The 57,671-nt window shown below is 44.6% G+C and carries 59 protein-coding genes (2 of these 59 running past the window's edge); 23 read left to right on the forward strand and 36 right to left on the reverse strand.

Going from position 1 to position 57,671, the window contains the following annotated elements; genetic code table 11:
* The 3 genes from D104_RS31325 to D104_RS0118965 form a co-directional block, all read left to right on the forward strand.
* Positions 1–279, forward strand: partial view of a LabA-like NYN domain-containing protein gene (locus tag D104_RS31325; protein ID WP_024024600.1) — the 3' portion only. The gene continues 198 nt to the left of window position 1, outside the view; the window shows 279 of its 477 coding nt (coding positions 199–477); the start codon falls outside the window, past its left edge; the stop codon is at positions 277–279.
* An 81-nt stretch (positions 280–360) separates the two neighbouring features.
* Positions 361–1,419 carry a GGDEF domain-containing protein gene (locus tag D104_RS31330; protein ID WP_024024601.1) on the forward strand — a complete coding sequence of 353 codons (1,059 nt, stop codon included), beginning with the start codon at positions 361–363 and terminating at the stop codon, positions 1,417–1,419.
* A 58-nt stretch (positions 1,420–1,477) separates the two neighbouring features.
* On the forward strand, positions 1,478–2,476 hold the full coding sequence (locus D104_RS0118965; protein WP_084546034.1) for a GGDEF domain-containing protein: 999 nt from the start codon (positions 1,478–1,480) through the stop codon (positions 2,474–2,476).
* Here D104_RS0118965 and D104_RS0118970 read toward each other — a convergent pair.
* A complete protein-coding gene (locus D104_RS0118970) occupies positions 2,473–2,694 on the reverse strand; it encodes a VF530 family protein (protein WP_031215063.1) in 222 nt (73 codons plus the stop codon). The genes D104_RS0118965 and D104_RS0118970 overlap by 4 nt on opposite strands.
* A gap of 153 nt (positions 2,695–2,847) precedes the next feature.
* Here D104_RS0118970 and D104_RS31335 point away from each other — a divergent pair, with 153 nt between their 5' ends.
* Positions 2,848–3,135 (forward strand): HlyU family transcriptional regulator, encoded by a 288-nt coding sequence (locus D104_RS31335; RefSeq protein WP_024024602.1) that lies wholly within the window; start codon positions 2,848–2,850, stop codon positions 3,133–3,135.
* A gap of 17 nt (positions 3,136–3,152) precedes the next feature.
* Entirely contained in the window at positions 3,153–4,178 is a 1,026-nt protein-coding gene (locus tag D104_RS31340) for an alpha/beta hydrolase (protein ID WP_024024603.1), read from the forward strand.
* Here D104_RS31340 and D104_RS31345 read toward each other — a convergent pair.
* From D104_RS31345 to D104_RS31375, 8 genes are all read right to left on the reverse strand, one after another.
* Positions 4,175–5,008, reverse strand: a complete 834-nt coding sequence (locus D104_RS31345) for an SDR family NAD(P)-dependent oxidoreductase (protein WP_024024604.1) — start codon at positions 5,006–5,008, stop codon at positions 4,175–4,177. The genes D104_RS31340 and D104_RS31345 overlap by 4 nt on opposite strands.
* Before the next feature lie 147 nt (positions 5,009–5,155).
* Positions 5,156–6,121, reverse strand: a complete 966-nt coding sequence (locus tag D104_RS31350) for a sensor domain-containing diguanylate cyclase (RefSeq protein ID WP_024024605.1) — start codon at positions 6,119–6,121, stop codon at positions 5,156–5,158.
* A gap of 120 nt (positions 6,122–6,241) precedes the next feature.
* Complete coding sequence (locus D104_RS31355) at positions 6,242–7,414, reverse strand: amidohydrolase (protein ID WP_024024606.1); 1,173 nt, start codon at positions 7,412–7,414, stop codon at positions 6,242–6,244.
* 16 nt (positions 7,415–7,430) lie between these two features.
* On the reverse strand, positions 7,431–8,027 hold the full coding sequence (locus D104_RS31360; protein ID WP_024024607.1) for an RBBP9/YdeN family alpha/beta hydrolase: 597 nt from the start codon (positions 8,025–8,027) through the stop codon (positions 7,431–7,433).
* 101 nt (positions 8,028–8,128) lie between these two features.
* Positions 8,129–8,251, reverse strand: a complete 123-nt coding sequence (locus D104_RS37225) for a type II toxin-antitoxin system Phd/YefM family antitoxin (RefSeq protein WP_200866767.1) — start codon at positions 8,249–8,251, stop codon at positions 8,129–8,131.
* 91 nt (positions 8,252–8,342) lie between these two features.
* Entirely contained in the window at positions 8,343–9,083 is a 741-nt protein-coding gene (locus tag D104_RS31365) for a hypothetical protein (RefSeq protein WP_024024608.1), read from the reverse strand.
* Positions 9,084–9,240: 157 nt separating this feature from the next.
* On the reverse strand, positions 9,241–10,071 hold the full coding sequence (fghA, locus tag D104_RS31370; protein WP_024024609.1) for an S-formylglutathione hydrolase: 831 nt from the start codon (positions 10,069–10,071) through the stop codon (positions 9,241–9,243).
* Positions 10,072–10,144: 73 nt separating this feature from the next.
* Complete coding sequence (locus tag D104_RS31375) at positions 10,145–11,260, reverse strand: S-(hydroxymethyl)glutathione dehydrogenase/class III alcohol dehydrogenase (protein WP_024024610.1); 1,116 nt, start codon at positions 11,258–11,260, stop codon at positions 10,145–10,147.
* A 212-nt stretch (positions 11,261–11,472) separates the two neighbouring features.
* Here D104_RS31375 and D104_RS31380 point away from each other — a divergent pair, with 212 nt between their 5' ends.
* Together D104_RS31380 and D104_RS31385 are read left to right on the forward strand one after the other, a co-directional pair.
* Positions 11,473–12,363 (forward strand): LysR family transcriptional regulator, encoded by an 891-nt coding sequence (locus D104_RS31380; protein ID WP_024024611.1) that lies wholly within the window; start codon positions 11,473–11,475, stop codon positions 12,361–12,363.
* A 66-nt stretch (positions 12,364–12,429) separates the two neighbouring features.
* Entirely contained in the window at positions 12,430–12,693 is a 264-nt protein-coding gene (locus D104_RS31385) for a DUF3820 family protein (protein ID WP_024024612.1), read from the forward strand.
* Here the strand turns inward: D104_RS31385 and D104_RS31390 are convergent.
* Positions 12,690–13,148: a GNAT family N-acetyltransferase gene (locus tag D104_RS31390; RefSeq protein WP_024024613.1), complete on the reverse strand. Its 459-nt coding sequence runs from the start codon at positions 13,146–13,148 to the stop codon at positions 12,690–12,692. The genes D104_RS31385 and D104_RS31390 overlap by 4 nt on opposite strands.
* Before the next feature lie 160 nt (positions 13,149–13,308).
* On the opposite strand from D104_RS31390, the gene D104_RS31395 reads away from it, so the two are divergent.
* Positions 13,309–13,764: a GNAT family N-acetyltransferase gene (locus D104_RS31395; protein ID WP_024024614.1), complete on the forward strand. Its 456-nt coding sequence runs from the start codon at positions 13,309–13,311 to the stop codon at positions 13,762–13,764.
* Positions 13,765–13,869: 105 nt separating this feature from the next.
* Here D104_RS31395 and D104_RS31400 read toward each other — a convergent pair whose 3' ends face one another.
* The 5 genes from D104_RS31400 to D104_RS31420 all read right to left on the reverse strand — a co-directional run bounded on the left by D104_RS31400 (position 13,870) and on the right by D104_RS31420 (position 17,906).
* Positions 13,870–15,246 carry a class II fumarate hydratase gene (locus tag D104_RS31400; RefSeq protein ID WP_024024615.1) on the reverse strand — a complete coding sequence of 459 codons (1,377 nt, stop codon included), beginning with the start codon at positions 15,244–15,246 and terminating at the stop codon, positions 13,870–13,872.
* A gap of 3 nt (positions 15,247–15,249) precedes the next feature.
* Positions 15,250–15,618, reverse strand: coding sequence for a hypothetical protein (locus D104_RS31405; RefSeq protein WP_024024616.1), 369 nt, complete (start codon positions 15,616–15,618; stop codon positions 15,250–15,252).
* A gap of 227 nt (positions 15,619–15,845) precedes the next feature.
* A complete protein-coding gene (locus tag D104_RS31410; protein WP_024024617.1) occupies positions 15,846–16,325 on the reverse strand; it encodes an FKBP-type peptidyl-prolyl cis-trans isomerase in 480 nt (159 codons plus the stop codon).
* Positions 16,326–16,446: 121 nt separating this feature from the next.
* Positions 16,447–17,034, reverse strand: coding sequence for a DUF1439 domain-containing protein (locus D104_RS31415; protein ID WP_024024618.1), 588 nt, complete (start codon positions 17,032–17,034; stop codon positions 16,447–16,449).
* Entirely contained in the window at positions 17,034–17,906 is an 873-nt protein-coding gene (locus D104_RS31420; RefSeq protein WP_024024619.1) for a mechanosensitive ion channel family protein, read from the reverse strand. Before D104_RS31420 ends, D104_RS31415 begins: the two co-directional genes overlap by 1 nt.
* Positions 17,907–18,036: 130 nt before the next feature.
* On the opposite strand from D104_RS31420, the gene D104_RS37705 reads away from it, so the two are divergent.
* Together D104_RS37705 and D104_RS31430 are read left to right on the forward strand one after the other, a co-directional pair.
* On the forward strand, positions 18,037–18,462 hold the full coding sequence (locus D104_RS37705; RefSeq protein ID WP_024024620.1) for a YebG family protein: 426 nt from the start codon (positions 18,037–18,039) through the stop codon (positions 18,460–18,462).
* A gap of 187 nt (positions 18,463–18,649) precedes the next feature.
* On the forward strand, positions 18,650–20,485 hold the full coding sequence (locus D104_RS31430) for an ABC transporter ATP-binding protein (protein ID WP_024024621.1): 1,836 nt from the start codon (positions 18,650–18,652) through the stop codon (positions 20,483–20,485).
* 3 nt (positions 20,486–20,488) lie between these two features.
* Here D104_RS31430 and D104_RS31435 read toward each other — a convergent pair whose 3' ends face one another.
* A complete protein-coding gene (locus D104_RS31435) occupies positions 20,489–21,373 on the reverse strand; it encodes a DMT family transporter (RefSeq protein ID WP_024024622.1) in 885 nt (294 codons plus the stop codon).
* A 131-nt stretch (positions 21,374–21,504) separates the two neighbouring features.
* On the opposite strand from D104_RS31435, the gene D104_RS31440 reads away from it, so the two are divergent.
* On the forward strand, positions 21,505–22,374 hold the full coding sequence (locus D104_RS31440; RefSeq protein WP_200866768.1) for a LysR family transcriptional regulator: 870 nt from the start codon (positions 21,505–21,507) through the stop codon (positions 22,372–22,374).
* A gap of 30 nt (positions 22,375–22,404) precedes the next feature.
* A complete protein-coding gene (locus tag D104_RS31445; protein ID WP_024024624.1) occupies positions 22,405–23,760 on the forward strand; it encodes a multicopper oxidase family protein in 1,356 nt (451 codons plus the stop codon).
* A 102-nt stretch (positions 23,761–23,862) separates the two neighbouring features.
* Here the strand turns inward: D104_RS31445 and D104_RS31450 are convergent, their stop codons facing one another.
* Entirely contained in the window at positions 23,863–24,219 is a 357-nt protein-coding gene (locus tag D104_RS31450; RefSeq protein WP_024024625.1) for a DUF6172 family protein, read from the reverse strand.
* A gap of 105 nt (positions 24,220–24,324) precedes the next feature.
* Entirely contained in the window at positions 24,325–25,509 is a 1,185-nt protein-coding gene (locus D104_RS31455) for a zinc-binding metallopeptidase family protein (protein WP_024024626.1), read from the reverse strand.
* A 182-nt stretch (positions 25,510–25,691) separates the two neighbouring features.
* Here D104_RS31455 and D104_RS31460 point away from each other — a divergent pair, with 182 nt between their 5' ends.
* The 3 genes from D104_RS31460 to D104_RS31470 all read left to right on the forward strand — a co-directional run bounded on the left by D104_RS31460 (position 25,692) and on the right by D104_RS31470 (position 28,761).
* A complete protein-coding gene (locus tag D104_RS31460; RefSeq protein ID WP_024024627.1) occupies positions 25,692–26,705 on the forward strand; it encodes a LacI family DNA-binding transcriptional regulator in 1,014 nt (337 codons plus the stop codon).
* A 117-nt stretch (positions 26,706–26,822) separates the two neighbouring features.
* On the forward strand, positions 26,823–27,779 hold the full coding sequence (locus tag D104_RS31465) for a sugar kinase (protein ID WP_024024628.1): 957 nt from the start codon (positions 26,823–26,825) through the stop codon (positions 27,777–27,779).
* A gap of 4 nt (positions 27,780–27,783) precedes the next feature.
* Positions 27,784–28,761, forward strand: a complete 978-nt coding sequence (locus tag D104_RS31470) for a 2-hydroxyacid dehydrogenase (RefSeq protein WP_024024629.1) — start codon at positions 27,784–27,786, stop codon at positions 28,759–28,761.
* A gap of 47 nt (positions 28,762–28,808) precedes the next feature.
* Here the strand turns inward: D104_RS31470 and D104_RS31475 are convergent, their stop codons facing one another.
* Together D104_RS31475 and D104_RS31480 are read right to left on the reverse strand one after the other, a co-directional pair.
* Positions 28,809–29,033 (reverse strand): hypothetical protein, encoded by a 225-nt coding sequence (locus D104_RS31475; RefSeq protein WP_024024630.1) that lies wholly within the window; start codon positions 29,031–29,033, stop codon positions 28,809–28,811.
* A gap of 86 nt (positions 29,034–29,119) precedes the next feature.
* A complete protein-coding gene (locus D104_RS31480) occupies positions 29,120–30,019 on the reverse strand; it encodes a LysR family transcriptional regulator (RefSeq protein ID WP_024024631.1) in 900 nt (299 codons plus the stop codon).
* Between the two features lie 126 nt (positions 30,020–30,145).
* Between D104_RS31480 and D104_RS31485 the strand changes: the two genes are divergently transcribed.
* Positions 30,146–31,294 (forward strand): alpha-hydroxy acid oxidase, encoded by a 1,149-nt coding sequence (locus D104_RS31485; protein WP_024024632.1) that lies wholly within the window; start codon positions 30,146–30,148, stop codon positions 31,292–31,294.
* Between the two features lie 90 nt (positions 31,295–31,384).
* On the opposite strand, the gene D104_RS31490 is transcribed toward D104_RS31485, so the two are convergent.
* Positions 31,385–32,362, reverse strand: a complete 978-nt coding sequence (locus D104_RS31490) for a nucleoside recognition domain-containing protein (protein ID WP_024024633.1) — start codon at positions 32,360–32,362, stop codon at positions 31,385–31,387.
* 146 nt (positions 32,363–32,508) lie between these two features.
* Between D104_RS31490 and D104_RS31495 the strand changes: the two genes are divergently transcribed.
* Positions 32,509–32,973 carry an Lrp/AsnC family transcriptional regulator gene (locus D104_RS31495; RefSeq protein WP_024024634.1) on the forward strand — a complete coding sequence of 155 codons (465 nt, stop codon included), beginning with the start codon at positions 32,509–32,511 and terminating at the stop codon, positions 32,971–32,973.
* 9 nt (positions 32,974–32,982) lie between these two features.
* On the opposite strand, the gene D104_RS31500 is transcribed toward D104_RS31495, so the two are convergent.
* The 6 genes from D104_RS31500 to D104_RS31525 all read right to left on the reverse strand — a co-directional run bounded on the left by D104_RS31500 (position 32,983) and on the right by D104_RS31525 (position 40,264).
* Entirely contained in the window at positions 32,983–34,209 is a 1,227-nt protein-coding gene (locus tag D104_RS31500) for a winged helix-turn-helix domain-containing protein (protein WP_024024635.1), read from the reverse strand.
* A gap of 91 nt (positions 34,210–34,300) precedes the next feature.
* The gene (locus D104_RS31505) at positions 34,301–34,753 is read right to left on the reverse strand and encodes a VOC family protein (protein WP_024024636.1); all 453 of its coding nucleotides are present in this window, start codon (positions 34,751–34,753) and stop codon (positions 34,301–34,303) included.
* A gap of 114 nt (positions 34,754–34,867) precedes the next feature.
* Positions 34,868–36,577: a bifunctional protein-serine/threonine kinase/phosphatase gene (locus D104_RS31510; protein ID WP_024024637.1), complete on the reverse strand. Its 1,710-nt coding sequence runs from the start codon at positions 36,575–36,577 to the stop codon at positions 34,868–34,870.
* A gap of 112 nt (positions 36,578–36,689) precedes the next feature.
* Positions 36,690–37,502 (reverse strand): formate/nitrite transporter family protein, encoded by an 813-nt coding sequence (locus tag D104_RS31515; protein WP_031215074.1) that lies wholly within the window; start codon positions 37,500–37,502, stop codon positions 36,690–36,692.
* Between the two features lie 87 nt (positions 37,503–37,589).
* Positions 37,590–38,030, reverse strand: a complete 441-nt coding sequence (gene cynS / locus D104_RS31520) for a cyanase (protein WP_024024639.1) — start codon at positions 38,028–38,030, stop codon at positions 37,590–37,592.
* Between the two features lie 1,085 nt (positions 38,031–39,115).
* Complete coding sequence (locus D104_RS31525; RefSeq protein WP_024024641.1) at positions 39,116–40,264, reverse strand: N(5)-(carboxyethyl)ornithine synthase; 1,149 nt, start codon at positions 40,262–40,264, stop codon at positions 39,116–39,118.
* Between the two features lie 307 nt (positions 40,265–40,571).
* On the opposite strand from D104_RS31525, the gene D104_RS31530 reads away from it, so the two are divergent.
* Complete coding sequence (locus D104_RS31530; protein WP_024024642.1) at positions 40,572–41,723, forward strand: DNA alkylation repair protein; 1,152 nt, start codon at positions 40,572–40,574, stop codon at positions 41,721–41,723.
* 16 nt (positions 41,724–41,739) lie between these two features.
* Here the strand turns inward: D104_RS31530 and D104_RS31535 are convergent, their stop codons facing one another.
* Positions 41,740–43,074 carry a GGDEF domain-containing protein gene (locus tag D104_RS31535; protein WP_024024643.1) on the reverse strand — a complete coding sequence of 445 codons (1,335 nt, stop codon included), beginning with the start codon at positions 43,072–43,074 and terminating at the stop codon, positions 41,740–41,742.
* Positions 43,075–43,289: 215 nt separating this feature from the next.
* On the opposite strand from D104_RS31535, the gene D104_RS31540 reads away from it, so the two are divergent.
* Together D104_RS31540 and D104_RS37055 are read left to right on the forward strand one after the other, a co-directional pair.
* The gene (locus tag D104_RS31540) at positions 43,290–44,810 is read left to right on the forward strand and encodes a bifunctional metallophosphatase/5'-nucleotidase (protein ID WP_024024644.1); all 1,521 of its coding nucleotides are present in this window, start codon (positions 43,290–43,292) and stop codon (positions 44,808–44,810) included.
* A gap of 2 nt (positions 44,811–44,812) precedes the next feature.
* Complete coding sequence (locus tag D104_RS37055) at positions 44,813–46,480, forward strand: diguanylate cyclase (protein ID WP_024024645.1); 1,668 nt, start codon at positions 44,813–44,815, stop codon at positions 46,478–46,480.
* Here the strand turns inward: D104_RS37055 and D104_RS31545 are convergent.
* Positions 46,477–47,670 (reverse strand): sugar transporter, encoded by a 1,194-nt coding sequence (locus D104_RS31545; protein WP_024024646.1) that lies wholly within the window; start codon positions 47,668–47,670, stop codon positions 46,477–46,479. The two genes, D104_RS37055 and D104_RS31545, sit on opposite strands and share 4 nt — an antisense overlap.
* Before the next feature lie 310 nt (positions 47,671–47,980).
* Between D104_RS31545 and D104_RS31550 the strand changes: the two genes are divergently transcribed.
* The gene (locus tag D104_RS31550; protein WP_051997770.1) at positions 47,981–49,054 is read left to right on the forward strand and encodes a Fe(3+) ABC transporter substrate-binding protein; all 1,074 of its coding nucleotides are present in this window, start codon (positions 47,981–47,983) and stop codon (positions 49,052–49,054) included.
* A 147-nt stretch (positions 49,055–49,201) separates the two neighbouring features.
* Here the strand turns inward: D104_RS31550 and ilvY are convergent, their stop codons facing one another.
* Entirely contained in the window at positions 49,202–50,077 is an 876-nt protein-coding gene (gene ilvY / locus D104_RS31555; RefSeq protein ID WP_031215079.1) for an HTH-type transcriptional activator IlvY, read from the reverse strand.
* Positions 50,078–50,304: 227 nt separating this feature from the next.
* On the opposite strand from ilvY, the gene ilvC reads away from it, so the two are divergent.
* Both ilvC and modF read left to right on the forward strand, forming a co-directional pair.
* On the forward strand, positions 50,305–51,777 hold the full coding sequence (gene ilvC, locus D104_RS31560; RefSeq protein ID WP_024024650.1) for a ketol-acid reductoisomerase: 1,473 nt from the start codon (positions 50,305–50,307) through the stop codon (positions 51,775–51,777).
* 95 nt (positions 51,778–51,872) lie between these two features.
* On the forward strand, positions 51,873–53,327 hold the full coding sequence (gene modF / locus D104_RS31565) for a molybdate ABC transporter ATP-binding protein ModF (protein ID WP_024024651.1): 1,455 nt from the start codon (positions 51,873–51,875) through the stop codon (positions 53,325–53,327).
* A gap of 69 nt (positions 53,328–53,396) precedes the next feature.
* On the opposite strand, the gene D104_RS31570 is transcribed toward modF, so the two are convergent.
* The 6 genes from D104_RS31570 to D104_RS31595 form a co-directional block, all read right to left on the reverse strand.
* Positions 53,397–53,996, reverse strand: a complete 600-nt coding sequence (locus D104_RS31570) for a DUF4276 family protein (protein ID WP_024024652.1) — start codon at positions 53,994–53,996, stop codon at positions 53,397–53,399.
* Positions 53,990–55,114, reverse strand: a complete 1,125-nt coding sequence (locus D104_RS31575; RefSeq protein ID WP_024024653.1) for an AAA family ATPase — start codon at positions 55,112–55,114, stop codon at positions 53,990–53,992. The genes D104_RS31570 and D104_RS31575 overlap by 7 nt, the downstream gene beginning before the upstream one ends.
* Positions 55,115–55,199: 85 nt before the next feature.
* Positions 55,200–55,388: a type II toxin-antitoxin system Phd/YefM family antitoxin gene (locus D104_RS31580; protein WP_456085354.1), complete on the reverse strand. Its 189-nt coding sequence runs from the start codon at positions 55,386–55,388 to the stop codon at positions 55,200–55,202.
* A 125-nt stretch (positions 55,389–55,513) separates the two neighbouring features.
* On the reverse strand, positions 55,514–56,008 hold the full coding sequence (locus tag D104_RS31585; RefSeq protein ID WP_024024654.1) for a phosphatase domain-containing protein: 495 nt from the start codon (positions 56,006–56,008) through the stop codon (positions 55,514–55,516).
* A 94-nt stretch (positions 56,009–56,102) separates the two neighbouring features.
* Entirely contained in the window at positions 56,103–57,161 is a 1,059-nt protein-coding gene (locus tag D104_RS31590) for a Stealth CR1 domain-containing protein (RefSeq protein WP_024024655.1), read from the reverse strand.
* A 153-nt stretch (positions 57,162–57,314) separates the two neighbouring features.
* Positions 57,315–57,671 carry the 3' portion of an HD domain-containing protein gene (locus tag D104_RS31595; protein ID WP_024024656.1) on the reverse strand. 252 nt of this gene lie beyond the right edge of the window, so the window shows 357 of its 609 coding nt (coding positions 253–609); its start codon lies beyond the right edge, outside the window; its stop codon occupies positions 57,315–57,317.

Raw genomic sequence — 57,671 nt, forward strand, 5'->3', positions numbered from 1 at the left:
TTTGAAGTGAAATTAAAACCCTTCATTCAACGGTCAGATGGGTCGGCAAAAGGTGACTGGGATGTGGGTATTGCCATCGATGGAATTGAGTTTGGTAAAGACAGTGACGAACTTATCTTGGTTTCTGGTGATGGGGATTTTGATTTACTGGCGAAAACGCTCAGAGAAAAATATCACACCAAGGTCGAGGTTTATGGTGTAGAAGCCCTAACTGCGCAGTCTTTGATCAATTCAGCCACCAAATTTACCGCCATTAGTAACAAATTGTTACTCAAATAAATATTTCCCAACTATATTTTTAAGAGAGAATATGACGCCTGAAAAAACTAACTGATTATTTTATAAGCAGAAAGCAGATTAATGAGCACTCAAATAGACTCTTTATTATTGGACACGAGAGACACCCTACACAAATGGCTTAGCTTAGCCACGGGTGTGCTTATGGTTTTTTTTTGCTTCTTCAATATTGCCTTATTGCATCAAATTACCATTGGTCTCGTTGATGCATTATTTGGTCTGTTGAATCTATACCTCTTTCGAGCTGCGCTTCAAGGAAAGAGCCGGAAGTGGCATCACTATATGCTGATTGGCTCACTGACTGTCACCGTATTTTATGCGTTTTATTCATCGGATTTACGAGCGGGCTCTATTTACTGGCTACTTATTTTGCCGCCTCTGTATTGCCTGTTGGCAGGACCAAAATTAGGCATTGTCTACACGGTTATTCTGTCTCTTCCTGCGATTACTTTTCTCTTCATTAAGTCAGACATCGACCATTTTATTCCTCATCGATCGGTGCTGAACTTCTCTCTTGCGTATTTTTTAACCTACGCCATTTGTTTTTTATATGAAACTCAATACAAAAAAAGTAGCCAGATCCTACACAGAATGGCATTTGAAGACCCACTAACAGGCGCTAAAAACCGTCATGCATTAAAAGTATTTTTTGACTTTTTTAACAAGCAAACCAAAGACGCACTGAAGGAAAAATTCTATCAAGAAATAGACGAAACCAGACTGCTGATTATTGATATTGACCACTTTAAAAGCATCAATGATGAGTTCGGTCATGATGTCGGTGATGCGGTACTGATAGAAATGACAGAGCTGCTTCAATGGTGCACAGACAACCACCATGTTTACCGAATTGGCGGGGAGGAGTTTTTAATCATTCAAAATGGCTCTCAGGATCAAGCGTACCATTTTGCAGAATCCATTCGGAAACGCGTCGAAAACCACATTTTCAGAACCCATCGCAGCAACATTAGAATCACGGTCAGTATTGGTATAGCGGAACTTAAAATTGGGCAAACATTTGCAGAGTTCCTACGTGCTGCCGATAAAAACCTTTATTCAGCAAAGAGCAAAGGACGAAACCTCGTCCACCACAGCGCCATTAGCCTTACTGAGGCGGTATAAAAACAACAACGAAGGATCGCTCCTTTTTATCCCCTACTTCTTTTAAGTGAAACTGATAATGAGCACCCGACGCCAGCCACACACGTCCGTTCCACCTGAAGTATTACACAAATGGTTAAGCGCTTTAGCTTGTGCGTTACACTGCCTCTATTTTGTATTGAACCTGTGTCTAGTGCAAAAAATGGGATTGGCTGCCATACAATTCATCGTCATTATATTCAGCGCCTATTGCTTCTTAACCTCATTAAAAGAGTACTACAAGCCTTGGAAAAGCTATGTATTAATGACGCTCTTAACCTGCAATATTCTCGCTTCTGTGTCCGTGATGGAACTTTGGGCCGGGGCAATTTTTTGGAGCATCGCCTTACCACCTTGGTACTACAACTTATTTGGCTTCAAACGAGGTTTTTACTGTAGCGCTGTTGTTGCCGTATTATCCGCTGCCATTTTATTCCTTCGTACCGACACCAGCCTTTTCATGCCCTACCGAACCGTTTTCAACTTTGTTTTGGCCTATTCTTCTGTGTGGTTAATCTGTCATATCTACGAAGCCCAACGCCAAAAAACAACTTTATTACTACATTCTCTTGCGTTACAAGATGCGTTAACCGGAGTACAAAATCGCCACTCACTAAAAGAAGACTTTAGCGCCCTCCACAATAAAGTGGAAAAAGTTTACATGCTTATCATCGACATTGATCACTTTAAAAACATCAATGATAAGTTTGGCCACGACATTGGCGATTCTGTTTTGATCAAAGTCGCCCACGTCATTACACGCGCCCTTGAAAACCAAAATGTCTACCGTTTAGGTGGTGAAGAGTTCGTGGTTTTACTAAAAGGATTAAGCAACACGGAGGTCTACGATCAAGCAGAAACCATTAGAAAGGCGATAGAAGGTGAGATATTCCATAGCCACACAGAAGAGATCAAACTTACGGTCAGCATCGGTGTCAATGCATTAGAACCAAAACAAGCGTTCACAGACTTTCTTCGTGCGGCCGATATGAAGCTTTATCAAGCCAAACATCAAGGTCGAAACCAAGTCTGTATTTAGTCCGTAAAGGTGTCTAAGAACAACGTCTCGACCTTCTCTCTCGCCCACGGTGTTTTACGCAAAAACTTGAGGCTCGACTTCACTGAAGGGTCGCTTTTAAAACAATTAATATTGATGCGAATAGACAGCTCTTCCCAACCATAATGCGCTACCAGATCCGTTACGACCTTTTCTAATTTCACACCGTGCAAAGGGTTGTTTACTTGTGTTCCGCTCATACCAATTATTCCTAGTCTTCTATTCACTGTTTCGGGCAAGTATACAGCAAGCCGAAACAAACTCACGGCTTGTCTCACGACAAAACACTCAACAATATTTGACTAATTCACAAAATCCCCAAACAATGGCGTAAAACTTAGGAGAATAAATGAATGGGTATTTTATCTGGCCTTAAAGGTCTATTTTCAGGCGGCGAAAGCACACCCGAAAAAGCAGAAGAAACAGTCGAGTATAAAGGCTTCTCAATTGTGCCAGCACCAATGAAAGACGGCGGTCAATTTAGAGTGGCGGCAAGCATTACGAAAGGCGAAGGCGAAGAGCAAAAAACACACAAATTCATTCGTTCAGATTTAATGCCAAATCGTGACGAGTGCATTGAAATCACCCTACGCAAAGCCAAACTCACCATCGACCAGCTTGGCGATAATATTTTCGGCTAACCCCAAAGGAAAGCATTATGAGCGCACCAATAGGACAACACTGGACACAAGTTAACGAAGGTGAAGACCTATTAGGTGCGGATTTTATAGCACGAACATTCGCCTTTCCCGGACCAAAAACCAAAGTCTATACCACGCTTATTCACCACACAGGGAATACAGACAGCGAAAAAGCCATTTTGTATGTCCATGGCTACACAGATTATTTCTTCCAAACCGGTTTAGCGGAACACTTTGTTCACCTTGGCTATCGTTTTTATGCGGTTGATCTACAAGGCTACGGCCGATCTCTTCGCCCTTCTACACCACCAAACTGGTGTGATTCAATCGAACAATATGGCCAAGACTTAGACATTGCTTTAGCCACAATGAAGCAAGACGGCGTAAACGACGTTATATTATTAGCTCATTCCACCGGCGGTTTGGTGGTGTCGACTTACTTAGCACAACCCTATGCACCGCCGGAGCGAGAGAGTCATTACCAACAAGCCTTTCCAGACATCAGCGGCCTTATATTGAACAGCCCATTTTTGGCGCTACCTTTCTCTCCTGCCGCGCTCAACTACCTAAGTTGGCCGGTTCGAGCCATCGTCACTGCGCTTCCTTTTGTGAACATAAGAGCAAAGGAAATCACCATTTATTCAAAAACGCTGCACACCAAATTTGGCGGTGAATGGGATTATCGATTGGATTGGAAACCTGCAGAAGGTTTTACGTTGTCACTGCATTGGCTAAGAGAAATCATTCATGCACAGCGTAATCTTGCCAATCAAAAAATAGGCCTGCCAACGTTACTCTGTCATTCAGAAATCAGCACAATTGGGAAATTGTCGGTTGAAGAGACACAACAAGGCGATGGGGTTTTAAACGTCGACAGCATGCAAATTGCAGCGAATAAAACGTTTACGAATCTCTCCAGTGTTGAGATCCCGAAGGGCTTCCATGATTTATACCTCTCACATCAGCCCGCTCGTAGCGCGTATTTATCCGCCATCACAGAATGGCTGACCTTGGAAAACGCCAAGAACGGCCAACAGAACTAAGCCCCTTGACGACGCATCACCCAATCCAACAAACAAGTTGGTAACAGTCGTTTCATCAGCACTGCCGCGTACGTTGGCAAGGTGACATAATAACGCGCCCTTGGTCGTTTCGATTCAAGAGCGTGGATCAATTTATCAACCACCGCACTGGCAGGCAATGTTTGTGAAGACGTTACGCCTTCTTTACTCAACCTTTCTATCGCGTCTTCATAGCCTTTTTTGTGACGGCTATTTTCCATATCGATATTGTCTTGTAACGCGACCAGCGCATTCGCTCTAAAGCGGCTTTCGATCGGGCCGGGTTCAATCAAACTCACTTTGATCGCCGTATCTGCCAACTCCAAACGCAGAGTATCGGTCAGCCCTTCTAATGCGAACTTACTCGCGTTGTAAGCACCTCTAAATGGCGCCGCGACCAAACCAAGCACAGAACTGTTATTAATGATGCGCCCATAGCCTTGAGCCAACATGATTTTAAGCACCTTTGTCGTCAACTCATGCGTGCCAAAAAAATTGCTTTCAAATTGCGTTCTTAATACATCAACCGGCAAGTCTTCAACGGCCCCTGGCTGACCATAAGCCCCGTTGTTAAACAAAGCAAAAAGATAACCATGTGTAATGGCCAGCGTCGCTTCTAGCCCTTTCACAATCGATTCCGAGTTAGACAAATCCAACTGCACGACATGCTTAATGCCTTGCGCTTTCAAACGCTCAACATCTTCTTGCTTACGACAACTTGCTACCACCAAGAAGTTTCGTTCCTGAAGCGTTTTTGCGGCTTCCAAGCCAATTCCCGTTGAACAGCCAGTGATAAGAATGGAGTACTGCATGAAAAACCCTTTCGATATTTGATCGTTTGACTGTGCAAATTACTAAGTAATCACAATGACATCAAGCCAATATAACCAACTGATCAATATCCCCCTTTATTCAGATGTATCGTTCGTTGCTCTAAGAAGGCTGGACTAAAAGCTCGTCTAGCCTTCCTTCATGCGTTTTTTGTTTTCATACATAGCTTTATCTGCGCCTTCTATCATGTCTTCCAACGATTTGTCCTCCACGTCTGAAAACAAGGCAATGCCCGCACTGCATGCGATTTTATACGGCTTATTAATAGCCTCATTTAAGTCCTCTATGGCGGCCATAAAACGCGCTAAAACAATATCCACCCCTTCAATACCGATATCAGACAACATCACCACAAATTCGTCACCACCCAAACGGCCGACAATATCACTTTCTCGAAAGGTACTTTGCATGACGTCGGCAAACTGTATTAACGCAAAATCACCCTCATGATGCCCATAGGTATCATTGATCGGTTTAAAATCGTCTAAGTCCAACAGGATAAAGGCCATGGACATTTTTTTACGAATACACACTTGTTGTGCATGGGCTGCCAAGGTCAAAAAACCTCGTCGATTAGAAATAGACGTTAATTCATCCAACGTCGCCATTTGTACCGATTTAATTTCTTGTTCGATCATGGCACCTAGATCTTCCAGTAAGAGCTTGTCTTCCTCTCCCATTTCCCTTGGTTTAGAATCAATCAAACACAAGGTGCCTAAATTCACACCCGGGCGAAGTTTGAGTGGATAACCCGCGTAGAAGCAAACATTTGGGCTGCCCGTCACTAAAGGGTTGTCAAAAAAACGCTCGTCTTCTAATGCATTTGTGACAATAAATAAACCATCTTGATTAATCGCATGCCCACAAAATGACACTTCTCTTGGTGTTTCGGTTGCATCCAATCCCTGAGCCGACTTAAACCACTGGCGATCTTCATCCACAATACTCACCAAAGAAATAGGAACCCCGAACATGCGCTTGGCCATTCGAGTCACTCGGTCGAATCTTTCTTCGTGTGATGTGTCTAAAATTTTAAGTGCTTTTAAGGCGTGTAATCGTTCAGCTTCGTTTTTTGGTATTTTTGGTGGCTGCATTGCGATTCCTCATGGATGACGCGGGATATTCCATTAAATATAGCAGCGATTTAAAAAATCACCTTGTCCTTCAAATCGGAATAACATCAATCTATTGAAAGGCTTAGCTCACAATGCTTTTTATGGATCCGTCGAATTCACTGAGTGCGTTCCGTTTATTTGACGGATGATGTTAAGAAACAAGGTCTTACCAATGGGAATCAAGGCATCGGGGAAATCATAATCTGGGTTATGTAATTGCGGGCTCGATTGCCCTGAACCAAGCGCAAACATCGCGCCTTCTTTTGCCGTCGCCGTAAACTGCCCAAAATCTTCCGACCAGCGCATTGGCTCATCCAATAGTACAAAATCCGTTTGAGTAGATTCACAAGCACGCACGACCAAATCATGGCCTTTTTGAGAATTTACGCTGGCTTGAAACACATCATCGTATTCAAATGAAATACTCAAACCTTCTTGTTCAGCCAATCGACATGAAAACGCCTCAGCCTGCGCGATCAACGTATGCATACCTTCATTACTTTCACTGCGCAACGTCACCATCACCACAGCGTCACCCGGCGCTGTACCAAACGCGATCTCACCCAATTTGGCGTGAATTACCGTCACCCAATGGCGCCCTTCTACACCTTGCTGCGCTAGTTTAGCTGGCAAATGATTCAGCTCTTGAATGATCTGACACATGGCATTGGCAGGGCTGATGCCATTCTCAGGATGCGCCGCATGAGACGTTTTGCCTTTTAAATGGACAATCATGCCTCTCGATGCACAATTAAACGTACCCGCTCGCACCGCCACTTTACCGAGCTCTAATCCTGGGTAATTGTGCAGCGCAAACGCATAATCCGGTTTGAGTGCAGTAAAACGCGCATCGTTTACCACTTGAATCGCGCCCATGCCGGTTTCTTCTGCCGGTTGAAAACACAACACAACACGCCCCTTCTGCGGACGATGTGCTGCCAATTCTGCTCCCAGCGCCGTTACGATACTCATGTGTCCATCATGACCGCATTTATGAGACACACCTTTCACTTGAGAGCGATGCGAAAACGTATTGCTTTCTTCGATCGGCAAGGCATCCAATTCACTTCGAATCAGGGTTGTCGGCCCGTTATCAACACCATTAAAGACAAACGCTAATCCCGTTCCGCCAAGCCCCGTCACAACCTCATCCGGAGAAAATGCCTGAAATTCATTGAGTATTCGAGCCGCCGTTTCTTGCTCTTGATTCGACAGCTCTGGGTGTTGATGTAGATTTTTTCGGAGCGCGATTAACTCGTCTATAGAGAGCATAAATGGATCCTGTTGTTTAGATTACTGCATTTCTATCCTTTACTTCCATACAGTGGACACTAAAGCTATCCAATAAATCAATCCCTTCATGCCACCGTCCGAGATGACTTTCTGATCCAATATGCCCATATTCGCCCAGCACCTTAAGCTCACTTCCCCAAGCCTCAGCTAGGAACTTGGCTCGTGATAATGAAAGATAAGGATCATTGGTCGACGCAACAATAAGAGAAGGTATCCGAAGTGCTTGTAGAGGAATGGAACGAAAGCTGGCATAAGGAGCAGGTGGATCCGCCCACTCATCCTCAACATCCGCTGGAGCAACCAAAAAAACACCAATCACTTGGCTTGCCAACGCCGCCGTCCAATGCATCGCAGTAATACAACCAACAGAATGCGCCACCAATATCGTAGGTTTTTCGCTTTGCCGTATGAAACTATCTAACGTCGCAACCCATTCAGACTTATCAGGTCTATCCCAATCACCTTGATCAACACGCGCCATCGTAGAACATTCTTTTTCCCAACAGGATTGCCAATGATTGGCTGGGGAACCGCCACCGCCAGGAATGGTTAAAAAACGCAGAGCATTTTCAGTTTTAAAGAGACGAGACATATTTCTTACAATCCTTTGCTTGAAAGACTTTTTTGATCTGACGCCAAACTCCAACTAGATACTCAAAAACAAACTTAATAAAAAGCTCAATGAATCACCAATCAAGCCTCTTCCGATACTAAAACCGCATTATTACGCTTACCAGTAATAACGATAGGCTGATGAGAGTCAGCCGTTTCATCCATCAGACGATACAAATTACTACGTGCTTCTGTTGCCGTCATTCCAGCCGTCACACACCGCAAAACTGTTTAAATAGTAGACAAATCGTACGCTTAATAGAACATACGTCAAAACAGACGTTTTTTTATAAACCTAAAGTCTTTTACATAAGTCACGATAAACAGATGTAATACTTTCAACTCTCTCCTCAATAGTTCTATAACCAGCCTCTTTTCGCAAAACACTATATTTCTCAAAGTCTTTTTTTTGCAGTTTTTTTCTATACTCATTCAAAATATAACCGACAAAATCTTTATAGTGTTGCTTCATAAATTCCAAAATATGAAAAAGATCATCTTGATACTGGTTTTCTAAAAGCTCAAAAGCAAGATCGTATTTTTCCTCTATTTTGCCTTTTTTTATATCCAAAATTCCTCTTTTGCACTCTCTTTTTAATTCGTAAGTCTTCATTTCATCAAGCGATTCTTTTAACTCTTTTGTTGGATAAGAATAGAAAACATACAATCCTTTTCCAAAAACAGCCCCTCTTACTGGTGTCGCAATCCAAAGGCCCTTATGAGCGACTTTATTTTGAACAGATTTAGCAATAGTGACAAGAGCCTTGAATCTATTAGGTCGTTCACCTCCAGAGGAAAATTTATTATTCTCTAGCAATCCTTGTGCATTAATAAAATAGTTTTGCAAGCTCAATGCAAACGTCACATAAAAAGGGCTAGTAGGATCTTCAGGAAACTCTATTGTTGTGCATATTTTCAACGCTTCAGTAATGACATCTATATTGACTAGAAAATTTAGCCATTCCATGTATTCCGGTTTCACAGCATCATCTTGAAGACTAAATAATCTCGAGTATTGTTTATCTATTTCGTTCATTTTTGCGCCTTATAAATTTTCGAGTTTCGTTCATAGGCTAGCTACTTAAGAGCATTTACAATACAACCAAAATATTCGATTGGCTTTTTATTTTTTTGATATAAAAAAACGAGCCGTAGCTCGCTTTTGTTAATTCCAATGAAGAGAAAACTAAGTGTTAACTCAAGGCTCTGGAATGATGCTCTAGGTGATCATCAATGAAGCTGGCGATGAAGAAGTAGCTGTGGTCGTAACCCGGTTGACGGCGAAGCGTAATCGGGTGTCCGGCTTTTTCACAGGCGGCTTCTAGAGCTTCTGGTTTAAGTTGTTCTACCAAGAAGTTATCGGCTTCACCTTGATCAATAAACAATGGTAAGCGTTCACTTGCGTTTTCGATCAGCAAAGTGGCGTCCCATTCGTTCCAAGTGGTTTTGTCTTCACCCAAATATCCGGTGAAGGCTTTTTCGCCCCAAGGACAATTAGTTGGATTAGCAATTGGCGCAAAGGCCGAGACAGATTGATATTTGCCCGGGTTCTTCAGCGCACAAATCAAGGCGCCATGACCGCCCATTGAGTGACCAGATATAGAACGCTTATCTGTCACAGGGAAGTTGGCTTCGACCAAGTGCGGCAGTTCTTGAACTACGTAATCGTACATGTGGTAAGTATTCGAATACGGTTCCACCGTGGCGTTCACATAGAAACCTGCCGCTGAACCAAAGTCGTAGCTTTCGTGTTCATTCGGATAATCCGTACCTCGTGGGCTGGTATCGGGACAAACAATGGCCAATCCCAATTCCGCCGCTTTACGAAAAGCACCGGCTTTTTGGCTGAAATTTTCGTCCGTGCAAGTCAAGCCAGACAACCAATACAAGACGGGGACGCTTTGCGTTTCTGCTTGTGGTGGCAGATAAATAGCAAAGGTCATGTCGCCTTTAACCGACAAGCTTTCATGCTTGTAACGCTTCAACCAACCGCCAAAGCTTTTCGTGCTGGATAGCAATTCCATCCTGTTACTCCTCGCTTTACATTAGCTAAGAGCATGAAGGCCGCCAACGCAACCTTCATGCGCGGTGATCGACTTACTTGTCGAACAGAATAACGGTACGAATACTTTCGCCTTTATGCATCAAGTCAAACGCTTCGTTGATTCGCTCAAGGGGCATCGTGTGCGTGACAAATGGGTCAATTTCAATTTTGCCATTCATGTAATCTTCTACGTAACCTGGCAATTGACTGCGGCCTTTAACACCACCGAAAGCAGACCCTTTCCAGACTCGTCCTGTCACCAACTGGAATGGACGGGTGGAAATCTCTTGGCCAGCGCCAGCCACACCAATAATAATGGACTCGCCCCAACCCTTGTGACAACACTCAAGCGCTTGACGCATGATCTGTACGTTACCAATACATTCAAAGGAATAATCCACACCGCCATCAGTCATATCAACAATCACTTGCTGAATCGGCGCCTCGAAGTTTTTCGGGTTAATGCAATCGGTCGCGCCAAATTGTTGCGCCATTTCGAATTTAGACTCGTTAATATCAATGGCGATAATGCGAGAAGCCCCCGCCATGCGCGCGCCTTGGATAACCGACAAACCAATGCCGCCCAAACCGAATACCGCTACGGTGTCCCCTTTTTGGACTTTCGCGGTGTTCAAAACCGCACCAATGCCCGTGGTGATACCACAACCTAATAAACAGACTTTTTCTAGTGGCGCATCGACGTGGATTTTCGCTAAAGCGATTTCTGGCACAACACTGTATTCAGAAAAGGTCGACGTCCCCATATAATGGAAAATGGGTTCACCATTGATGCTGAAACGGCTTGTTCCGTCTGGCATTAGGCCCTTACCTTGTGTTTCACGAACCGCCTGACACAAGTTGGTTTTGCCTGATTTACAAAATTTACATTCGCCACATTCTGCCGTGTAAAGTGGAATCACGTGATCGCCTGCTTTCAACGTCGTCACGCCTTCGCCCACGGCTTCTACCACGCCCGCGCCTTCGTGACCAAGAATGGCAGGAAAAATGCCTTCAGGGTCTTCACCCGACAAAGTAAACGCATCGGTATGACAAACACCGGTTGCCACCATTCGTACTAATACTTCACCCGCTTGTGGGTCTTGAACGTCTACTTCTTCAATTTTAAGTGGTTGGCCTGGGCCCCAAGCAACAGCGGCTTTACATTTCATTGTGTTCTCCAAAGTGTGTTTTCAATCAGGTTTAACGAATTCATTCCTCTCAGTGTAGACCTTAATGATTAACGCGATAATGCCTGTTTTGGAAAATGATTATTGTCATACAACAACAATCATTCCAAAAGGGTTCTATTCAGTTACAATGTAACCCTTTCTACAAGGAATATAGACACCAATTCATTTAGCCATTCTGTGAGAGATCAAGTATGAAAAACTGGGAAGCAATGGAAGCCTTTATTGAAGTGGTCAGACAAGGCAGTTTTTCGGCGGCGGCGATTAAGCTCAGCGTTTCGGCGTCTCATATTAGTCGACTAATTACTCAGCTCGAAGCGGAGCTTGGTACAACGCTGCTGTTTCGAACCACAAGGCGCATCCGATTGAGTGAAGCCGGTGAATTGTATTATCAACATTGTCGTGGCTTACCCGAAGCATTAAGCAGCGCAGAGGAAGTCATTTCGACATTGAATCAAGCGCCCATTGGCACGTTTAAAATGACCTGTGCCACGACCTTTGGTGAGCGTTTTATTGCACCACTAATGAACGATTTTTTATTGCATCACCCAAAAATAGAATTGGATTTTCATCTCACTAACCGTGCAGTGGATATTATTGAAGAAGGCTACGACCTTGCGATTCGCATGGGCGCAATGAAAGACTCCAGTCATCTGTCTCGGCGCTTGTGCGATCGGGTGGAATACCTTTGCGCGTCTCGTGAATACATAGACCAACACGGCATGCCGCATACCTTGGCTGAGCTAAACAAACACCGCTGTCTCATTGGCTCAAAGAATCATTGGTTGTTCCAACAAGACGGACAACGTAAAGAGCTCAAAATAAACAGCCAATGGCGAAGCAATTCTGGACCCGCGCTGATCGACGCAGTTCGTAAGGGGCTGGGCATTGCACAACTGCCGGATTATTACGTGAATGATGACCTCACCAGCGGAAAATTAGTCGCGCTTCTTCCACAGTATCAATACCCTTACAGCGGCGTTTGGTTGGTCTATCCGAAAGTTCGTCAGCCCTCGCCCAAATTACAACGTATCTGCGACTATTTGATTCAGCGATTTAAAGACAATCCAACGTTTGCCAACTAACGCGGGTATGTTTAAATATGCGCACTTCACATAGTTAAACCAACACAACATCAATAAGCGAAGCCCATGTTTTCACAAGAAGATCTCGTTCAAGTCGCTCGACAAACCATGCCATTTGGAAAATACCAAGGACGCGTTTTAATTGACTTACCAGAAGCCTATTTATTGTGGTTTGCTCATGAAGGCTGGCCGAATGGCAACCTTGGCCAGTGGTTGCAACTGGCGCTGGAAATCAAAATTAATGGTTTAGAAAAGCTAGTCGATCCATTGCGCAGACCGACAGAAAAGAAAAAAGACGAACCCAAAGTTCGTATTCGTTTTGATGACTAAGACGATACAGACTGGCACATTTTTTTGTAGAACAGCACACCGCGTTCTTCTTTTTCGACAACAAAACCCGCTCGCTCAGCGACTTTAATTGACGCGATATTGCCCACTTTCACTTCGGCAACCAGCGGTTCATCATGGTGTTTTATTAATTCAGACAGCATCTGATGAGCAACGCCCTTTCCTCTAGCCTCTGGCGCGACTGTCCATGATAACGCCCAAGCATTGTCTGTTCTATCAGCTCGGCAGGTTCCAACAGAAACGCCTGCAATCTCGGCTATCCATAAACGCCTTTTCTCTGGTTTATTGAATGAATCCTCTAACCACGCTCGATGCGAGTCTAATCCGATTTCCCCTGAATTATGCGATGACTGACGTGTGTTGGGATCATTTCGCCACGCCAGCAAAATTTCAGCATCGGCCATCGTGACTGCTCGTAAATTCAATTGGTCCGTCATATATCACCTTTCGCCATTTTCCACAGTAATACGAGCAAACAGTATACACTTTAGTCCATCTACACTCGTATTCTAAATGCGATATCAAGGTATAAAAATTGCATATTTTAAAGATAGAAAGGCACCATTTTTATACATATTCATTAGGAAGCATCATTAAATGAACATCAGAGTAGACGATTTATCTGGTCCAGAAATCAAGCAATTATTGACCGAACACTTAGATGATATGTTCGCTGCCTCGCCGCCTGAATGCGTTTTTGCATTGGATTTAGACGGATTAAAAAAACCGAATATTGCCTTTTGGACAGTGTGGGAAGACAGCCAGTTACTCGGCTGCGGCGCACTTAAAACACTAGATGAAACACATGGTGAAATTAAATCCATGCGCACCACCAGCGCCGCTCGTAATAAAGGCGTGGCTTCTACCCTACTTCGTCATATTCTCGATGTGGCCAACCAAAAAGGGTTTAGAACAATCAGCTTAGAAACTGGCTCGCAAGATTTTTTTGCGCCAGCCAGAATGCTCTATAACAAACATGGATTTACAGAATGCGGTCCGTTTTCGAACTACAAACCGGACCCGTACAGCGTTTTTATGACGAAGGTTTTATGAATAAAACCAAGTCTTCCAAACATAAAAAAAGCCAGCGCGAGCGCTGGCCTGTTTTCATTATTTGGTAAGGGAAAAACCAAACAAGGAAACTCTATCTACCCTGTACTAGAGTCCGCCATGTGTCAATTTAGCGGGATCAAGTAAAGCCAGCAATTCCTCACGGCTTAAGTCGGTTTCTTCATCCGCGACATCCACAACAGGTCGACCTTCTTTGTAGGCTTTTTTGGCAATCTCTGCCGCCTTGGCATAACCAATAATAGGGTTAAGCGCGGTCACCAAAATAGGGTTGCGATGCAACGCCTCATTCAGTTTTTCTTCGTTCACCGTCAATGTTGCAATGGCGTTATCTGCAAGTAACTGTCCGCTATTGGCCAACAATTTAATGCTGTTCAATAGGTTCTTCGCGATCATCGGCAACATAACGTTTAATTCAAAGTTACCGGATTGTCCGCCAATAGTAATTGCGGCGTCGTTGCCAATCACTTGCGCTGCTACCATTGCCGTCGCTTCCGGAATCACTGGGTTCACTTTGCCCGGCATAATGGACGAACCAGGCTGCAACGCTTGCAGTGAAATCTCTCCTAAACCCGCTAATGGACCAGAGTTCATCCAACGAAGGTCATTGGCGATTTTCATGTACGTCACTGCAACGGCTTTTAACTGGCCCGACAACGCCACTGCGGTGTCTTGTGAGCCAATCAGAGCAAAGAAATTCGCACCCGGTGTAAACGTAACTTTCGTTAAGTCCGACAGTTCTTTGGCAAAAAGCGCGGCAAACTCAGGGTGCGCATTGATCCCAGTACCGACCGCGGTTCCTCCTTGTGCCAGCTGTGTGGTTTTACTTTCTAAGTAGGTCAGATTATCTATGTTGTCTTGAAGTTGCGCGGCCCACGCATGGAAAGTTTGATCAAGACGAACCGGCATGGCATCCATTAAATGTGTGCGGCCAGTTTTGGTGAAGCCTTTTAATGCATCACCTTTGTCCACAATGGTTTGCTTCAAATGAATGAGCGCAGGTAATAAGTGACCTGTTAACTCCAATGTCGCACTGACATGAATCGCACTCGGAATCACATCGTTACTGCTCTGTCCGTAATTCACATGGTCATTCGGGTTAACAGGAGACTCATGATAAACACTGGCCAATGTCGCAATGACTTCATTGGCGTTCATATTGGAGCTGGTACCCGAACCTGTTTGAAACACATCAACGGGGAAATGCTGCATAAGATCGTCGGCGTTCAATAGTTCATCGCACGCGTTTTGGATCGCTTTAGAAAGCCCTGGTGTTAAGCATTTAAGTGACTCATTAGCACGAGCCGCCGCCGCTTTGATAAGAATAAGTGAGCGAATAAACGCTTCTGGAAGGGGTTCACCACTGATTGGAAAATTATTTATCGCTCGCTGAGTTTGCGCGCCATAAAGTGCTTTTTCTGGCACATCCAATTCCCCCATACTGTCTTTTTCGATACGCATTTTCATTCTTTAATGTTGTCCTTGTTGTTCAAAGGAAGAGATGAAGTAATGGCTCAAAATCCGCAAATTATGCTCCATCTTGAAATAGGTTCTCGCGTCTTGGTAGGTCACTATTAATCGCTTGAGATGCGACAAAGGCAAATACACCTTGTCCAGACAGGTTTGACGCCAATGTGGTGCGATATTGGTGTCACAAACGGTATCCAGTAATACGTTAAACACGCGTTGATGCAATAAGGCGGCATCGGTGATATTCAAACGTTCCGCGTATTCTTCGGTCAAGCTTAAATAATGATAGAGCACTTCCGGCGAGTCTGCACATTGACCTGCTTGAATGGTTTGCTCAAGTACAGAGAATGGTACCAAATAATGACTCATAGACTTGCCCTCCAAAAAATACAAATGATAACTATTATCAATAATGTGCATGAATGGCAATTCTGTCAAGGCGTTGATAACGATTCTTATTAATTTTTACGGTTTGTTTCTTTATCTTGATAAGAATCAGTAAAACCGACGCCCCATAAGAGGCAAAAAGCCCCTGCTACCGAGAAGTAGCAAGGGCTTTGAATTAACCTTATATTCCGTTTTGTGGAATGTATTGCTTAGTGGTGATGTCCGCCAACGCCATGTGCATGGCCATGCGCGATTTCATCGTTGGTCGCTTCACGCGCATCGACGATTTCAATGTTGAAAGTAAGATCTTTGCCAGACAATGGATGATTAAGATCCACTGAGGCGTGTTTTAAACCGGCTTTGATGATTGTTACTTGGCGCATGCCTTTATCGGTTTGTACCATAGCAACCATGCCTGCTTTCCAGCGCTTCGCACCTTGCAGATGTTTGATTGGCATTTGCTGTGTTCGATCTTCATGACGTTCACCGTACGCATCGGCGCAAGGCACGGTCACTTCAAATTCGTCACCCACTTCTTTTCCTTCCATGGCTTTTTCAAGGCCAGGAATCACATTGCCATGCCCATGAAGATACGCCGCAGGCTCTTTGCCCGCAGAGGTTTCGATAAGCTCTTCGCCGTGGCGCAAAGTGTAGTTAAATTGAACAACTTGGTTGTCAGCAATCGACATGGTGTTTCCTCGTTTTAATTCAGTAGTAAAGCGTGATCACTCGTTGTGGTCGCACGCCTAGTATGGCGGCATTATAAAGGCTGCGTGGAAACTTACCTAGACTCTTCACGTGACTCTTTCACTAAAAAATGGAAAGTTCTAAGGAATCCTCTTTGATAATAATATCTTTCACGAGTGCCGCAGCGGTTTTTTCAAAAGGAGAATGGTCCAACACATAAACAGGGTGCTCATCAAAATACTCTACTAAGGCTTTTTCAAAGTCATCGTGCAAAGACCCAAGCGTTGAACGCAGAATTCTGTCATTAAAGCTTGAGCCTTCAACGTTGATTTTGGTGATTTTTGGCGCCACCAAATACAATCGATCCTCTTCAATGCGAACACCCGATTCAAACGACGGACTCACTTTCGTTGTTAAAGACAATGTTTGACCAAACGCAGTCAAAGTCCCCGTCATATTGCTGATCATATCAACCAGTACCAACCCACCATCTCGCTCGGTGAAATCGACCGTTGCTGAGTCGATCTGCAAATCCAAATTGAGTGTATTGTTGTCTAATATAAGCTCAAGATGATTCTCTTGAGGCTGAGCGAGTTGCTTCGCCACTTCTTGATTAACGTCGTCTTCACTCACTCGAAAACTATTACAACCGGCTAAGGCTAACGACGCGATCACCAACACACTGATGCTCAATAAACGATTCAATTGCATTATTCTCTCCAAATCGCATTCACATTCGTGTCACGCTTTTCAAACCAAAAACGCATAAAGTCTTCTGTTACTTTTTGCTCAATACCTACGGCTTCTTCTGTTGGACAAAACAATGAGATCGTAAATATATTGTAACCTTCTGGTGTCGTTGTTATACGAACTTTAGGTTCTGGGCCTGAAATTTTTATGTCCAAGCGCTTCTCAATCAAACTGTTATATCGCGTCGCAACTTCATGAAAATGTTCACTATATTCACGTATTTTTTCGAGTATCTGCTCTTTTATTGCAAACAAATTCACATCGTCTGTATTACGAGAAATAGAAAACGTATGCGTAACATAACGGCGCATGTAGTTTAAATTTTGAACCGTATGAGCCAACAAAACACTGTTTGGCACAACGGTAGTACGGCCTGTGTAAGAGTAGGTTCCGCCCTTCAAATCCACTTCAAATAAGGTGGTAGAAAGCCAATCACTGTCTGTTACTTCCCCCTCATAATTGGCAATACGAATCCAATCCCCGACTTGATAAGGTCGAGTGCTCGCGCGATAAAATGCACCAACAATACAAGCAATAAATTCTTTCGTCGCAATCACCAATGCCACCATAAAGGCGGCGATGGAGATCGCAATATTTTGCAGCTCAGATGCCCATATCAACACTAGACCAACGACCAATAGAAGGTTGAAAATATTGTCTACAGTATTGATTCTTTGACGTTTTTTATCGTGTTCTATTTTTTGGTGTAAGCGAATAGCGCGTTTGGTGTAGCGTCGGATAGCGTATGACAACAAAATCCAACAAATGGTTAAGGCAATCTCAATATGCTCCATTAAGAGAGAGAAGTCTAACTGGGAGAAATCAACAGACATAAAAATATCACTTCCTTTATCAAGGGAGCTACTTTAACAAAAAGCAGCTTGAATCAACAAACAAAAGGACTAGACAAAAAGAAAAATAATACTGTATATTTATACAGTATTATTTTTCATGAGGTGGATCATGCCTGTTATTATTAAATATGTTGTAGAACGCGATGGAATAGAAAAAATGACGTTTACTTCAAAAGCGGAAGCCGATGCATACGACAAACTATTGGATACCGCCGAAGCGCTGTATGAAATTCTGGACCAGAGCAATTTAGCGGGTGACCATAATCAAAAAGAAGCCCTCTCTATGTACCTTGCCGAAAACAAAGACACGGTCTTAGACGTATTAGGCACAAAAAAGAAAAGCCCACAAAAAACCAAGAAAAGTACCAACAAAGAAACCAGCACCCAACTTGACTTAGGTGACGCCGCACCTAAAAAGGCGTTAGAAGACCTAATCATAGAACCCGATGAAGAAGCGCTATACGACGAAGATGAAAATACCGTTGTATTTGACGATGAAGAGGGAAACGAATTTGTCGAAAGTGACGCCGCGTAATTCGCCGCGATTAACGTTTCTAATAACCAAATTAAAATTCATCACGGTTAACTAAAAGAGCTTTTATTACAAAGGCTCTTTTTTTTTCGATCTACATCACGCACGGCTCAAAAAAACACTTTTCATAAACCCAACTCACGTATACTTCACGTCATATTGTTGCATTCATTTTTCTTCAGGACGTGCTATGAAACCTGCCGACTCCCCTAAAAACACCGTCGATAAAAACATGTTGGGGGTATTTCGTTACAGCCGTCGGGCGATTAAGCTGGTGTGGCAAACCTCACCGCCCTTAACGATTGGCCTCGCCATAGCGACTTTGATAGCAGGTGTTTTGCCTGCGGCCATGGCGTACGTTGGGCAGTTGATCGTAGACGCCGTATTAGCGGCGATGGCCACCTACAAGCAAAGCCAAACATTGCACTATCAAACGGCATTGAACTATGTGGTTTTGGAGGGAATTCTCGTGCTGGTGATTGCGGCCGCCCAACGTAGTCTCACTGCGCAACAAGCGATTCTGCAAGGTTTATTAGGGCAAAAGGTCAACATGCTGATCTTAGAAAAAGCCCAAAGCCTCACCTTATCGCATTTTGAAGATTCTGAATTTTACGACAAGCTCGTCCGCGCTCGCCGCGAGGCCTCCAGCCGCCCGCTCGCCTTGGTGAATAAGACCTTTGCGTTACTACAAAACGCCATTTCCTTGTCCAGCTTTGCGGTGTTGCTCTGGCACTTTTCACCGTGGGCATTGGCATTATTAGTATGTGGCGCGTTGCCGTCTTTTATTGCCGAGGCAAAATTTTCTGGCGATGCTTTCCTCATGTTTCGCTGGCGCTCACCCGAAGTGCGTCAACAAAGCTATCTAGAAACCCTGCTGGCGCGTGAAGATCACATTAAAGAAGTACGCCTTTATCAATTAGGCGAGCGTTTTTTACAGCGCTATTCTGAAATTTTTCTCAAGTTATTCAAAGAGAGTAAGCGCCTGATTTTGCGCAGAGAAAGCTGGGGCTTCGCTCTCGGTGTCATCAGTACTCTGGTGTTTTATGGCGCTTATGGATGGATTGTCAGCGACACTATTATTGGCGCGATTACATTAGGTCAAATGACCATGTATTTGCTGTTGTTCAAACAAGGTCAGAGCGCGGTGTCCGCATCACTCACCGCCATAAGCGGCATGTACGAAGACAACCTGTATTTGTCCAACTTATATGAATATCTAGAACAAGAAACCCCGTTGTCCACAACGGGTTTATTGGTTGGCCCAACACCAAACGACGGCATTCGCTTCGAAAACGTCTCTTTTCAATACCCCGGCAGTGACAAACCTGCGCTTTCCAATATAACAATGCACATTCGCCCCGGACACAGTTTGGCGATTGTAGGGGAAAACGGCTCAGGCAAAACCACATTAATAAAACTGCTGACTCGCCTTTATAACCCAACACAAGGTCGGATTTTGTTAGACGGATTAGACCTACTTGAATGGAATGAAAGCGCGTTACTAAAACGGGTTGGCGTGATTTTCCAAGACTTTGTGCGCTATCAATTCATTGTGGGCGAAAACATTGGCGCGGGGGATAACGATAGATTCAATGACGAATTCGGTTGGAAAAAAGCCGCCGAATTGGGCAAAGCCACCGACTTTATTGATAACCTTGAAAACGGCTACCACACTCAACTTGGCCGTTGGTTTCGCGGCGGACAAGAACTGTCTGGCGGGCAATGGCAAAAAATCGCATTAGCACGCGCCTTTATGCGAGAAGACGCCGATATTTTGGTACTCGATGAACCCACCGCCGCAATGGACGCACAAGCCGAAGCGAATATATTTCAGCACTTTCAAGAGCACACCAAAACAAAAATGGCGATTCTGATTTCTCACCGTTTTTCGACCGTTCGGCTCGCGCATGAGATTATCGTCATGGTGCACGGAGAAATAAAAGAACGCGGCACCCACGACGCCCTGATCGCGCAACAAGGCCAATACGCGCATTTATTTGCCCTACAAGCACAAGGCTATAAATAACGATTATCCCGTTTCGTCATCGCGCCCGCGACGGCGAAACTGATTTTCCAGCCCCATAGACATTACGCTCAGTAAAACGACGCCACCGCCTAGCACAATCCATAAAGAAGGACGTTCTCCCAAAATAAACGACGCCATGAGAATCGCAGTCGGCGGAATCAAATACAACACAATAGAGACCTTACTCACCTCAGTACGAGACAAAACATACGCCCAAGCCACGTACGCCAATGCACTTGGAAAAACGCCCAACAGTACCACAGCAAAATTCACTGGAACATGAGAAGCCATCATCGAAGCCAATAAACCGGGAGAAAATATTAGTAAAACCGCCGTGCCCGTCCATACCGTATAACACACCATGGTTAAAGTGTTGTAGCGTGTTGTATATCGTTTTTGCAGGATGAAATACACACTCCAAGAACACGCAGAAAGAAGAATTAATACACCGTTTAGGCTGATAGCCCCTATTCCTTTATCGCCAACCACCACAATAAACGCACCAACCATGCCCCCCAAAACACAGCACCAGCGCCACACACTCACCGCCTCTTTTAAAACACACCGAGAAATAATCACGGTAAAAATAGGCGTTGATTGTGCCAGTACACTCGACGCGCCAGCGCTCACACCGCGTTGACCAAAATTTAACGCAATGTGATGTAAGGCCACAGCAAAAAAACCAAGTAAAAACAGCAAAGGAAGATCCTGTCGTTTGGGCATTTGAACACTGTGTGACATCGCCACGATAGCCATAAAAGCGGAAGCAATTAAAAACCGTAATAACGCCAACTGCCCAGCAGAATATACCTCTAGGCCAATATGGATACCGATGGGGGAATAAGCCCAACAGAGCACAACAAACAACGCGGCACAGGCCAATTTCATTTTTTAGCTCAACCTCTCACACACATTAAAAAAGACCACTGGTCGCTAAGTATTTAGGGAAGGTTTAGTATTGAGGCAACGCATCGAAACAACAATTGACGAATACTGCATCCAGTATTCACTTGGAATGAATGATGGAACTCGCTCAAATTCGTATGTTCAAAACCGTGGCCAATCTTGGCAGTGTGGTGCAAGCATCCGCTGCGCTTCACTGTGTTCCTTCAAATATCACCGCGAGGATTAAAGCACTTGAATCAGAACTCAAAGTGTCGTTGTTTTACCGAGAAGGTCGCGGGCTTAAAATCACATCATCAGGCGAGGTATTTCTGGCCTACGCGGAGAAGATTTTAGCGCTAACAGAAGAAGCCAAACGCGCCGTTGATCCATCCTCTGAACCCTCTGGAACGCTTCGAATTGGTGCTATTGAATCCTCCGCGACCAGTCGTTTGCCACCACTGCTGACAAAATTTCACGCACAGCTTCCAAACGTAGAGCTGCAATTTAAAACTGGCACTTGGCCACAATTACTAGAAGACATACATCAGCACCGATTAGACGGAGCGGTTATCGCGGTAGACATTAATCGACCTTTTCTAAACAGCGCGACCTTCTTACTGGAGGATTTGGTGCTCATTTCTTCGATGTCATCCCAGCCAATAAATACAGTGAACGACCTAGATGGAAAAACCATTTTCATGTGGCCAGAACCCTGTCCATATCGAGTAACATTAGAAACCTGGCTTAGTAAAAACAATGTCATTTCCCCCATCACGAGCATCGCCAGTTATGGCACTATTATTGGTTGTGTCAGTGCAGGAAGCGGGGTATCACTCGTCCCAAAAGGCGTCTTTGAGCAGTATCAACACGGTATGGGATTAGTCGGATATGAGTTTGCAGAATTAGAACCCATTGAAAATCGCATCATTTGGCGTAATGATACGGGGCAATTCCCCGCTCTAGAGGCTTTTATCCACATGATCAAACAGGATAAGCCGTCATAGCATGGGCTCACGCTAATAGGAAAAACTGTTTTGAATCGTCGCAATTTTATTAAATCTGGCGTGGCGCTTGCCATGACAAGTGCTTTGCCTAGCGTTGTTCTCGCTGCCAATCCTTCTGTGGGGTTCGATTATGAACTGATCGTCGCGCCAGCGGATGTCAATATTGTACCGGGCGGCAGCACGCCGGCATTGAGTTTTAATGGCGGTTACCCTTCTCCCGTGATTCGTGCCAAGCAGCATCAGCCTGTTCGCATTCGCGTCGTGAACAAGTTAAACGAGCCGACCACGATTCATTGGCATGGCATGAGAATCCCAATTGGCATGGATGGCGTGCCGTTTTTAAGTCAGCCGCCTATTATGCCCGGCGAAACGTTTGACTATGAATTCACACCACCAGACGCAGGTTCCTTTTGGTATCACCCGCACATGAACAGCGTCGAACAGCTTGGTAAAGGCTTGGTAGGCGCACTGATTGTCGATGAAGCAGAGAAGCCAGACTTTGATGAAGACCTGGTGCTTTGCATGAAAAACTGGCACATCAAAGACGATGGTTCTTTTACTGCGTTGACGACGCCACAAAATGCCTTTCGTATGGGAACACCGGGGCGCGTGATGACCATCAACGGTGACATTCACCCAACCTACGACGTGCCCGCTGGCGGCGCCATTCGTGTGCGTTTGTTGAACGTTGATAACACCTTGGTGTATGACGTGACATCAACGGATTCTGATGCTCAAATTATCGCGATTGATGGTAACCCCATTGCTCAACCAAGAGCCCTGAGCAATCACCTTATTGCCCCCGGTATGCGCCTTGATCTTGGTGTTATAGCACCCAGCAAGATCGGAGAAACCGTCACGTTTAAGCATAAAAACAAACCTATGGTGACCATTAAAACCGTAGCGAGCCAGCTTGAAAATCGCCGTTTGCCAACACTGCCTTTAAACCCCATTCCCACACCCGACTTAGAGAACGCAGAAACCATTAAATTCGCTTTCGAGTGGAACGCCAACATCACGCCGATCCATAAAGATGGCAAGGTAAACTACAATTTTTGGACGATGAACCGACGCTCTTGGGAAGGTATGTCAAAAGGCCATATTCCTGCACCACTGGCGACGTTAGAGCGCGGAAAAACTTATATTTTTGAGCTGTCAAACTTAACCCAGTACCATCATCCGATACACATTCACGGCCATACATTTACCGTTTTAAAATCCAATAAAAAGGCCATTACGCCCTTCCATACCGACACGGTTTTATTGGGTCAGAATGAAACCGTTATTGCTGCGTTAGTCGCTGACAACCCCGGTCGATGGATGTACCACTGCCACATCATCGAACATTTAAAAACAGGGTTCATGGGTTACGTCGAAGTCAGCTAACAATACATCATGACTGAACCAACAAATAGATGACACAAAAAAGCCAGATCAATTTTCATTGATCTGGCTTTTTAAATGGCGCGCTTAACTAAATAAACGTGCTTATAAATCGTCTTGGTTCTGTTCGTCTTCGAACTCGCCAGTTTCAAACTCGCCGTCTTCTACTTCTGCGACATCACGCTTAGTGCGTTGCGCTGGCGCTGCTAAAATTTCCAGATAGAACGTCGGCCATTCTTGGCTTTCAGCAAAGCTGATTTTTTCATTAATCTGAGCAACATGAATGTCTTCTGCTTGTTCTTCCGTTTGACCAAATTTACAGTCAAATCCCCAAAAATCTGCGTATTCAGGCAGCGCTTTATTACGCTCTCTTTTCAAATACTTTTTCACTTCACTTTTAGTCGCCTCAATCAAACGAGGGTAAGCGATTTTGGGATGGGATAACTTAAATGTTTTTTTCATTTGGAACCTAAATAATTAAAAATCAGGACGTACGTTGTACGTTCCCGTTAACGAGCATAATAACGGATCAGGCCGCTGTCAGCTATGAATAAGTCGGCAAATACATCAAACACTCTTTTGAGATTGACTGCTCGATTGCGATTGGTCACTCGATTGCGATTGGTCACTCGTTTGTGATTGGTCACCTGTTTGTGTTTGGCTGTTTGTTTGTATACCGCCGCGGGTTAGATTCGTTCTTAACAAGCGATGAATAAAAGCCAACTTCTCTCGAACCGCAGGCACAAGAATAAAGGGGTATAAATCCGGCTGCCCCATACCACGGTTAAGGTTATTTACCGCAAAGGTCAGTGGCATATATTGCGCCAAAATGTCCTCGAAATTTTCATGTTGAAAAGGGTTAATGTTAACCATGACCGCCAGCCCGTTTCGATTAGAACCTAGAGGAAGTAAACTCAGCCCAAGATCACTGGCCGTTTCCAATGTATCCACAATATGCAGATAATGCGCCCATGTTTCAGCCCAATCTTCCCAAGGGTGAGAAGATGCATAAACACTCACAAATGACTGTTGCCATTCTGCATTGGGTGCTTTGTAATGTGCCTCTAATGCTTTAGCATAATCCGCACGATCGTCGCCAAAAAGCGCCCTAAAATCCGCCAAATTCTTTTCGTCATCAAAAATCAGCTGATCCCAATAATAGTGCCCAATTTCGTGGCGGAAATGGCCTATTACGGTTCGGTAAGACTCATTCATGTCTTCACGCATCTGTTCACGATCGACCGAATTTCCTTCTGCAGCATTGATCGTTACTTGACCAAAAGCATGCCCAGTCATAGAACTTACGTCTTCTGGCACCACGTTATTTTCGGAAATGAAATCAAACGACAAACCGTCTTCTGGTTCTTTTTTCTTACTGATCAAAGGCAAACCAAGGCGCAATAAAGAGTACACCAACCGGTGCTTAGCAAACTCTAATTGTTGCCATGCTTGGCGTTCTTCAATTTTTTCCAAATTCGGAATGTGGCGGTTTAAATCACACGCAATACAAAACGTACTTCCGCCCTCTTCAACCAACCAATTACACACTTGATGCTGATGGTTCTCACAATAATACCAACGCTTCGCAGGTATTGATGTATCCGCTAATGCCACCCAAGCGTTATCGACGCTTTTCAATGCGCTAATTACCATTTGATCCGGTAAAAAGCCCAAAGAAGACGAGCATTGTTCACAACGTGTATTTTCGAATAACACGGTTTGTTCACAGTTTTGGCAACTAAAAATTCGCATAACGCTCCTGCTGTCCACAGACAGAGACAAATAAGTATAAGTGGAGAAATGAAAAGGCAGAATCAACATCACGCAATTGCACCATAGTAGGATCATAGTTTAAAGTACGGCGAAATACCTTCCTAAACCGCGCCCGAATGGGATATTTTTTCACGTAGAAAAACAATCATTGAGATAAAATATTGCAAAACAAAACCAAAGGTTTCGCGACCATTTCTGATGTTGCACAACACGCAAAAGTGGGTAAAACCAGCGTGTCACGATATCTCAATGGCGAACAGGATAAACTGTCCGATGCATTGCGTGAAAAAATATCTCACGCCATAGAACATCTGGACTTTCGACCCAACCATTCGGCCAGAATGCTCAAGGCTGGTCATTCCAAACTCATTGGATTATTACTCGCCGACGTCACCAATCCCTACTCTATCGATGTCCTTCAAGGGATAGAGCATGTCTGCCAACGCGAAGGCTACATGCTCATGGTATGCAATACAGACAATCAAAAAGAGCTGCAAGATCGCTATTTAAACCTTCTTGAAGCGCATCGAGTGGACGGAATCATAGTCAACACTGCTGGCATGGCACAGAAGCAAATAACCAATCTGAAACGCTTATCTTGTCCCTTGGTGCTCGTCGATCGGATCGATACCTCTCTTGGATTCGACACCATTGGATTAGACAACGCTGCGGCCGTTAAAGAGGCCTGCCAGCATCTGCAAACCAAGGCGTACGAGTCAATTTTAGTCGTTACCGAATCCATGGCCATTGACCCTCGCCAAGCTCGAGTCGACGCGATTCAAGCATTCACAAAAGACCACAGTGACATGTCTTGCGACGTGATTGAAATCGAAAAAATGAGCGTAAACTTGCTCGTCCAAGTCATTCAGAATTTTATTACCCGCCACCCAAATCAGAAAAAAGCCATTTTCACCACCAACGGCGTCGCCATGATGAGCACCGCGAAAGCCTTAAAACAGCTCGACATACACATTGGCTCACAAATAGGGCTCATCTCGATTGATGACCCAGAATGGGCACAGCTGTTCGAAGGTGGCATTACCGTCATGCGCCAACCGACAAACGCCATAGGACAAACCGCATGTGAGCGTTTACTTACTCGAATTCAAGGCAGCAACGAAACCGCGCAACACATCAAATTAACCGCCGAACTTGTTATTCGCCAATCGACATAAACCACAGTTAGACTAAAAAATAGCCGAAAATTAATGTCTTCATTCTTTTTATGGAACCGATTCCATGATACTTTATTTCGACTCTCAATAACGATAAAAACGAAACGCGGAGCGCATATGAACACAAAGCAACCACACTCTTTTGTCACGCTTGGTGAAGCCATGGCGATGTTTATTGCCAACACCCCTGGCCAGCTTGCGGATATCGAAGACTTCCATCGTTCGTTAGCCGGTGCCGAGGTGAATGTCGCCATTGGCATGTCTCGTTTGGGGTTTGAATCCAGTTACATCAGCAAAATCGGTAAAGACAGTTTTGGCGCCTTTATTCGCCACGCTATTCAAAAAGAAAATATTCGTACGGATTGGATTTCTGAAAGCGTTCATCACGCAACGGGCTTTATGTTGAAATCCAATGTCACCGACGGTAGCGATCCAAAAGTCGAATACTTCCGACGCAACTCTGCCGCGTCCACATTAAACGCCGAGGACATTGACGCCAGCTTATTGAAAGCCAATACGCACCTTCATTTAACCGGTGTTGGCGCGGCGGTGTCTGATGAAATGCGAAGCGCCATGAAACGCTCATTAGAATTGGCGAAACAACAAGGCTGCCGTATTTCTTTCGACACCAATCTACGTCCTTCGATGTGGCCTGACCAAGCAACCATGGTTGCGAAAATCAATGGATTTGCGTTCGCCAGTGACCTTGTTTTGCCCGGTATCGAAGAAGGTAAAATTTTGGCGGGCAGTGATCAACCTGAAGCCATTGCAGACTTTTACCTTCAACATGGCGTCAAAGCGGTCATCGTGAAACTCGGCAGTGCCGGCGCGTATTTCAAAACCACTAATGGCGAATTTGGCACGGTGACGGGGTTTCCTGTCGAGAAAGTAGTCGATACCGTTGGCGCTGGTGATAGCTTTGCGGTGGGTGTCATCTCTGCTTTGTTGGATGGAAAAACCATGGAACAAGCCGCTCGACGAGGAAATCTGCTAGGCTCTTTAACGGTACAAGTTCGTGGTGACAGCGAAGCGCTGCCAACCCGAACACAACTTAATGACCTAGAAGAGGTGTAATCCAATGAAACCCAAAGTCCTTTTGTATCGAGCAATTCCAGAGCAAGAACGCCAACGACTCGACGAGCAGTTCGACGTCACGTGTTTTAATAGCGTCAACGACGCCAATCAAGACGCGTTCTTAGCCGCACTTGCAGACACAGAAGGCTTGATAGGTTCGAGCTTAGATTTACCACCAGAGCGACTTGATCTTGCGCAAAAACTGCAAGCTGCCTCGACCATTTCTGTCGGAACCGACCAGTTTGATTTAGCGTATCTTGCCAAGCGTGATATTCCCTTAATGCATACACCGGGCGTGCTAAACGAAACCACCGCCGACACACTATTCACTCTGATTATGTGTACGGCTCGTCGTGCCATCGAATTATCCAACATGGTGCGCGAAGGCCGTTGGACAAGCAACATAGGCCCAGCGCAATACGGCACAGATGTACACGGAAAAACCTTAGGCATTATTGGCATGGGTCGCATTGGCTACGCAATTGCCAAACGTGGGCATTTTGGTTTTGACATGAAGATCCAATACAGCAACCGAAACCGTAAACCAGACGCAGAGCAAGATTTGAATGCCACTTATATGGACATGGAAACTTTACTTAAAACATCCGATTTTGTCTGTGTGATGACGCCATTAACCGCGGAAACAGAGCAATTAATTGGGGCAAAAGAATTCGCTATGATGAAGCCCAACGCCATTTTTATTAATGGCTCCCGTGGCAAAGTGATCGACGAAGCGGCGCTTGTCGACGCCCTAAGCAATGGCACGATCCGTGCCGCAGGTTTGGACGTATTTGAAGTCGAGCCTCTATCGGGTGACTCACCGCTTTGCAAACTCGACAACGCGGTATTGTTTCCACACATTGGCTCTGCAACCACAGAAACGCGTCTTGCTATGGTCACTTGCGCGGTAGACAACTTGATTAACGCAATGAATGGTGATGTTTCAAAAAACTGTGCGAATAAAGAGCTACTCGATAGGTAGCCCAGCGGCTACCCTTTTTTACCTAATCATTAAAAGGCCAATTGTATTCAAGAAAAACGCGCAGCATCGATAATAGACCAAAGATGAAATATCCCACCGACAATCCACATGAAGAACAAAATAACCGTTGCGCCTAATGCATAACTTACGCATGTAACAACGAAAAAAAGCAACGCCATAAAAATACGTCCCTGAACCAACTGACCCAACCCAGGAATAAAAATACTGCAAATTGCAGCAAGCACATTGCCGCCAGAACCTTGACCCGCCATAAGATTTTCCATTACAAAACGATTAAAAGACAACCAGAATAGGAACAAAAGCCACAAATAGAAAGTCTCTTTTCGTTGTGATTCGGTTAAAAATATTCTTTCTTATTCAGATAAGCCTGCTTGATATGCTCGATCAATAACCGAAGCTTTTCAGGCAGGTATTTAGTAAAAGGGTAAATTGCGTACACCCCAAGCTGACGAGGCTGATATTCAGGCAAGATAACCACCAGCTTGTCTTGTTGCAAATCCTCGTAAACACAACATCGCGGCACATACACAATACCGAAACCCGCCAACGCTGCCTTGCGTAATGCTTGGGCGTTATTGGTCGCAAAGCTGCCACTGATGCGAACACTTTCTTCAATGCCATTTTTTGTAAAACGCCAATCAAAAGACCCTTGCGCTTGGTAGGTATACGCCAAACAATTATGGCTTTTTAATGCGTCTAGGCTTGAGACATCACCGTGCTTTTCAAGGTAGCTCGGCGAGCAGCAAACCACCCAGTTAGATTGAATCAGTGGCTTAGCAATTAAGCTCGAATCCTCAAGCTTGCCAGTTCTAATCGCCAGATCGAGCCCTTCTGCCACCAAGTCCACAAAGTCGTTTTCAAGGCGCATATCGACGGTGATGTTCGGATATTGCTGACAGAATTCCGCAATGGCTTCCGCCAAGAGCAATTCGCCTGAAATCGTCGGAACCGAAATTTTAATACTCCCCGACAAACCTTGGCTAAACGCCGACACCGACGCCACCGCATCACTGACTTGGCCTTCTATGTTTTTGGCATGAACGTAAAGGTTCTCGCCCGCTTCCGTCAGACTAAGCCGTCTTGTGGTGCGATGAATCAGCTGCACGCCAAGATCCTGCTCTAGCTTGCTGATGCGCTTGCTCAGCGCTGGTGTCGACAAGCTCGCGTATTGCGCGGCTTTATTGAACGAACCTGCATCGGCAACATTCACAAAAAGTGTTAAATCGGCAGCGTTCAAAGTTGTGTCCTTTTTATTAAGACGTTTTTGGAAAGAGTTTATTATTTTATGTCGTATTTATTATAAATCAATCAGAGACTATGATTAGGAATAACAAATAGACTCGACTCAAAAGGAGCAAGATCCATGCGTCTTAAAGACTGCCACAACTTCCATGATTTTCGTATTCTGGCTAAAAAGCGTTTACCCAGTCCGATTTTTAATTACATTGATGGTGGCTCCGACGATGAATCGACCTACCGCCGCAACACCGCCGCGTTCGAAACCTGCGACCTAGTACCAAGCGTTCTGACAGGCGTAAAAGACGTCGACCTGTCTGTCACCGTCATGGGGCAAAAACTTGACCTCCCCGTCTATTGCTCACCCACCGCATTACAACGTTTGTTCCACCACGATGGCGAAAGAGCCGTTGCCAATGCTGCCGAAAAATACGGCACCATGTTTGGTGTATCGTCTCTTGGCACCGTGAGTATGGAAGAAATCGCCAAACAAACCACCTCGCCTCAGGTGTATCAATTCTACTTCCATAAAGATCGCGAGTTGAACCGCGCCATGATGCAGCGCGCCAAAGATTCCGGCGTACAAGTGATGATGCTCACCGTGGATTCCATCACTGGCGGCAACCGAGAACGAGACCTTCGCACCGGTTTTTCCATTCCCTTTAAATTGAATTTAAAAGGCATGCTGCAGTTTGTTCTGAAACCTATGTGGGGCATTAACTACGTCACACACGAACCCTTTAGCCTGCCACAACTAGACGAGCACGTGGACATAGGAAACGGCGCCACCTCAATCGGCGACTACTTTACCAACATGCTCGACCCTTCAATGAACTGGGACGACGTCGCGGAAATGGTGAAATTCTGGGACGGCCAATTCTGTTTAAAAGGCATCATGAGCCGAGAAGACGCTCGCAAAGCGGTCGACATTGGCTGCACTGGCGTGATTATTTCCAACCATGGCGGACGTCAGCTTGATGGCTCTCGCAGCTCATTTGACCAACTCGCGGAAATCGTCGAGGAAGTCGGCGATGAAATAGACGTGATTTTTGACAGCGGCGTACAACGCGGTACTCACGTGCTCAAAGCGTTGTCCCTAGGCGCAAAAGCCGTCGGCATCGGCCGCATGTACTTGTATCCACTCGCCGCCGCCGGACAACCCGGCGTAGAACGCGCACTTGGACTCATGAAAGCAGAACTCGAACGCGACATGAAACTCATGGGCAAAACATCGATTGACCAACTGACGAGAGAAAACTTGCGGTTTCGGTCTTAGCCCCAGAAAGGCCCTTACTCATTATTGAATAATGGGTAAAGGGCTTTCGGTTTTACAGAAATGAACCGAATTCAACATGCTATAAAAAATTCAAACACTGATCTTTTTGTACAGATACTTTTGACACGTTCTTTCATCCAACCGTTTAAGCACAAAGACCATAATCCCGATGACGGCCACTGAAAACACAATCCGTCCCCAGAAAATAGTAGTGAAGTTGGCGCCAATCAAGAGAATCAGTAGTGTGTCTTCGATCAAGCTGTGCAGTAGGTTGAGCAGCATCATGGCGACAAAAATATCCCGTGGGGAAATGTGCCCTCGTTTGGCTTCGTTGATCAATAAACCGCCACCAAAAGAAACACCGAGCGTAATGCCGACAATGGTTAAGTTCGTCGCTTCTCGGCTGATACCAAGCACAGACAAAATGGGCTTGAGTAATATGCCCATGAGTTTTTCGATACCAAGCAGCTTTAAGAGTCTTAGAAATGTCATCAACGCGGCGATCACCACAAAGATCATCACCAAGCTTTTCAGCTGATCAATTGCCCAAGCCATGTAACTTGGATCACTCACTGGCGCATGTCGCCAAACAATCTCAGCAGGCGTATTGAGCAAATCGCCACTTTGGTAAAATTGGTGGAAAATCCAGCCCATTAAAAAGCTACCACCAAGTCGAATAATCAGCGTCGCAGCAACGCCAACACCCGCTTTTTTGGCGACGGCAACTTCAATCGGGAGAGAGTGCGCCAGCAGCAGCAATATGCCAAGTACCGACACTTGGGCAACGGTTAAGTCCGCGTCGATGCTCATAAACACCACCAGCCCAGCGTACATATTGGTCACCAGCGTGGTTGCCCACACCAAGCCCATTTCACTGGGTAATCCCACCAAAGACATAACGGGGCCGAGCCATTCGCTCAGCAGTTCAATGCCGCCAAATTCTTCAATAACCTTGATGATAATAATCATCGGAATCATGATTTTATAAAGCGTCCATGTGACGCTCAGGATTTCTTTCCACAGCCCATTCCATAAAAGCCCTACCAAAAACGCTACTTTCTTATACATCGTCTTGCTCCCATCAATAATGCAGCAAAGTCTATGTACATATCGAAAAATATGTCGCTTAATTTACTTAATAAAAATCATCATGATTTCTAATTTTTATACTATTAAGAAATTATTAATTGAAAATTATCGATTTAGAGAACTTTATGGAATTAGACAAAATAGACCGAAAAATCTTAGACAGTTTGCAGCGCAATAACCGTATTGCCAACATTGAATTGGCCGACGAAGTTGGCTTGTCACCACCGGCATGCCATAAAAGAGTCAAACGTTTAAGAAATGAAAACATCATTATCGGGGACGTTTCCCTTGTGAACCCTGAACTAACGGGCAACAAGCTAACATTGTTAGTATCGGTTGAAATGGAGCGCGACCGTAAAGAAATTTATGATGCGTTTAAAAAAGTGGTTAGCAAAGCCCCAGAAATAAAACATTGTTACCAAATCACCGGAAATTACGACTTTGTGATGGTAGTGACCGTTCCAGATATGCAGGCGTTTGAGCGGTTTGTCGACCGAGTGCTTCACACTGACGCCAACATTCGTAAATTCCAAACATCCTTGTCGCTTAGAACCGTAAAATCCACCACCGAGATCCATTTGAGTGAATGAGTCTGTGGATTACTTCAGCGCCTTTAATGCGTCTTGCAGTGGTTGAGCAAGATACTTTGGCTCGACGGCCGTCAGCGAGACAGTATCGCATTGCTGGAATTGACTGAAGGGGTTAATGGCTTCCACAAAGGCGTGAATGATCTGATCGTCATCGAATCTCTTTTGCCCTAATTGTGATTCAACGTGCAGGAATTTGATTTCCAAACGGCGCTCTTTGCGATGGGCTTTGCAGTCCATGCGGCCGATAAATTCACCGCGAAACAGCAAGGGCAAAGAAAAGTAGCCATATTGCCGTTTTGGCTCTGGCACGTAACATTCAATTTGGTAGTCGTATTGAAAAAAGTGCTTGAGGCGATCGCGCTGAATCACACTGTTATCAAATGGCGACAGAATCTGCATTCGATTACTCAGCGTCGGTAAGCGCCGTTCGAGCGCACCAGCTTCGACGAAATACACCTCGCCATTGTTGAGTTCAACTTGCTCTAATGTTCCCTGCGCTAAACGCTCGTTAACCAATGCTTTCATCGCATTTCGCAGTTCAGTATTGCGGCGTAAATAAGTCAGCCCTTTTATTGATACCACGCCATGACAACGAAACTGCTGGTCAAGCATGTGCGCGACAAACTCGTCCATCGTGGGCATGGTTGAATTAACACTAGACGGCAAAACCCGTTCGGTTAAATCGTAATTTTTCTGGAAACCAGCACGATCCTTCACCATCAAATCGCCTTCCATAAACAATTGCTCTAGCGCTTTTTTCGCGGGTTTCCAATCCCACCAGCCTGCTCGATTGCTCGACTTTGTTTCAACATCTCGGGAACGCAACGGCCCTTCTGCACGAACACGCGCTAGCAACTCAGCCATCAGCTTTCTGTCTGGGTCTTTATTCCAATGGGTTTGGCCGCTTTTAATCGCGTGTTTATAAGGCAAAGAAAAACGAAAATCGTCCATCGGCAGAAAGGCCGCCGCGTGTGACCAATATTCAAAAATATCGCCATTAAGCAACATGGTATCCATCATCGATGGCTCAAACGTTGGCACTCTAGAATGAAGCACATGGTGATGCGCCCGCTCCACCACAGAAATCGTATCGATCTGTACATAACCTAAATGCGCTATCGCCTTGCGCGCGCCAGCCACACCACGGCCAAACGGCTGAGCCTGCAACAAGCCTTGCGACGACAAAGCAAGACGGCGAAGACGAGATAGATCTTTAGAAGAAGTCAGTTTGATCATGATTTAACGGAGCCTTGTTGTGCATGATGGATGGCATCATTGAATAATGTACCTTAAAGCGAAGAGATTCGCCGAACTGCGTTTGAAAACATTAACGAATAGGCCGCGTATCGCTAAAAGCCTCTTTCAACCGACTAGAAATTGGGTGGTTGTCTTTGAGTTGCAATAAGTCCCATAAGTTACCGTATAAATCTTCAAACACCGCCACTGTGCCATATTCTTGCTCAGCTGGTGATCGCACAAAATGAATGCCTTCTTCGATCATGCGTGTGTAGTCTCGCCAGAAATCGTCGGTGTTTAAAAACAGAAAAACACGACCACCCGCTTGGTTGCCAATAAAGTCCATTTGCTCCGGTTTGGACGCTTTCGCCAATAGCAGCGTTACGCCTTTTGACCCTGCGGGAGAAACCACGACCCAACGCTTGTCTTGCGCTGGCTGGTAGGTATCTTCGATTAACTCGAATTTTAATTTATTAACATAAAAATCAATGGCTTCGTCGTAGTCGCGAACAACCAAACCAATATGCACGATGTCTTGCTTCATAGGTTCATTACTCGTTTCAATTGTGGAAATGAAAGTACTATAACGCCAATGAAATCGCATCGAAAACGAAAGTTTGTATTTGAAAATCAGATTACCTATGTGAGCAAACAAATATCATTTAACCAGCAAGAATAAGATCACCAGAAACAGGCTAAAAGACACGCCTTGCCAGAACATTACAGGGTTACGCTGCATCAAAGGAGGTCGAGTTCGGTCGAGGAATATTTGATTCGGATGATGTAAGTCGTAGACGAATTCAGAGACTTCTTCGTAGCGCTTTAGCGGGTTGATGTTTAGGGCTTTATGCAGTGCGTCATCAATCCACACCGGCAACTCTGAATCTTCGGTAATAACGCTGCGATAGGCTAAGCGTCGTTGGGCGGCCACACTTCGAGCTTGGGCGATGTTGGCGCTGTAAGGGAATTGGTTACCAGATAACATTTGATAAGCAATCACGCCGAGCGCGTAAATGTCAGATCGCTCGGTGCCCGCGTGACCAAGAAAATATTCTGGTGCAGAATAGCGCATGGTGCCGCGTAAGACTTCTTCATCTTGAGTGTTGGTCACACCGGCAATGTAGGTGGAACCAAAGTCGATGATTTTCACGATGTTGTGCTTGTCTATCATGATATTCGCAGGACGAATGTCTTGATGAATCATGGCTTTACGGTGAAAAGCCTGTAGACCATTAGCGATCTGAGCAATGATATCGCGGATTTGTTCCAGCGTGGGTTTCGGGTTGTCTATCATCCATTGCGCAAGAGATTGGCCTTCAATGTATTCGGTAACAAGGTAAAGCGATTCCCGCTGTCTTGGGGGTTCGATGGCTTTGACCACATGTGGATTACTGACACGTTTAGCGATCCAGTCTTCCAGCATGAAATTTTCAAGATAGGATTGGTCGTCACTCAATTCTGCGGACGGTGTTTTAATCACAACCATGTCATTTGTGTCGAGATCTCGTGCTAAAAACACATGGCTTCGGCTACTCACGTAGATCGAGCGAATGATGTCGTAGCCTTCAAATTGCATTCTTTCTTTTAATGGCGGCGGTAACGGCAAAAGGCTGACATTGTGCTGAATGTCTTCTATTTGGTAATGGGTGACCTCGTCCACTCGAACGATCTGCACACTAAGATTGTCATCGCTGCCCGCGTTTAAGGCTTGCTCTAGAATTTGCTCTGCGGCGCGGTTTAAGTCGCTAGATTGCGCGATACACGAGGCTATTTCCTCAGTGGAAAGGAAGTCGTAAATGCCATCCGTCGTCATGACAAAAACATCGCCTCTGGCAATGGGAAAGGTGTGGTAATCAATCTCCACAACCGGATCGATGCCCAAGGCGCGAGACAAATAACTCTGCGCGGTCGATACGACTCGACGGTGGTCTTTCGTTAATTGTTCTAGCGTGGTGCCAACAAGTCGGTATATTCGGCTGTCACCGGAATGAAAAAGGTGCGCACTATTTGAACGAAGCACAAGCGCACTGAACGTACACACGTAACCTTTGTCTTTATCGAATCGGCTTGGGCCACTTTGTGTTTGCGAGTACAGCACCGCATTGATGGATTTGACCACTTTTTCGGCCGATGTTTTGACCGACCAGGCTTCTGACGTGCGGTAATAATCCTCTAAGAAACTGGTAACGGCGGTTTCACTTGCGACTTGGCTAACCGGGCTCGAACTAATGCCATCGGCAATCGCCACGGCAACACCTCGTGTGGTTAATAGTGGCTCGGCGGGGATGTGGTGCCCTAAGAAATCCTGATTGATGGTTTTTTTGCCTTTACTGGTCGCGCTGCCGATACTGACGCTAAGAGCCTTCATTCCGCTTTCCTTAATCAAACAACACCCTACAAATTCAAAACAACCTGTAAACACAAAAACTCCGTAGACACGATCGTATCTACAGAGTTTTTTAACGCTCAATGAAACCGTATTACGATAGTTTACGTGACGCGGACGTTTTTACGTGCGTCAAATACAATGGCAAGCCGACCAACAACAAACCGCCAGCCAGATTACCCAATACAGTTGGAATCTCATTCCATACAAGGTAGTCCATAAAAGTAAATTCACCACCCATAATCATTGAGAATGGGAACAAGAACATGTTAACGATGGAGTGTTCGAAGCCCATGTAGAAGAACAACATAACGGGCATCCACATGGCGGCCATTTTTGCGCCAGCCGACGTAGAGATCATCGCGCCAACCACGCCCATAGACACCATCCAGTTACACAACATGCCACGGATGAAAATAGTAAACCAACCCGCTACACCATGAGACTGATAACCCAATGTACGAGATTCGCCAATCGTGCTTACTTTCGCCGCGATCGCACCACCGTCGGTTGAAAAACCATACGTTAAGATGAAAGACATCATGAAAGCCGTTAATAACGCGCCCGCAAAGTTGCCGATAAAGACCAATCCCCAGTTTCGCAATACTTGCGCAGGTGTAACACCTGGACGCTTATCAAACAAAGCCAAAGGCACTAAGGTAAACACGCCCGTTAACAGGTCAAATTTCATTAAATAAAGCATGATAAAACCAACAGGAAACAGCACCGCACCCAATAATGGATTGCCTGTTTTCGTCGCAACTGTGATAGCAAAGATTGCCGCCAACCCTAAAATTGCCCCCGCCATAATCGCTCGAATGAGGGTGTCTTTTGTCGACATGTAGACTTTTTGTTCGCCTGCATCGACCATTTTGGTTACGAATTCACTTGGTTCTATATACGCCATTTTTACGCCCTCTTCTTTTAAATTGTATGCTTTTTTAATCGCTATTTTGAATAAATTCAATCACAGATCAACTATCAAAAATATCTATTACCATGATTTATAAGGTAAAAACTTCCCGTTCAAGGTCAAAACGACACGGTCGCCTTTCGGGTCTTCTTCTTTTTCTACTTTCATGGAAAAATCGATCGCACTCATGATGCCGTCGCCGAATTTTTCTTGAATGACTTCTTTTAGCGTTGGTCCGTAAACCCCAACCACTTCATACAACCGATAGATAAGTGGATCTTGCGGAATCGCCTGATCCCATGTTTTTGTCGGGTATTCCATTAAAACGGCTTTCGCTTCTGCAGGAAGCCCCAAAAACGTCACCAGCTTTTCAGCGACGTCTTCGGTGCAACTGTTCATCCCTAAACACGCAGACGTTATCCAAACATCGGTCATTCCTGTCGCCTCGGCGATGGATTCCCAGCTCAAATTCTTTTCTTTTTTGATGGCGAAAATCGCTTCTGTGACATCAATTTTTTTCATTCGTTTTCTCCTAAAACCTAGGGACGCTGTAAAAATCCATTACATGAATACGGTAAATTCAATCCCTGAATTAAATGGATAAAAGTCTATAAACAAACACGTTTCGCCAATGACACGATCAATGATGAAAAATCAAACGACTGTTTAGAAAGAAAAGAAGAGAGAAAAAGAGACACGCCTCCCTAATCAGTTATTTCCTTTCTAAAGGAGCCTGATCGAGTGCTACTAAAAAGGGTCAGTAGCGGGCGACGATGCCATTTGCTAAGCAGACCGACGTTGGCCAACTTGTTTACGCGTCATGTAAATAGTATTTGCATGACGATAAAACTTATTGAGCAAAGATGATGCCAAACAGAAATAGCCTTCGGAATTTTTATTAAATACGATATAAAACAAGAAGAAGACCGTTGATTTTTATGTTCTTTTGCGTATTTTTATCAAAAATAAAAACGTCCTTGATCAATTCAAATAACAAAACAACGTGTGTGATGACAACAGTGCGCACCAATAACTGGCATCAAGACCTACTAACGACCAGAAATAATTCGATGATGATAGATACTGCTGATTAACACCTCAAACTGTTAGCAACGCGATCGTAAACGGCGTCATCCAACGCCCCCCAACTTTCTTGGAGCAAGCGACACTTCATGCCAATGTTTACTGCTGTCGACGTCATCAAACAATGTTCAAATTTTTTAGATTCATAACGGTCCTGCCTTATCAATATCAACTTGTCGTTTTAAGCGTTCGTTTTATGCAACAACAAAGCTATCGAGCACACTATCGAGCAAACCAAGAAAGGTGCTTTCTTATATCAATTCTTTAAGAATGCGAGTTATTCAAATCAATAAAAAGATTGGCAGATTTTTTCACACCGATAACCTGTGATTGCTCACAACCCCATGGCTGACACAACGCCAAACCATGATTATGAGCCAAAGAAAAAAGAGAAAATGAACGCAAAAAAAAGCCACTTTTCATCTTATATAGAATGAAAAGCGACTTGAATGAGAAGTGAAGAAAACTAAGTCACAGTAATCGACCAAGTCCGTGCTCGATAAATAAACGGACCCATTTTGTTCTTAAGCATTTATGGTCAAGTAAGGCGGTGTCGTTTCCCTATGCTGGAAGGATAAAATCAACGGATTCTTAATCACGCCTTCATCTATGTTAATCGCACGACGAATGGTTTCGTTTTGTTGCCAATGTTCACGTCCTTCTAAAACGCTTTCTAAGTAAACAATTAAGGCGGCTGAAATAGAGCGTGTTGCACTTTCCCACAAGTAGCTTGGCGTGTGATCAACAGCGTAATAGTCAATGGTGTTGTACTGAAACATCGGCGCTTGAAAGCTGGTCGGTTTGGCAAAGAAAAAGCCCATACCTTCGTCACAACTGACATCAATGATGAGGCAGTTTGGCTTCAACGATGCCGCTTCAGATTCAATAATGAAGTTGGTTGGATGGTCTGTTTCCTGAAAAGTACCATTCACAATAATGTCCGTCTCACTAACCAATTCAGTCAAAGGTCGAATCGTGCCATCGTGTTCAACAACGACCATGCGAGCTTCCCCTTTTTGGCCTTCGCGTACTTTCACATAATGGCAATCGAGTACTTCTTCACGCACTTCATGATCAGGACGCTGAATGCAGATGGTAATGTCACGAAATCCATGGGCTTTTAAAGCATAAATTGCACCGCGACTCACTGCTCCAAAGCTAAAAATAACCACCTTGCGTTGGTTACCATAATGGCCGTCGATGCCTTTTAGTTGTAAGGCATGAATGACGGCGCAATAACCCGCCATTTCGTTGTTTTTGTAAAAAGTGTGACGACCCACTTGCCCTGTTGGCGACCAGACAAACATATCTTCAAAAGCGATTAAGGTGAGTTTACGATCCAGTGCTGCTTGGGTAATTGCACGCTGTTGAACACAATGAGCATAACCCCACAAAATACCGCCTTCGCGTAGCTCTTCTAAATCGGCCAATACCGGTTTGGCAATAATCACTGCGCCAATGTCCGCTAAGATCTCGTGTCTCGTGGCTATTCCTCCAGTCTGTGCAGCAATGTCGTCATCACTGATGTTAAACGCCGCGCCGTAGCCTTCTTCAAAGATCAAGCGATGGCGAAGGTGTTCAGGAATGCGCACTAGATGCTCTGGATGAATCGGGTAACGTCGCTCGTCTGTTTTTCTAGAGGTACCGATCACGCCGAAAGTTAATTGACTCATACTGTTTCCTTTAAAAAATAAAACGTGTTTGAGTTCATGAACGCGCGATCAAAACGCCGACAAACTGATTGTAATGCTTCAAGTAGGTTGAAATGGTGATGTCATCTATTGATGGATAAAAGATATGAAGTGTTCTGAAAGAAATTCTTAGCGGTAAACGCTAGTCGATCATGACGGGCATGGATCATTGCGGAGACAAACCACTATAGCACCTAATGTCTAAAGAAAGGCGTTTTATACTGACAACAACTGACATAGGAAGTCGATAAGGTTAATCTGTCTGTCATTTTTTAGGACGCTAAGTAAGATGCCTGAACCCTTTAAGAACGTATTTACTATTCATGTTATTAAGAACATGGCAGAACACTTTCAGCGCCATTGGCAAGATTTCGATAAAACAGGGTTTGTTGCCGTCGCAAGCAATCAACTTGAATCATTAGAGCTTAAAGCCCGTTCACGACAAATCACCGAAGCCATGAGTCATTTTTTACCCGACGATTTTGAACAAGCAGGACAGATTCTGCTCGCCAGCTTGGCGCCAGAATCAAAAGAAGAAAGCCCCGAAAGTATTGATGCCAACACGGTGGAAAGCGACAACGGCCTTGCAGGCTGGGCCATCATGCCAATGGGCGATTACGTTGGTATTCAGGGCATTGCGCACCATGCGTTTTCAATGTCTATTCTAAAGGCCATGACCAGTCGGTTTACGTCTGAGTTCAGTGTTCGCCCTTTTATTTTGGCTGCGCCAGAGCAAACACTGAAGACCCTGAGTACTTGGATTGAGGATGAAAACCATCATGTTCGACGCTGGATATCTGAAGGCACGCGCCCTCGTTTGCCTTGGGGTACGCAGTTACCTTGTTTTATTCAGAACCCTGCGCCGGTGATTGAATTGCTTGAGGTATTAAAAGACGATCCGGAAGAGTACGTGCGTCGATCTGTGGCCAACAACCTAAATGACATAGCAAAAGACCACCCGGATCTTGTGGCAGACATCGCCGAAAAATGGCTGGTCGGCGCCGACACAAACCGCCAAAGGTTGGTTCGTCACGCCTGTCGAACTCTATTGAAACAAGGTAACCAGAAGGTGTTAAAAGCATTTGGTTACGATACACCGAAGCTAGAAATCGGCGCATTAAGCTTGCTGTCTGATGAAGTGAGGTTACATGGTGAACTGTTGTTCACACTCGACCTTACCTCTGCCAGTGACCAAGACCAAACGCTAATGATCGATTACGTTATCCATCATCAAAAGAAAAATGGCGCCACCTCACCCAAGGTGTTCAAGTGGAAAAAGGTGACATTGCCTGCCAAACAATTCATGTCGATGACGAAGAAACACCCATTTAAAGCCATTACAACCAGAGTCTATTATGCCGGCGCGCATGAAGTAGAAGTTTTGATCAATGGTCAATCCATCACAAAAAAGCGCTTCCATTTGTCGACAAACGAAGAATAAAACAAAGGCGAACGAATCAGCCGACCATGACTTTATTGCGCCCCGCGCCTTTGGCTTCATAGAGTAAAACATCGGCGCGTTTTACAATCTGGCTCTGATCGTCAAAATCCTGATAATCCGTGACACCCAAACTGATGGTAAACGGAGGAAGCTTTTCTTCATTCAGCGAGGCAACGCTATGACGCAGTTGTTCTGCCAATTTCGACGCGTCCGCAAGGTTAGTGTCTCTTAGCAATACCGCAAACTCTTCACCGCCGATTCTGAATAGACTGTCTGTTTCACGCAGGCGTTTTTGCAATACATTGGCCAGTAATTTGAGCACGTTATCGCCCACATCATGGCCGTGAGTGTCGTTTATTTTTTTAAAGTAATCGACATCCAAAATGATCAAACTGAAAGGATGGCCTCGATGTGCTCGCGCCAATTCGTCTTTAATCTGCTCATCCCATTTATGGCGGTTAAACACGCCGGTTAGCTTGTCTCGCGTTGCCAACTCGATAAGCTGGGTTTCCACTTCATCACGGTTTTCTTGCTCCATGGAAATCCGCCCGACCAAGATACTCAAATCCTTTTCCAACTCATCCAATTCATCGGAGCCTTTATAGCGCATGGCATTGTTAGCATCATCTGATGAAATGGATCGATGAAGTGTGTCTATTTGGCCTCGTAACGAATGCACTTTTCGACGGAAAGACAGAATCGTATAAAGTGTGAGGTACCCTCCGATGCCGAACGCAGAGAAGCCCAATATCGCGTTGATGATCATGAAATCGCGCTCTTGTTTTTCGACAGACGCAGAGACCTTAACGGTGAGTTGGTCAATAGTAATAAGCAATGCATTGGCTTGATCGTCAAGCAAAGTGTCTTGCTTTTCCAACTCCGCCCATGTTCCTGCGATGTGCTCTCGGCCCTCCTGTAAAAAGCGCGACAAAATATTGTCGAAGCCCATTCGATGAAGATGCAGTGCGTTTATTTGCTTGATCAGGGATTGATGTTCTTCCACCTTGATACGAAGACTGCCAAATGTCATACCAGCATGAAGAATATCGATGGCTTTATCGAGTTGCTCTGAAAATTGTTTGCTAAAATCGCGGAAACCTTGAATGCTTTTCGACTGTAAAACGTGATCGTCAAAAAACGCTCGACCTTGTAGACGCACACTTTCCATTCGTAAATGTTGTTTCAGCTGGAGTATTTCAATGTCGGCAATCACTTGTGACAGTGGAATATCAATCTCGGCAACTTCTTGTAGTTCTTTGTATATTTTCTGAGATTGGTACGCAGAATAGAGAATAACCACAAAGAGAAACGACAATAGAACAAAGGATAGACTGCTGATTTTTCTTGTCATAGTGACATTTAACCCATTAAAGAGACAAAACTCTGTTTGATTTCATAAAAACACAGACAAGGTATCTGCTTTTTCTAATACAGACACTTTATCATAGACAGGCTTACGGTAGCGCTGGCCACCCCCGTAAAGATTTGCAAAAACAACACAGTACAATAAATAAGCAACTACACTAACTTGTTATTATAATCACGACTCAAAGACCCGATACCACGATGACTCAATTCAAAAAAACATTCGGTTATTTTTTAAAACGACTCCTTCTATTGAGTCTAATACTGAGCCATATCGCTTTGGCAGAGCAGCGCGCCACCCTCATTTTTGACGCAGAAATGCCGGTAATCAATGACGCGGAACAAGGCCAGTATGCACAGCTAGCCAGTGTCATTGATCAATACCGGAAAAAAGACACCAACACCTTTTTCATTTTTGGTGGGGAAAGTCTAGGACCAAGCATGTTGTCGTCTATGGATCGCGGGGCGCATATTATTGACCTTTTGAATAGCCTAAAACCCAGTGCGATGGGGGTTTCAAAACGAGAATTAAGCTACCAAGAAGACGAGCTAATCTTACGCACATACGAAGCAGCGTTCCCTATTGTCTCGAGTAACCTATACGACCCACTAACACACCGTCCTCCCGATGGAATACATACTTTTGCCATACTGAAAAATGCCAATATTTCTCTAGGCTTCATCTCTGTATTAGCTCCTGAGATGATAGAAAAATACCCAACTAATAGAGTTGAAGTCACCTCGGCGGAAAAAGCCATCATTAAAGCCGTGATTGAACTCAAATCAAGAGGCGTTAACCTGATTGTTTTGCATTATTCAATGTATCTGCCCATTTTTGATCAGCTTTTAGAAAATGGCATCGTCGACCTTACCCTGTATAAAGACCAATACTTTTCATCAAACCCTTTTTATGGTGCCGCCCATCACCCACGAAATGTCATTATCGAAAACAGTACCCACGCCGTTGCTGTGCATCTTACTTGGCAAGAAGACCCACTAAAACGCAATCTAGTCATCACCAAAGACGACATAGACGTAACCGCTTATCCACCAAAAGCGTCTGTTTTAAAACAAGAAAAAGAATACGCACAGCGCATTAATTCACTCTTAGAAGAAGTATTGGGAACCACCGAAACGCCAATCGATCTACGCAGAAAACCCCTACGAAACGCCGAAAATGGCTTTGCAAATTTGGTGGCTGACACGTTAAGAGAATTTACTGACGCACAAATAAGCTTAGTCAACAGTGGCACCATTCGCAGCAATACAGAGTTCTCAAAAGGCACCCTGCTAACGCGAAGAGACATCCGCACCATACTGCCCTACCGGAACACCATCAAGTTAATAGAAGCAAACGGGCAACAAATCACCGATGCACTGGAATATGGGTTAAGTGGTTTGGGTTCAGAAAGCGGACAGTACCTGCAAATATCAGGTATTAAAATCCAATACGATTCAACCCGCGATGTTGGTCATCGATTGTTGTCTGTTACCTTCAACAATAAGCCACTCAACCCAACAAAGTCTTACCGAGTTGCCACGCTAGATTACTTACTTATGGGTGGCGACGGCTATACTATGTTTAAGGACAACATAGAGCTGGATTATCATCAAACCAGTAACTTCACGCTTTATGACATAATGGCGAATGCCGTTTTGCAGCAGAAAGTCATCTCCCCCAAAACGGATGGACGAATCATTGATAAGGCGACAACACAATAAATATGAAGAAACCGTTACCCAATATGCGCTATAAACAACTTAGCATGATCAAAAAATTGGCCATTTTACTGCTTGTGGTCATAGCGCTTTTTGTGAGCGTCGGTACTTTATTACAAACAAAACTCGAGCAAACCCAATCGATCCTGAATGATTTAACGTCAAACACCCTTCCTGCCATGATCAATGCGAACCAAAGCGCCATTAAATCGAATGAACTTTTGTCCGCGTTAGAATCGCTAATGTCATCCAATACCCCGGTAGAACGAAGAATTGCCGACGTCGAAGTACAAAAGAAACTAAAAGAAACGCAAGAACAAGCCAACAAGGTCAGCTACAGCCAAAATGAACTTCGTCTCCTTAACACCATCCAAGAAGAAATGATTGACCTCAATTTTTTCATTGATACCAAGCTCGATCTTGCGGATCAAATCACCAAAAAACAGAATGAATTAAGTCGCTTAAAAAGCAATGCAGATTACGCCTTTCAAGTTAATATCGGGCATACGGATCTCGATAAAAAACAAAAAACGGCGTGGAAAATTGCTTACCTAGAAGTAATAACTCTCGCCTATACGATCGAAGACACCCATAGATTAAATGATTTACAAGAACTACAGCGCCTTATTGAACAACAGCTTTCAAACATTGAGTTGATTACTGAAAAGCTACCGCCGTCATTAAACAAACGCCTAGCGCCTCTTAATGCGGCCATACGAGATTTGCTGTCTGGGGAAAAAGGGCTGCTTTCCTCACAAGAAAGATACATACGCATTAGCGGACGCACACGGGGCAGAGAAAACTTCATACAAAACTTAATCAGCGATTACAACAAAGTGGCCAATCAGTTTTCACTCAATGAAAACCAAAAATTGAAAACCAAAATGATGGCGCTTACCAATGGAATGTACACACAAGAAACGTGGTTTGTTTTCGGATTCGTGTTGTTGGCCGCGATGATCAGCCTAATTTTGGCACTGTATAGTCAGGTCATAAATCGCCTTAGTAATTTAACCAAACGAATTCACAACATGACCGCTGCGCCTATTCTTAATCAATCCAGTAATGATGAAATTGATGAGTTATTTCAAGCGTTTGATCAATTTTCGGACACGATTAATAAGCAAAACAGCTTATTGGAAACCCAATCCCTGACTGACAGCCTCACGAACATTGCCAACCGACGCGCTTTCGATCGACGTTTGGCTTATGAGCTGTCTAACGACCGAACCATTCAAGCCGATCTGTCTGTTGTTTTAATTGATGTCGATTTTTTTAAACAATACAACGACACTTATGGCCATGCGAGTGGCGATGACGCCCTACAAAAAATCGCCATGATGCTCAGTCATACCGTGCCAAACAATAACAACCTAATTGCGCGTTACGGCGGAGAGGAGTTTGTTGTCATTCTTCCCAATAAAACCATGGAAGAAGCCAATACCGAAGCGAACAATATTATGAACGCGATTAAACTGGCCAATATAAAACACAGTCAAAGCAGCGTGTCAGACAGAATAACCATCAGTATTGGTATTGCTACCCGAACAAAAGGAGCAATAACCGACACAGACACCTTGATGAAAAAAGCCGACATCGCGCTGTATCATTCAAAAGCCCAAGGTCGTAATCAAGCCAGCCACATCAATGACATCGAAACCGACCACTCTTAAGCCGTCACAGCTTTCACTCGTCGCAATAAAGACACCGCCACAGCAAGTGCCCCTATGCCAAGTAAAGCCCCGGTAAAACCAACGTACTCTAACCCAGCAGCATGAATAATCTGACCACCAATTAGCGCCCCTGCGCCAATGCCAAGATTAATAATGCCGGAATATAAAGACATAATAATGTCCGAGGCCGAGGCGTCCACATTCAATACTCGGATCTGCATACTCAAACCAATAATCATGATCGATGCGCCCCAGAATAGAACACCCGCCACCAAGAATGAGCCGTGCGTCGCCATAAAGTACAACGCGGCCATGCAAATCGTCATCGCCACAACACTGGCCATTAGCATGGTGGCATTTGCTTTTTCACCGAAATAGCTAAACAACACACTTCCGGCAATACCGGCCACACCAAATAACAACAACATCAGTGTTGTAAAACCATCAGTGACCAAGCCTATTTCCCCTAAGAAAGGCTCGATGTAACTGTAAGCCGTATAATGCGCGGAGAAAATCACAAAGATAAACAGATACATCCACAGCAACGTACGATTGCGCATGACTTCTGGCACTTTACTAAGCGAGCCAGAAAACAAACTCGGCAAGTTCGGTAATAAACGATACAGCGCCAACATGATCAGCAGCGCAATAACCGCAATCACCGCGAACGTCGTGCGCCAACCAAGAAACTGACCAATAATACGCCCTGCTGGCACACCTAATACCATCGCAAGTCCCGTTCCCGTCGCCAATACACTTAACGCAAACGTGTGCTTGCCCTGTGGTGCAACGCGAATCGCAATCGACGCCGTAATTGACCAAAACACTGCGTGGGCAAAGGCAATACCAATCCGGCTGATTAATAGCACCGAGAAGTTCCATGCCACCACCGACAAAATATGGCTCACAACAAAGAGCGAGAACAACCAAATCAATAAAGTTTTGCGCTCTAATTTACGAGTTAACAGCATCATCGGCAGCGACATCAGAGCCACAATCCATGCATATACCGTCAGCATCCAGCCAACGTGCGCAGGAGACACCGAAAAGCTCTGGGCGATGTCCGACAATAACCCCACAGGAACAAACTCTGTGGTATTAAAAATAAAGGCACTAAAGCCCAGTACAAACACACGAAAGTATTGAACACGGCGGGAAACCGTATCTTCAGGAAAAGGGGTTGATATCATGACGGTCTGTGGAATTACCTATAAGAATGCGGACAAAAAACAAGGTGACTATTGTGCATTTTTTCAACAATAACGAAATAGGGAAATGGGGATGTTTGTTGACAATTTCTCACCTTTTCTTTTGATTTCCACCTTCAATAAAAACCTAAAAATGACGCATTTATTGAAACACACGGTTTTATATTAATGAATGATAAAAAAACATCAAAAACCGCAATATTAACAGGAACGATTTGCATTATTGTTTGTCTACTGAATGGCAAGCACGAATGATGCTTACTATTTTTCACTCATAGATATGGTCAATATAATGAAACGTCTAACAAAAAAAACGCAACGTCATTTCATCAAGAAAAACGCCTCACTTCTCGCCGTCATCGGAACATCTTCTCTACTAGGTTTAAGCAGCCTTTCTGCTCATGCCAGCGGTGAAGTGAATGTGTATTCGGCTCGTAGTGAAGCGCTAATCGCACCACTTCTGGATGCCTACGCAAAAGAAAACAACGTCAAAGTAAACCTAATTACCGGCAAGGCGGATGCATTATTAAGCCGCTTAAAGTTAGAAGGTGACGCCAGCCCTGCTGATGTTTTCATCACGGTGGATGCTGGACGTTTGTACCGTGCAAAAGACGCGGGTGTTCTTCAAGCGTTTGAAACCGATCAATTAAATAAAGTCGTGCCTGAGCATCTTCATGATCGTGACGGTTATTGGTACGGTTTGTCACAGCGCGCTCGCGTCATTTTCTACAACCCGAAAAAAGTCGCTGCATCCGATCTTTCTACGTATGAAGATCTTGCTGATCCTAAATGGAAAGGCAAAATTTGCATTCGCTCTTCAAGCAACATCTACAACCAGTCTCTTGTCGCGTCTATGATTGATGCCAATGGCGAAGCAGAAACATTGGCGTGGATTAAAGGCTTAGTGGCAAACTTTGCTCGTCCACCAGCTGGCGGCGACACGGATCAGATCAAAGCCGCCGCTGCAGGCGTGTGTGACATTGCCGTTGCCAATACTTACTACTTTGGTCGTTTAGGCTTGAGCAGCAAAGCGGAAGATCGCGCGGTATTTGATAAACTGGCGGTATTCTGGCCGAACCAAGCCGATAACGAGCGCGGCGCACACGTGAATGTCAGTGGTATTGGCATGACAGCATCAGCGAAAAACAAAGACAATGCGAAAAAACTTGTCGAGTTCCTAACGAATGACCAAAGCCAAAAATGGTACGCCAACGTGAACAACGAATACGCCGTTGTTAACGGCATCGCACCACCAAAAAGCTTGTCCACATTCGGTGAATTCAAAACCGATACCGTGTCTTTGAGCGTACTGGGCGAAAACAATCGCCAAGCGGTCAAATTGATGGATCAAGGCGGCTGGAAATAACGTCTTCGTTAGTACCAAGTCGTCGCGCTTATTAATAAAGTAAGCGCACGTAGAAACAAAAAATGCCTTTCAAATGATAATCATTGAAAGGCATTTTTATAGGCGTAAAGCAAAGAATAACAACCAAAAAAAACAACCACTGGTTCGTTAAACCAAATTCCAAAACGCTGCTACCATGGGATTTTTTAGACTTTTCTTCAGCGTAAATAGACCGATGTCATAAGGTTCAAGCTCTGGTTGAACGTCCAGAATGTGCACTCGCTCTTTGAGCGGACTGTTGTCGAGAACGATTTTCGGCACCACACCAATACCAAAGCCCAAACTCACCATACTCACAATCGCTTCGTTGCCCGCGACTTGTGCATAAATGGTGGGGGTCACTGCTCGTTGATGAAACCACTCGTCCGCTCGATTTCGCGACACACCCGCTTCCGACAAGATCATAGGCACTTGCGACCATTCTTTTGACGTATTGGGCGACGACGTAGGGACATTGGGCTGTTGTTCATTCGGCGCGATAAACACCAAGGGTGAAATAGTAATCGGCTTGAACGCCAAGCCTCGATTCATCGTCGCAGGTCTTGCGGCAATGGTAATTTCTTCTTTGCCGTCTAAAATCCTTGCGATGGCTTCATCGGGGTCGCCCGTGTGCAACTTGATCTCAATACCGGGATGCACTTGCCGAAAACGGTTGAGCATTTCAAACAAGAAGCTGTAACTGGCGGTCACCGAACAATAAATGCTGATTTCACCGTGCAACTGATCCGAATTGTCGGTCAACTCATGACGGATCAAACGCCACTGGCTGCTGGCCTCTCTGGCATAACGCAGGAATTTTTTGCCTTCTTGCGTCAATACAACGGTACGATTGTCTCGTGTGAACAAAGCGACACCAAGGTCATCTTCCAGCTGTCGTATATGACGCGACAAAGCAGAAATACTGATGTTGCACTCTTCGCTAGCGCGGCCAAAATGCAGCGCGTCGGCGAGGGCCAAGAAGTGTTTTAGGGTTTTAATGTTCATCATGCAATCTTCGTTCGAGTACTGTCCGCTCATCATAAAACATAGTTGCAAAAAATGGGACGTTATATTGCAAATATATCAATTTACGAAAGACTAACTTTTCATTACAGTGAATTCACTCACAAAGGGCCTGTTTTTATACAGCAGAACCACTTGTAACCCTTTTTACATATCGGTGTGGCTTAATCGCCAATACCGTAATCATAAAAATATAGGATGTGTTTATCATGGCTAATTACTTCAATACTTTGCCGCTACGCGAGCAACTTGCTCAACTAGCAAAATGTCGTTTCATGGACAGCTCTGAATTTGCAGACGGCGTAGAAGCCCTTAAAGGCAAAAAAATTGTTGTTATCGGCTGTGGTGCTCAAGGTCTTAACCAAGGCTTGAACCTACGTGATTCTGGCTTAGACGTTTCTTACACGTTGCGCGCGGCTGCGATTGCTGAAAAACGCCAATCTTGGAAAAACGCCACTGAAAACGGTTTCGTTGTTGGCACTTACCAAGAACTTATCCCAACGGCTGACGTGGTATTGAACCTAACGCCTGATAAGCAGCATACACCGGTTGTGACTGAAATCATGCCACTGATGAAAAAAGACGCCTGCCTATCTTACTCTCACGGTTTCAACATCGTAGAAGAAGGCATGAAAATTCGCGAAGACTTAACCGTTATCATGGTTGCGCCTAAGTGCCCAGGTTCTGAAGTTCGCGCTGAATACGTTCGTGGTTTTGGTGTTCCAACACTGATCGCGGTTCACGAAGACAACGACCCTAAAGGCGAAGGTCTTGCACTAGCAAAAGCCTACGCAGTAGGTACTGGCGGTCACAAAGCAGGCGTTTTGATGTCTTCTTTCATCGCGGAAGTAAAATCCGACCTTATGGGTGAGCAAACAATCCTTTGTGGTATGTTGCAAACGGGTTCTATCCTTTGCTTCGACAAAATGGTTGAAGAAGGCATCGACGCGGGTTACGCATCTCGTTTGATCCAATTCGGTTGGGAAACCATCACAGAAGCATTGAAATACGGCGGCGTGACCAACATGCTTGATCGTCTTTCTAACCCAGCTAAGATCAAAGCGTTCGATCTTTCTGAAGAACTTAAATTGATCATGCGTCCTTTGTACAACAAGCACCAAGACGACATCATCAGCGGTCACTTCTCTCAAACTATGATGGAAGACTGGGCGAACGATGATAAGAACTTGCTAGGTTGGAGAGCAGAAACAGCAGAAACGAACTTCGAGAAAACACCGGCTGGCGATGTTGAAATCTCTGAACAAGAATTCTTCGACAACGGTATCTTGATGGTTGCAATGGTTAAAGCCGGCGTTGAACTAGCTTTCGAAACAATGACAGCCGCTGGCATCATTGCTGAGTCTGCTTACTACGAGTCTCTACATGAAACACCACTGATCGCGAACACAATCGCTCGTAAGAAATTGTACGAAATGAACGCGACTATCTCTGATACGGCAGAATACGGTTGTTACCTATACAACCACGCTTGCCTTCCATTGCTAGGTGATTTCATGAAAGGCATTAAAACCGACGTAATCGGTAAAGGCCTTTCTACTGAAGACAACGGCGTAGACAATGCTCGTTTAATCGAAGTAAACGCAGCGCTTCGCTCTCATCCAGTGGAAGCAATTGGCGGTGTTCTTCGTGGTCATATGGCGGACATGAAAAAAATCGTTTAATTTCTTCTAGAAATTAACAACAAAAAGCCGAGTAACTCATTGAGAACTCGGCTTTTTTGTCTCTTCTTGTTCTAAACAAAACAGTAGGAAATACCATGGACAGTATCCGCTTAGACAATATTCTCTTCAACAAGGTAACGGTGAACTTTGATGATCGCTTTACGCTAAGCGAGATTAACTGGTCCATTGAACCTAACCAACATTGGGTCATCACTGGCACCAACGGATCAGGAAAATCGGCTTTGGCCGCCGTACTTGCCGGCGTTGGCGATATTGAAAACGGTACAATTTCTGGTTTACCAAAGAATGTGGGATTGGTGTCCTTTGAAGCTCAAGCGGAATTGATCGCCAAAGAGCTGAAAAAAGACGATGCCGACATCATGGACGTTATTTCCCTCGGCACGCCCGTCCACGAAATGATTTTCGATGACTGCCAAGATCCAGAACTTGCCCACGTACTGGTGGAAAAATTTGGTTTAAGCAAACTACTCGACCGCGCCTTTCGTAAACTTTCCACCGGCGAAACCCGCAAAGTCATGCTGATTCGTGCTTTGTCGAGCAAGCCTGATTTACTGATATTAGACGAGCCCTTCGATGGCTTAGACGTGGACACGCTTGCCATGCTGCAAGCGCACCTCGCTTCTATCGTCGATACCACGCCAATGGTATTGGTACTGAATCGATTTGACGAAATGCCTGACTTCATTACACATATTGCACTGCTGGATAAAAAGAAAGGTAATCAAGGGCGTTTGGAACTGACAGTAGACAAAAGCGACGAACGTGCTTTTAACGAACTATACCAATTACTGCATTTGAAAACCACCGATCTAAGCGTGCCAGAGGCTGATCCAACGAACAAACTGCCAGCACTCGACCCAAACCAGCCTTTAGTCAAACTTAACCAAGCGACCATCCAATACGGCGATACGATCATTGTTGATAAACTGGATTGGACTATTGAGCAAGGCCAACATTGGCAGCTTAGCGGCCCAAACGGCTGCGGTAAAACGGGCGTTTTGTCGTTGATCACCGGCGATCATCCGCAATGCTACAGCAACGATATTTTCGTTTTCGGATTCCAGCGTGGAAATGGCGAAAGCATCTGGCAAATCAAACAATTCATCGGCTACGTATCGACGGCATTACAATGGGAATATCGCGTCAGCACCAGTTGTAAAAACGTGATTATCTCCGGCTTCTACGACAGCATTGGCATGTATTCAAAATCGACTGATAACCAGAAAAAAATCGCCGATCAATGGCTTGCACTACTCGGCATGACAGACCGCGCCGACCAGCCTTTCAATAAACTCTCCTACGGCGACCAGCGTTTACTGCTCATCGCCCGCGCCATGGTGAAACACCCGCCACTCTTGATCCTAGACGAACCTTGCCTCGGCCTAGACGACATGAACCGCCAACTGGTTTTGGCGTTAATAGAGAGAATATGCGAAGGCAAAGAAACCACCGTGCTCTACGTCAACCACCACGCGGAAGACCAAATCAAAGGAATAGAGAACCACTTGGGACTAAAGAAGAATAACTAGGTTTGCGTCTCCCAGAAACACAAAAGCCAACTCAATAAGTTGGCTTTTAACGTTTTAATTTCTCATAATCTATTCAACAAGACTCTCTATCTTACATAGCCATTCGTGGAAGCCAAGACACATTTCTCGTATTTTAGGGATGCCAATTTCTTCTGCTATATTGGGTCCATGAGTCGTTTTTCTATATTTCGTATGGCTCAACAAACGTTTAGATGGGGCAGTTTCTACAGAGTTATTAATAGTTTCTGGGTTACCACCAAATTCAGTCAAAACACCCTGACACCATTGCTGAACATCGCTATCATTCAACCCTCTCGCCATAGATTCTGGACAAGAAAATAAAAGACCTTCAAATTCATACATTTGAATATATGGAATTAGTTTTGGTTTCACGCCCTCATGAACAGAATCCATTAACCTTTGCTCTAATTCTTCTTTAGTCTCGCTACCCAACCTTTTTTTGAATCCATAAAAATCATATAGCGTTGTAACAAAATCAAAATTATTGGCAATTTTTTTCAACTCACTTTTAGCACGCTCAACATTCACATCACCCCCCATTGAGATAGGCGTCATATAAATTCCTTTCGTAGCTAAATACTGCCCTAAAACCATTTTCACAAACCGTTCTTCCGTGGGGCCTTCGACTGATATCCCTATTCTTACCATTCAGGGCGCCCCCCTATAATATTTTTAGACCAAATATCTCCCATAGAATAATCTTCTAACCAATCTTTTAGATCAACCTCATCAGCTCGTTTAAAAGTTGATGCTCCTTTTTCCTGATCAACAACAATGAAGTCTTCTTGATTAAACTGGTTAGCAAAGGTGACGGACTGAGTTGAGCAGATAACTTGGTTTTCTTTCGCCGTCGCTTTCACAATATCGGCTAGCACCTCTAAAGCTGCTGGGTGCAAACCAAGCTCAGGTTCATCAAGTATGATAGTTTTAGGCCTCAATAATTTTGGCTGTAAAAACAAAGTAGCCATGCAAATAAAACGCGCTGTGCCATCAGAAAGCTGATTAGCTGAAAATGGTTCATCATGATCCCTATGAATCCATCTTAACAATACTTTTTCTTCACCTTCACCACCTCTTGGTTCTAAATAAAAACCATGAAAATATGGAGCAACCGTTTTTATCGCATCAACAATATCTTGATAACTACTCTGAAAACCCTTCATTTTGGAATTTTTTAAACGATACAGAAAAGAAGCCAAATTGCCTGCATTTGAATATAAAAAATCTGAAGCTGACAAGTCTGTAGCCTGTTTAAAAGCGGCGGTAGGACCTGTATCATGAAAATGGTAGACGCGACACTCCTCAAGATAGCCCCTAGTATAATTTCGCACAGGAGAACTCTTTGCCTCTGCACCAGGAATCAAACCACTTTCACCTTTAGATCCTTTAACTTCATACTTTGTACTAGGTGATGAGCTTATAGTGCAATATTCTTTAAGAAATATTAGATTGTCATCATTTGATCCATGCTCAAAAATGGCATGATAGCCATTTATATTCGCTTTAACATTTATCTCTATTTGTGACGTAGTCTTAGAACCAAAATGGAAAAATGCATTAGCAAAGCCATTTTTTTCGACATAAGTTTGTAATTTCCCTTCAGACAAATTCCGCAGAAAAGTAAATAAGGAAATAAAATTAGACTTGCCCGAACCATTAGCTCCAATGACAATATTGATTGGCTTCATTTTCAAATCCATCTCTTTGATAGATTTAAAACCTTTGATAGCAACACGTTCTAAATGTGTGCTCTGGTTATCAGTCATTCTTCACCTACAAACTGCATTCAATATGGGCGACAGTATACCAATAGATCATGCCTGAAACGATCCAATTGAGCTCGGTCTAAAATTATAAGTCAGCGATACTGACTAAGATACTTTCTTCATTGACGCGTTCCTTCGCGAGTGCTAGGAGTTCGATATCTTCCAATTTATCCATTAAGTTTTCATACGCTTCGGCTGGGACACAGTAAAACGCAGGTTCATTACGGTTTAACGCCGCAACGGCTTTACTATAGGCACTGGCGGCAACCTTCATCAGATTGACTTAATCGCAGCCACATCGAAAAGGATTCTAGAAGTCATTTAACTAGCCGCTTAGTATCTCTGCATGTCGGAATTCATAAACTTCAAACAATACCACCTCTTATGAGGCTCTAGCTCTCAATCCAAATAATACTGCTGAAGAAATTCGAGATGTGGCGCTAAGGTGAGCGCTTTCGGGCGGATAGATTGAATCTGTGTTTTGACGGTTTCCCATGGTTCGTCGGCTTCGAGCAGTAAAATCGCCGCCATTAGGCCGGTTCGACCGCTGCCACCTCGACAATGAATAGCAATGGTTTCTCCCGCCTGTAAGCGTGTTTGCAGCTCCTCTTTGACAACTTCGAACGCGTCGAAGAAAGGCGCCTGCGGTGCGCAATCGTCTTCGATGGGAAGTTGATACCACGCCATGCCTTGCTGTTGAATTTCGTCACCTAATTCGATCACGCCTAACATGCCTAATTCCGTATTCGACAACACACTAATCACGGCGTTTGTGCCTGCGTTTTTCAAGGTGGCTACCGAACTTTTCAGATCATCCTGTTTAGTACCAGGGCAAGGCGTAAAGACAAACTGTGCGCCTTGCAGGACGGTTATTGCGTCGTAGGGATGGGACATGTGTTGTTCCTTTTCAAGCCATGAGTAAATATGCGCCACTTAAGAATAACGTTCATCGCGCCATATTCCATCATAGTTGTCAAATAGGTCGCTTTTATGACACTGCTTTTTCCAAACCTAGCAATGTTTCCTCTGATGCAGGGCAAAAATCCACACTGGTTGTATTGCTAGCACACTCCGAAAATCCGCCAATGGCCTGGGCAATTAATTCCCCAGCGTTTGGGATGATTTCGACCAGTTGAGGGAGATCGTTAACGCATAAAAATTTGATGTCAGGATCGGTCGCTCTCGTCAGCAGCGCGAGCGTGTCGGCGGGAGGTTGCCCCTTTCCTTGTCCGCTTGAGATATGAAGGTGGTCATCTTTCAAGCTGATCTTGGCTTCTTTGTCCCGGATACAAGCGTGATTATGCAGGCCCTGCGGGAAAAATTGCGCCAAGTTTCGGAATCTGTATTTAATGTTATTGAGAAATTCATTGGGATAAAAAGCAAACAACTCGGCCATTTTTGAGCGCCGAAAAGGGTGCACAACATGGGCAGCAGAAAACAACTCCGTGGCGGGAAAGCCAACAATTCGAGCCGCATTTATCTGCATAAAACAGTGAAATTTTGCAGGGTCATCTCGTGTTTCGGGACGGTTAAGCAACCCGCTATAGTCTGCCCATTCGCCTCGCAAAACAGGCGTCAATCCATCAAAAACATCGGTCGGTTTCAGCGGTGCGGCCAAGAACACATCATCATTAAAATAAATGAACCGCTCGCTCAGCCCTTTAATCCGCCACAACATGCTCTCTATCGTCAAAGAGTTAAACGTGGGCAACACCTGCGCGAAGCCCTCAAAGATTTCCGAATGATAGACAAGATGCACCTTGTCCCGAATGTGTTCCGAGAGGCTTGATAAATCAGGGCCTTCCTCATCAACCACAACCCAGATTTTGCCTATCCACGGCGCATGGTTTTCAATCGATTGAATGCAGTACAAAATTTCATCGTTACACAACCATCGATGAGGGTTTGACGCATTTTCATGCAGTGGCAAAGATTCCATTGCCATGTATTTTTGTCGCTTTTGATGGTGTTTCGTCGCATTTCCATCGACCCAAGTGATGACAGCATCAATTGGTTCAAGCTGGAGTTCGGTTGCATTGCTTAACATTGATGTATCCGTCTTTCTTGATGAAACATAAAGGTCTATTGAGTGATGGTCATCGTGGTTTCACTGCATTATTCAACGAGCAATTCTGGAGGCACCACCATAACCGGTATTTTTTACGACCAAAATGAGAAACAAAGTCAGCACATGCTGTCATTATTTCGACTGAAAATACTGCGCGACCAAGCTTTTTACATGATGCCACAATGCCTTGGACCCCGCGACGATCACGGAGCCATAACGTTGCGTCACTTGTTCGTGGCTGACGTTTCCTTCTACCCAGGTTCCGCCGTCTGTCGCTATGTTATGGATTAAAGGCTGTAGGCGATCCAGTGATTTTGCAAACACCGCGTCGTCCGATTCCGCCGCTTCAAACTCATGCCACAGCGCTTTTAGTTCTTCGCCCTGAACCGTTGGCAACAAGCCAAAAATGCGTTCGGCGGCGTTGAGTTCTGCTTCTTCTTGAAGCGAGTTTTCTGTGGTTTCGTGAATCGGATGATCCCCCGCGTCAAT

Origin of the sequence: Marinomonas profundimaris, assembly GCF_000508165.1 — a bacterium.
Classification (GTDB): domain Bacteria; phylum Pseudomonadota; class Gammaproteobacteria; order Pseudomonadales; family Marinomonadaceae; genus Marinomonas; species Marinomonas profundimaris.

Coding starts and splice junctions, on each gene's coding strand:
- D104_RS31330 (WP_024024601.1), top strand. CDS start 361: ATGAGCACTCAAATAGACTCTTTATTATTGGACACGAGAGACACCCTA.
- D104_RS0118965 (WP_084546034.1), top strand. CDS start 1,478: ATGAGCACCCGACGCCAGCCACACACGTCCGTTCCACCTGAAGTATTA.
- D104_RS0118970 (WP_031215063.1), bottom strand. CDS start 2,694: ATGAGCGGAACACAAGTAAACAACCCTTTGCACGGTGTGAAATTAGAA.
- D104_RS31335 (WP_024024602.1), top strand. CDS start 2,848: ATGGGTATTTTATCTGGCCTTAAAGGTCTATTTTCAGGCGGCGAAAGC.
- D104_RS31340 (WP_024024603.1), top strand. CDS start 3,153: ATGAGCGCACCAATAGGACAACACTGGACACAAGTTAACGAAGGTGAA.
- D104_RS31345 (WP_024024604.1), bottom strand. CDS start 5,008: ATGCAGTACTCCATTCTTATCACTGGCTGTTCAACGGGAATTGGCTTG.
- D104_RS31350 (WP_024024605.1), bottom strand. CDS start 6,121: ATGCAGCCACCAAAAATACCAAAAAACGAAGCTGAACGATTACACGCC.
- D104_RS31355 (WP_024024606.1), bottom strand. CDS start 7,414: ATGCTCTCTATAGACGAGTTAATCGCGCTCCGAAAAAATCTACATCAA.
- D104_RS31360 (WP_024024607.1), bottom strand. CDS start 8,027: ATGTCTCGTCTCTTTAAAACTGAAAATGCTCTGCGTTTTTTAACCATT.
- D104_RS37225 (WP_200866767.1), bottom strand. CDS start 8,251: ATGACGGCAACAGAAGCACGTAGTAATTTGTATCGTCTGATGGATGAA.
- D104_RS31365 (WP_024024608.1), bottom strand. CDS start 9,083: ATGAACGAAATAGATAAACAATACTCGAGATTATTTAGTCTTCAAGAT.
- fghA (WP_024024609.1), bottom strand. CDS start 10,071: ATGGAATTGCTATCCAGCACGAAAAGCTTTGGCGGTTGGTTGAAGCGT.
- D104_RS31375 (WP_024024610.1), bottom strand. CDS start 11,260: ATGAAATGTAAAGCCGCTGTTGCTTGGGGCCCAGGCCAACCACTTAAA.
- D104_RS31380 (WP_024024611.1), top strand. CDS start 11,473: ATGAAAAACTGGGAAGCAATGGAAGCCTTTATTGAAGTGGTCAGACAA.
- D104_RS31385 (WP_024024612.1), top strand. CDS start 12,430: ATGTTTTCACAAGAAGATCTCGTTCAAGTCGCTCGACAAACCATGCCA.
- D104_RS31390 (WP_024024613.1), bottom strand. CDS start 13,148: ATGACGGACCAATTGAATTTACGAGCAGTCACGATGGCCGATGCTGAA.
- D104_RS31395 (WP_024024614.1), top strand. CDS start 13,309: ATGAACATCAGAGTAGACGATTTATCTGGTCCAGAAATCAAGCAATTA.
- D104_RS31400 (WP_024024615.1), bottom strand. CDS start 15,246: ATGAAAATGCGTATCGAAAAAGACAGTATGGGGGAATTGGATGTGCCA.
- D104_RS31405 (WP_024024616.1), bottom strand. CDS start 15,618: ATGAGTCATTATTTGGTACCATTCTCTGTACTTGAGCAAACCATTCAA.
- D104_RS31410 (WP_024024617.1), bottom strand. CDS start 16,325: ATGTCGATTGCTGACAACCAAGTTGTTCAATTTAACTACACTTTGCGC.
- D104_RS31415 (WP_024024618.1), bottom strand. CDS start 17,034: ATGCAATTGAATCGTTTATTGAGCATCAGTGTGTTGGTGATCGCGTCG.
- D104_RS31420 (WP_024024619.1), bottom strand. CDS start 17,906: ATGTCTGTTGATTTCTCCCAGTTAGACTTCTCTCTCTTAATGGAGCAT.
- D104_RS37705 (WP_024024620.1), top strand. CDS start 18,037: ATGCCTGTTATTATTAAATATGTTGTAGAACGCGATGGAATAGAAAAA.
- D104_RS31430 (WP_024024621.1), top strand. CDS start 18,650: ATGAAACCTGCCGACTCCCCTAAAAACACCGTCGATAAAAACATGTTG.
- D104_RS31435 (WP_024024622.1), bottom strand. CDS start 21,373: ATGAAATTGGCCTGTGCCGCGTTGTTTGTTGTGCTCTGTTGGGCTTAT.
- D104_RS31440 (WP_200866768.1), top strand. CDS start 21,505: ATGATGGAACTCGCTCAAATTCGTATGTTCAAAACCGTGGCCAATCTT.
- D104_RS31450 (WP_024024625.1), bottom strand. CDS start 24,219: ATGAAAAAAACATTTAAGTTATCCCATCCCAAAATCGCTTACCCTCGT.
- D104_RS31455 (WP_024024626.1), bottom strand. CDS start 25,509: ATGCGAATTTTTAGTTGCCAAAACTGTGAACAAACCGTGTTATTCGAA.
- D104_RS31465 (WP_024024628.1), top strand. CDS start 26,823: ATGAACACAAAGCAACCACACTCTTTTGTCACGCTTGGTGAAGCCATG.
- D104_RS31470 (WP_024024629.1), top strand. CDS start 27,784: ATGAAACCCAAAGTCCTTTTGTATCGAGCAATTCCAGAGCAAGAACGC.
- D104_RS31475 (WP_024024630.1), bottom strand. CDS start 29,033: ATGGCGGGTCAAGGTTCTGGCGGCAATGTGCTTGCTGCAATTTGCAGT.
- D104_RS31485 (WP_024024632.1), top strand. CDS start 30,146: ATGCGTCTTAAAGACTGCCACAACTTCCATGATTTTCGTATTCTGGCT.
- D104_RS31490 (WP_024024633.1), bottom strand. CDS start 32,362: ATGTATAAGAAAGTAGCGTTTTTGGTAGGGCTTTTATGGAATGGGCTG.
- D104_RS31495 (WP_024024634.1), top strand. CDS start 32,509: ATGGAATTAGACAAAATAGACCGAAAAATCTTAGACAGTTTGCAGCGC.
- D104_RS31500 (WP_024024635.1), bottom strand. CDS start 34,209: ATGATCAAACTGACTTCTTCTAAAGATCTATCTCGTCTTCGCCGTCTT.
- D104_RS31505 (WP_024024636.1), bottom strand. CDS start 34,753: ATGAAGCAAGACATCGTGCATATTGGTTTGGTTGTTCGCGACTACGAC.
- D104_RS31510 (WP_024024637.1), bottom strand. CDS start 36,577: ATGAAGGCTCTTAGCGTCAGTATCGGCAGCGCGACCAGTAAAGGCAAA.
- D104_RS31515 (WP_031215074.1), bottom strand. CDS start 37,502: ATGGCGTATATAGAACCAAGTGAATTCGTAACCAAAATGGTCGATGCA.
- cynS (WP_024024639.1), bottom strand. CDS start 38,030: ATGAAAAAAATTGATGTCACAGAAGCGATTTTCGCCATCAAAAAAGAA.
- D104_RS31525 (WP_024024641.1), bottom strand. CDS start 40,264: ATGAGTCAATTAACTTTCGGCGTGATCGGTACCTCTAGAAAAACAGAC.
- D104_RS31530 (WP_024024642.1), top strand. CDS start 40,572: ATGCCTGAACCCTTTAAGAACGTATTTACTATTCATGTTATTAAGAAC.
- D104_RS31535 (WP_024024643.1), bottom strand. CDS start 43,074: ATGACAAGAAAAATCAGCAGTCTATCCTTTGTTCTATTGTCGTTTCTC.
- D104_RS31540 (WP_024024644.1), top strand. CDS start 43,290: ATGACTCAATTCAAAAAAACATTCGGTTATTTTTTAAAACGACTCCTT.
- D104_RS37055 (WP_024024645.1), top strand. CDS start 44,813: ATGAAGAAACCGTTACCCAATATGCGCTATAAACAACTTAGCATGATC.
- D104_RS31545 (WP_024024646.1), bottom strand. CDS start 47,670: ATGATATCAACCCCTTTTCCTGAAGATACGGTTTCCCGCCGTGTTCAA.
- D104_RS31550 (WP_051997770.1), top strand. CDS start 47,981: ATGAAACGTCTAACAAAAAAAACGCAACGTCATTTCATCAAGAAAAAC.
- ilvY (WP_031215079.1), bottom strand. CDS start 50,077: ATGAACATTAAAACCCTAAAACACTTCTTGGCCCTCGCCGACGCGCTG.
- ilvC (WP_024024650.1), top strand. CDS start 50,305: ATGGCTAATTACTTCAATACTTTGCCGCTACGCGAGCAACTTGCTCAA.
- modF (WP_024024651.1), top strand. CDS start 51,873: ATGGACAGTATCCGCTTAGACAATATTCTCTTCAACAAGGTAACGGTG.
- D104_RS31570 (WP_024024652.1), bottom strand. CDS start 53,996: ATGGTAAGAATAGGGATATCAGTCGAAGGCCCCACGGAAGAACGGTTT.
- D104_RS31575 (WP_024024653.1), bottom strand. CDS start 55,114: ATGACTGATAACCAGAGCACACATTTAGAACGTGTTGCTATCAAAGGT.
- D104_RS31580 (WP_456085354.1), bottom strand. CDS start 55,388: ATGAAGGTTGCCGCCAGTGCCTATAGTAAAGCCGTTGCGGCGTTAAAC.
- D104_RS31585 (WP_024024654.1), bottom strand. CDS start 56,008: ATGTCCCATCCCTACGACGCAATAACCGTCCTGCAAGGCGCACAGTTT.
- D104_RS31590 (WP_024024655.1), bottom strand. CDS start 57,161: ATGTTAAGCAATGCAACCGAACTCCAGCTTGAACCAATTGATGCTGTC.